Here is a 57671-nt window from a genome sequence, read left to right as displayed (position 1 = left end):
ACTTTGACGGTTCCTCATTATGCTATATCGGGTATCTGGTGATCAATACGGTCCAGCTGGGCGCTACTGTAGACTACGCCATCCTTCTCACAGATACCTATCGTGGGAACAGGATGGAGTGGAAGGCGAAGGAAGCCATGGAAAAGACCATAGGGAGTGTTTTCTTTTCCATCCTCGTCTCGGCGGCCATTATGACGGCGGCGGGGATGTGTCTCTGGCTGACCTCATCCAACCCCATCGTGTCTGCGCTGGGACTTTTGCTGGGGAGAGGGACCATCCTTTCCATGCTGATGGTGCTCGGGTTCCTGCCGGCAGCACTGCTGGTATTTGACAAGATCATATGGAAGACTACATGGAGAAAAAGGAGGAGACAACAATGACAAAGAAAAGACGGCTGTTCAAAAGAGTTTTATTTTCCTGTCTCGCCGTATGTCTTGCAGTGATACTGGCTGGACTCGGTACACTTGGCGGCGGGACGGACAGAGATAGATCCATGGCGGCGGAGGCCGGCAGTGGGAAAGAAACCGAAAAGCAGGGAGGCGGCGCGGCGAAGGTCCAGGGAAAGGACGAAGTCATCTATGCGTCTCTTGAGGCCGGCGGAGCGCTTAAGGGGATTTATGTGGTGAACTGCCTGGAGGTGGCGGAAGGCGGCACCATACAGGATTACGGAGCATACAGTCAGATTCTGAATCTTACGGACACTTCTGAAATGAAGTACAAGTACGGCATCGTATCGGCGGAAGCAGAGGCCGGACGATTTTACTATCAAGGGAACGTAGAAGAGGGATCTCTTCCCTGGGATATTTCCATTACGTACCGTCTGGACGGCAGGGAGGTGACGGCAGAAGAGGCGGCCGGACAGAACGGCCGTCTGGAGATTTCCATTTTGACAAAGCCGAATGGAAGTGGTTCTCTGTTCTATGAAAATTATCTTCTGCAGATATCTCTCACACTGGATACTTCTGTCTGCCGGAATATAGAGGCAGAGGACGCATCCATTGCGGACGCAGGTGAAAATAAGCAGATCACGTTCACTGCTCTTCCGGGAAAGGAAGGAAGCTTTTCTGTCGGAGCGGATGTGTCAGGATTCCGGATGAACGGGATGAGCATAGCGGCGGTCCCGTTCAGCATGGCATTTGATCTGCCGGATATGAGTTCCATGACAGAACAGCTGGGGGAACTCAGCGACGGGATCGCGTCTTTGAATGAAGGGACGGAAGAACTTAAGGAGGGCGCGGCCAGCCTGGCAGAAGGCGCCGGAGCTTTAAAGGAAGGCTCCGCTTCCTATAAAGATGGGTTGGAGAATCTTGGAAGCGGAATAACCGGGCTTAAGAACGGCGGTTCTCAACTTGGCGGCGGTCTTTCAATGCTGAACGCAGGAGCACTTGGGCTGAATTCCGGCATGGAGGATTATTGGACGGGGCTGTCAGAGTTTGTTTCCGGCCTGTCACAGATGAAAGAAGGCTCCGGCGAATATCGGAGTGGGATTGAGAGCGTGGCCGGGCAGTCAGGCAATCTAACGGAGGGTTCCCAGGCGGTCAAAGACGGGCTCGCCTCCATGGCGGAGCAGCTGGCAGGGAAGCTTGGCAGTCTGGCGGAAGAAAGCGGACAGACCGGCGAAGGCCTGGGTGCAGGCGCAGCTGCCGGGAATGGAAATGCTCTGGAGCAGCTGGCCGCGCTGCCGGACGCACTTCGGGGATTTGCAGACGGGCTCGCCGGCATCAAAAGTGGAATCACCGGACTTTCCGGAAATTATGGGACGATGTTCACAAATCTGGATAAAGTGATCACGGCGATTCCCGAAATCGACGAGACGGCTCTTGCCGGTCTGGGAACGGATAATGAGACAGTAAACCAGCTGGTGGCCAGTTATCGGGCGGCCCAGACTGTAAAGCAGACCTATATACAGATGAAAGAGGGTCTTGTGTCTGTCCAGAGCTCTATGGATGATATGGCGGATGCGCTCAGCTCCATAGAAACTGCACTTAGGGATACCGCGGATCAGATAGAAGAGGCGCTTAAAGGAATGGATCTGAGCAGCATTATGGATGCGCTTAAGGAATTAAATGGCGGAATAGCGGAGCTGTCTGCACGGTACGGAGAATTTCATCAGGGGCTTTTGGACTATACAGAGGGGGTAGAGCTCCTTTCCCAGTCCTATGGAAGCCTGGATGATGGGATTTTGGATGCCGTCTCAGGCGGAAACAGTCTGAAAGATGGATTCGGAGAGCTGCAGAGCGGGGCCGGAGGACTGTCAGAAGGGCTCAGCAGCACAGCAAAGGGTTTTGACAGCCTGATGGACGGCATCGGAAGCCTGGCCGAGGGGACGGGAGCTTTGCTTGATGGTTATGGGCAGGTAGACAGCGGCATCGGGGAGATCGCTTCAGGAACAGACGGAGTTTCTGAAGGAATGGCCGGTCTTCAGGACGGAACAAGAAAGATGCATCTGGAGACAAAGGATATCCCGGAGAAGATCCAGGAGGAGATTGATAAACTTCTGGAGGATTATGATAAATCGGATTTCCGTCCGGAATCCTTTGTATCTGAGAAAAATCAGAATGTGGAGCTGGTCCAGTTTGTGATATCCACAGACCCGATAGAGAAAGAGGAAATAGAAGAACCGAAAACGGAGGAGGAAGAGACAAAAACCCCCTGGGACAGATTTCTGAATCTGTTCCGGAAATAAGCAGGATATTCCAGGCAGGCGGGCGAGCCCGCCCTACAATGAAATATCGCTTGAAAAGGCCCCATGAAGCAGGTATGATAGAGCCATAGATGTCAAATTCGGTTTGGAGGTACGACATGAAGATTCAAAATGCGGCGCTGATCGGTCTGGGAGCTATGGGTTCTTTTTTTGCGCCCAGGATAGAGCAGTATTTGGGCAGACAAAATTTTCAGGTGATCGCGTCCGGAAAGCGGAAAGAGCGCCTGGAAAAGCAGGGTGTTACCATAAATGGAGTGAATTACCGGTTTACTGTGCGGCAGCCAGAAGAACAGGGTCCGAAGGCTGATCTGATCATCATGGCCATGAAGGATATGGGACTTGACCAGGCGATTGAGGATATTCGGAACTTGGTAGGGGAGAATACTCAAATCCTCTGTGTCATGAATGGAATAGACAGTGAGGAGCGGGTGGCGGCGGCATATGGATGGGAGCATGTACTGTATTCTTATATGCGTATGTCCATCGTCATGAAGGACGGAGCGGCGGACTTTGATCCGTATTGGGGAAAGGTGCATTTTGGGGAGGCGGAGAATGAGGAGCTGACCCCCAGGACAGAGAGAATCCGGGACTTTTTTGAGAACTGTGATATTCCTTATGAGATTGACACAGATATGAAACGGGGGATTTGGTTTAAATATATGTGCAACGTGGGAGAAAATCTGACCTGTGCTCTGCTGGGTATTCCTTTCGGCGCTTTCCGGAGCAGTGATTCAGCCAACGCGATCCGCAGAGGGGCCATGAGGGAAGTAATGGAGGTCGCCAATAAAAAGGGGATTCCGCTGACGGAACAGGATATTGAGGATCAGGAGGCGACGGTCCGGAACATTCCGTATACGAATAAGCCCTCGACTCTTCAGGACCTCGAAGGAAAGAAAAAGACGGAAGTAGAAATGTTCGCGGGGACGGTGGTGCGTCTTGGAAAGGAGCTGGGGGTTCCGACTCCCATTAGCTGGATGTTTTATCACGGGATTAAGGTCTGCGAGGAGAAGAATGAAGGGAAGTTCGATATGAAATAGGAAAAACCTATCAATATGATAAAATAAATTGAATTTTCTTATACAAAAATATGTGTTATACTTGTGCCAGTTTGAAAATATAATGCCCATGCGAAGCAGAATAAAAGGAGAAGGAAAATGAAGGTATTGATTATCGGCGGAGTGGCGGCGGGCACAAAAACGGCCGCAAAGCTTATGCGGGAAGACGGGAACGCAGAGGTAACGATTCTTACAAAGGGTAAGGATATTTCATATGCGGGCTGCGGTCTTCCTTATTATGTAGGTGAAGTAATCCAGGAAAAAGGGCAGCTGATCGTAAATACCCCGGAAAAATTCTCACGTCTGACGGGGGCCAGGGTGATGACCGGAATAGAGGTCACTAAAGTGAACCGGGAAGCGAAAAATGTGGAGGCGGTCAATACCGAAACGGGAGAGACCGCGGTCTATGAATATGACAAGCTTGTGATAGCGTCGGGCGCCTCACCGATTAAGCCTCCCCTTCCGGGAATGGACTTAAAAGGAATTTATTTTATGAGGACTCCAGATGACGCCTCAGCTCTGAGAGAGGCTGTAGAATCTGGAAGTATCAGGAGGGCAGTCGTCGTCGGAGGGGGATTTATCGGACTTGAAGTGGCGGAAAACCTGGCTGCGAAGGATATTCGGGTATCCGTCATCGATATGGCTCCCCAGATACTGCCTGGATTCGCGCCAGAGCTGACAGAGTATGTGGAAAACCACTTGGCGGATCATGGTATCATGGTATTCACCGGTACGAGGCTGGAAGGATTTCTCGGTGAAGAAAAGGTTGAGAAAGTGCAGACCAGCAGAAAGGCTATGAAAGCGGACGCAGTGGTACTGTCCATCGGAATCCGTGCCAATACGGCATTTCTTTCGGATTCCGGCATCGAACTCATGCCCAACAGGACGGTGAAGGTGGACCGGTATATGCGGACCAATGATCCGGATATCTATGCTCTGGGAGACTGTGCTACCGTTACAAACAAGGTCACAGGAGAGCCTCAGTGGTCTCCGATGGGCTCTTCCGCCAATATTGAAGGCCGCCTGCTGGCTCAGAATCTGGCAGGAAAAGAAATTCCGTACGGCGGAGTATTGGGGACAGCTGTATGCCGGCTTCCTGAGCTTAATGTGGGAAGGACAGGATTTACGGAAGAGACGGCGAAAGCCGCAGGATTTGATCCGGTGAGCGTTGTGACTGTTGTGGATGACAAAGCTCACTATTATCCTGGAGCCGGCAGCTTCATCGTAAAGATGATCGCGGATAAGAGCACGAAGAAATTCCTGGGTATCCAGGTCCTTGGAAAAGGGGCTGTGGATAAAATGGTGGATATCGCCGTCACAGCGCTGACGCTGGGAGCTTCCCTGGAGGATTTGGCGAATATGGATCTGGCATATGCCCCGCCGTTCTCCACGGCTATCCATCCGTTTGCCAATACGGTAAACGTACTGCTCAACAAGATGAGCGGGGCCTATGAGACGCTGACGCCCGCGCAGTACGCAAAAGACGGCGTGCCCGAAGGATATCAGCTGGTAGATGCATCTGCCGCGCCCACTATAAAAGGGATTCCGTATCTGGATCTGACAAAAATAAACGGGCCTGTGGAAGGATATGCTCAGGATGCTAAGCTTCTGCTGGTATGCGCCAAAGGAAAGAGAGCATATCTGACACAGAATCGTCTGAAACAGCATGGTTATACCAACACTCTGGTGCTGGAGGGGGGGACCATTTTCAACACCGGCATACTGGAAAATGAAGAATAAAAGATGACAAGAAAAAGGAGAAAGTAAAAATGGCATGTTTAACAGTTAGCCCTGAAGATGAGAAGAGAGTAAAGGGATTGGGATTTTTAAGCAACAAGGGAACGGATAATTTTTCCGCCAGGATCATTACCGTCAATGGAAAGATCACGGCGGCGCAGCAGAGACACATCGCGGAAGCTGCGGAAAAGTTCGGAAACGGTATTGTGACCTTTACGACCCGCCTTACGGTGGAGGTGCAGGGTGTTCCTTATGATAAGATTGACGAGTTCCGCGCTTTTTTGGCGGAAGGGGGACTGCAGACCGGCGGCACTGGATCCAAGGTCCGCCCCGTGGTGTCCTGCAAAGGGACTACCTGCCAGTATGGGCTGATCGACGCGTATGCTTTGTCTGAGGAGATCCATAACCGCTTTTACGAAGGTTACTCCGATGTGAAGCTGCCCCATAAATTCAAAATAGCCGTCGGCGGATGTCCCAATAACTGTGTGAAGCCCAACCTGAACGACGTGGGCATCATCGGCCAGTGTATCCCGGTATTTGACGAGGACAGCTGCAACGGCTGTAAAAAATGTTCGGTCGTCACCGCATGTCCGGTAAACGCCTGCTCTGTAGTGGACGGTATCCTCGAGATTGACAAGGAGGCATGTATCAATTGCGGCCGCTGTGTGGGCAAATGCCGCTTTGACGCGATTGAAGAAGGAATCCATGGCTATAAGATATATATTGGAGGCAGATGGGGAAAAAAGATCGCTCAAGGAAAAGCATTACATAAGGTTTTCACAGATAAAGAAGAGGCTTTGAAGGTAATCGAAAAAGCGATTCTTTTGTTCCGTGAGCAGGGCGAGACGGGAGAACGTTTTGCGAGGACCATTGAACGGCTCGGTTTTGAAAATGTGGAAGAACAGCTTTTGTCCGATGGACTATTAGAGAGGAAAGAAGAGATTCTTAAGGCTCAGCTTCATCTGAGCGGCGGGGCTACCTGTTAAATAAGACCGGGACCGGTGTTAAAAACACCGGTCCCGTATTTATTTTATTCTATTAGAATTTCCTTTTTTTCAGCAGCCATATCCGGAGTGCAGAAACGGCGGTGCCATACAGGCAGAGGATTCCAAGAGCTTCCAGTACCTTCAGAAGAGAATAGGTTTCTTCACCCGCGAAGATGGAATTGAGCTCTTCCATGGGAGGGAATATCCACAGGACAGAGCGGGAAGCCGGTATCTCCTGCAGAATTCCAAATTTTGAAACAGCCATGACGGCGATAAAAGCTGTGAGAGAAATGGCAATCTTTCTGTCTTTCATAATACGGGGATGCAGCAAGGCGCCCACAGAGCTTCCCACAAACGCGCTGGCGCTTTGCAGCAGCCAGCCGCATAGGATGTCTGAGGCTTTAATGGGCCGCAGGAACAACTGCCTGTGGTTCAGCAGGTTCTGGATCACGGGAAACAGAGTACTGATAAGACAGGCCAGCATTCCCAGCAGAATTAAAAACAGGCTGCAGCTCAGGTAATAAGTGATGTCACTGCGGACTCTCAGAATCATCAGCTGCTCGGATACCGGATCCTCCAGCATATTATAGGACAGCCCTGCCCAGACCATGATCAGAAACAGGCAGACACTGGAGATGGAAAAGCTGTCAACGATTCCCACGGGCATGATCGTATACATACAATAGAGAACCACAGCCAGGATGACCACCGGCATGACAAACCTGCTGGATTTAAAATAGGAGTGGAAGTGATACCGGATCAATTCATATGTGGTCTTCATACATTTCCCTCAGCTTCCATCCTTTTTCCAGCATCAGAGGCAGCAAACGGTCACTTTCTTGTTCCGATGCCGAAATTTTCAGCCGGCCTTTCTGATCTGTTCTGTCCATTACTGTATAAGGGGATATTCCCGGCGGGACTTGCGCCTGGGGAGCCCCATCAAAGAGCAGTATATAGTTTTTTTGGAGAATGGAGGGTTCTTTGTCTGCAGTGCGGACGATTCCTCCCTCGATCTCAAAGACAAGGTCCGATATGCGTGTGGTCAGATGGGGCTCGTGGCAGGACATGAGAAGAGTGACTCCCTCTGAATGCAGTTCCTTCACTTTACGGATGAATACGGCCTGAGACTCTATATCCTGGCCGGATAAAGGTTCGTCCAAAAGCAGCACGTCTGGTTTCTTTAACAGAGCCTGAATCACACCGACCTTTTGGAGGGTGCCTTTTGAAAGATGCTTCATCGGGACATCGAGCATGCCATGTATGAAAAAGTCTTCAGATAGCTTGTCCTCCTGCTCTTTCAGGATATCTTTGTTCAAACCGTCTATGCTTCCCATATGCCTGAGATATTGGCGGGCTGTGAGGCTGGATTTGGGGAAATGCTCCGGAATATAGTGGAACAGCAGCCCGCTTTTAGAGATTAAAGTTCCGCCTGAGGGCGTTACCAGCCGGGCGATCAATTTGAGCAGGGTCGATTTCCCGCTTCCATTGTGTCCGGTGAACGCGATGGACTGCCCCCTTTGGACAGAGAAAGTCACATCCTTTAATACTGTTTTTTTGTCATATATTTTTGAGACTGTGTTTAAAGCAATTATTGTGTCCGGCAAAGAAATTTCCTCCATTTTTTCTGTTAAGGCAGGCTGCTCTTTGATTCTGAGTATACCACAGGCTCTTTAGGGAATCAATGCCGTGGCCTAAGCCGTATGATTGACCAGGAAGACAGAAAAAGATGTAACAAATTAGATTTTAAGCGCTCTAATATATGAAACAGAGAAGGGGGGGATCAATGTGGCGGGTTTTTCACAGCTTTATGAGAAGTATGCCGGACAGGTCTACCGGTTCCTGCTTGCGCTGTCCTGTGACAGCAGCCTTTCGGAGGAACTGACTCAGGAGACTTTTTATCAGGCATTTCTGCACGCTGACAAGTTTGAGAACCGCTGCAGTGTTTCCACCTGGCTGTGCCAGATAGGAAAAAATGCTTATTTCCGGGAAATGAAACGGCGAAAGCGAACGGTTCCCATGCAGGAAGCGGGGGAACAGCAGGATGGGGCTCTTAAAGATCCGGAAGAAGTGTTTTTGGAGAAGGAACGGGTGCAGTCTCTTCGCAGACATTTGTTAAATCTGCCTGAACCTTATCGGACCGTGATCTCGATGCGGGTATACAGCGGCACGGACTATAAGGAACTGGCCCGGCTGTTCGGAAAATCTGAGAGCTGGGCAAGAGTTACATATTTCCGGGCAAAGGAACAGCTGACATCTTTGATAGAAAGGGAGGACAGGGGATGAGAACAGAATGTGGCATCATACAGGATCTGCTTCCGCTTTATGCGGACGGCGTTTGTTCACCGGAAAGCAAAGCAGCCATTGAACAGCATTTAGAAGAATGCAGTGAGTGCCGGGAAACGTATCAGAGGGCATTCAGAACTGTCCCAGACAGCCCGGAGCTGGAGCCGGATGCTGTGGAGGAAGGAAAAGAATTTCGGCATGGACTGAGAAAGGTGCGGAGGAGATGGATTTATTCGCTGATCGCGGCGCTGCTGGCGGTCCCCCTGGTATTTATGAGCATAGCGCAGATTACCGGCGACGGCATCTGTTTCAGCAACCTGGGTCAGATCATGGGCGGCCGGCATTTTTTATCCCTATTAAAAAAAGGAGCTTATGGAGAAGCATTCGATATGCTTGACTCGGAAAGCACATGGGAAGATTTGACGGATTATGAAAAGTATCGGGGGGAAGGTGTAAAGACGGAGGAATACCAGGCAATCGAGGTCGACGGAAAGATATGGATGTTTTCTCCGACAGAGATGGCCAAGTATTTTAACGGGATTCCGGATGCTCTGGAGGGAGAAGCGGCTTTGGACTTCTGGGAAACTATATGTCAGCATACGCAGTCTAACAATACTCACTTTATCATACCGGCGGAAGCATATGACAAACTGAAATCAGAAGGATGGCTGGGGGATGGATCCTTTGACAGAGAGGAAGACCGGAAAATACAGCGCCCCATACGCGTGCGGAATCTGGAAGGAGACAGCTATTGCATCGGTACAATGTCTGACGTGGGCCAGGATCCATACACGGATGAACGCGATCTTGATTCATATTACTATGAATTTGCCTGTGTTCCCGAATGGATTTGGAAAAAAATGGAGGAACGGGAGCAGCAGGATAAAGAGGCGTTTGAGAAACGTGCGGAACAATACTTGTCCATTGGCTACGAGGGCTGGCGTGAAAAATCCCGGGAGCAGTTTATAGACGGCATGGAGGAGTGGGAAGAGGAATACGGGCGGGTCGCTGGAATCCTTTTTCACTCCGCCTATTATAACGAAGGAGGAGACAGCGCCTTGGGGCCGCGGTCCGGAGTGTGGCAGCTGGATTTCAGCCTGCGGTTTTCAGAAGAGGAAAGCGGAGGGGAAGGCATCACTCTTGCCGTAACAAAAGGGAAGATCAGGCTGAAAGGAGGCTATTACCGTTCAGACGACAGCATTGTCAGCCGGTTTCTGAATGCGCTTTCAGAGGCAGATTTCTACACGCTGCCGTATGCAGAGGAATGACAAAAGAGGTTTTCGTTTTAAAAGCGGGGCAAAGTTTAAAAGCTTTGCCCCGCTTTTTCCGTCATCCCTTTAAACCCCTGGCCTGCCTGTCCATATCTTCGATCACGATATCGTAGATTTCACCGATGGAGGAACAATATTTAAGGACCTCCCACGGCTCATTTGTATGGAAGTGGATTTTGATCAGGTCTTCGTCTCCGACCGCCAGTAGGCAGTCTCCTTTAAAATGTTCCGTAAAATAATCACTGATGGCGTCCTCATCAAGGTTTTCTCCTTCGAGGAGCAGCTGTGTGTCATATCGGAATTCCAGCATTTTCGTTCTCCTTATTCGATTAAATTAAAAAAATTACAATACCAGTTTACCACTGGCCGGCATTTCCGTCACTTCTTTTTTGTCAGAAGACATGATAAGTTTTATCAGATTCCTTGCTCAGCAGGCGTTACGAGAGCCAGAATTTGTGGTATAATGGACGATATCAGATGATTAAAGGGAATAAGAGTATGACCGTACATCAGCCGCGGCCGCGGTTTCTATGAAATGAAAAAGGAATGTGCAGAGAGAAAACAATGAATTGTTTTTGGAGAAAATATCCTTTGATTCCTTTAGATTTCTTATGCTGGACAGCAGGCAGGATGCCGAATCAGGGTTTTTCAGATATCCGTTTGCAGTATTTAGCGAAGATTTCAATGATCTCTTTTGGATAAGGCATATTTTCATGTCGGAAGCGGCATCCTGTCATCTCTTCCAGCATATCGGCCCCGCCGTTTCGCATGATAACATTGCGTATGGTACGGATGTCCTTTTCCACATTCTGAACACTGGTGTTGTTCTGCTGGGCAATTGGGCGGTAGACTTCTCTCTGGATATTGTGCAGTTTACGGGAATCTTCCATGATCATCGATATGGCTGTGATGAAATAATCATATCCTCGATAACACTGAGATACTCCGACAGAATAGAGCATTGCATGAATATCATTGCTCACCATAGGGGATTTCCTCCTTCGTACAAGTGTTTGTAAAGTCAAACATAGAAGATTTTGGAAAAAAATACCATATAATAGAAAAACTTAGACCTTACCAGACCATAGAAAAATTTACCGGATAATAAAAAGCCGGAATTTTTTGAAAAGAAATGATTCTTTCCGCTTGCACTCCGGCCCGTTTTCGGTTATACTAAGCTTCGGACGGAGACATAGCTCAGCTGGGAGAGCATCTGCTTGACGTGTAGAGGGTCGCAGGTTCGAGTCCTGTTGTCTCCATAAAAAAGGACGCTTCTTAGAAGCGTCCTTTTGTTATCCAGTCCGGACAAAAAAACACCATCTTATCCTCTGTCCGGATTAAGATGGTGTTTTTCGTGGAGCATAGGGGATTCGAACCCCTGACCTCCACACTGCCAGTGTGGCGCGCTCCCAGCTGCGCTAATGCCCCGTGGGATATGTATTTCCAGCTTATTTTGTGTCTGAAGCAGGGGCGGAAGGACTCGAACCCTCGACATTTGGTTTTGGAGACCAACGTTCTACCGACTGAACTACACCCCTGTATCGTAGAAAAAACCTACCCTCCATTTATATCATAGGATCGCAGTCATGTCAACCGAAAAAATGATTCCGTAGTGTTTTTGTAGGGAAATTGGTGGTAGACTATAACAGAGCAGAATGGAGAAAAGAGGATGCAAAAATGGCCTATAAAATATTGATCGCGGATGATGAACATGATATACGGGCACTGCTGAAGGATTTTTTTGAAATGCAGGGGTACCAGACAGAAATGGCAAAGAACGGAAGAGAAGTTCTCGAAAAGGTTTCCCGCCAGCCAGATCTGATCCTTCTGGATATCAATATGCCGGGGATGGACGGCCTGGAGGTGTGCCGCCGCGTCCGGGAACATGTCAGCTGTCCCATTTTATTTTTGACTGCCAGGGTGGAGGAGCAGGACCGGGTCAACGGTCTGATGATCGGTGGAGACGATTATATTGTAAAGCCGTTTTCCCTGGATGAACTGGGAGCCAGGGTGGCGGCCCATCTGCGCCGGGAGGCACGGGCGGGGAAAAAAGACCAGCTTAGGTTCTCAGATGACCTGGTGATCCACTATTCCAGCCGGTGCGTCTATTTTGGAGAAAGGAACCTGGGCCTGACCAGGACGGAATTTGATATCGTAGAGCTGCTCTCCATGAACCGGGGACAGGTGTTTTCCAAGGAGCGGATCTATGAGAAGCTGTGGGGGTATGACAGCGAGGGCGATGAAAATATCGTGACTGAACATATCCGCCGCATCCGGATGAAATTCAAGAAATATTCTGACAAGACCTATATCGCGACAGTATGGGGGGTGGGCTATCAGTGGGCTGGCTGAAACGAAAGAAAAATAAATGGAAAAAGAAGCTGATGGACGCCTCTTTGAAAAAAGCCCTGGCTGCTTATATCGTACTAGGAGCCACCGGGACCTTTCTGACGATTATGATCCTTCAGTTTATTTGTCAGAGTGTGGACAATGTCATCTGGGGAAAATATGCCTCGGAATATGCAGTCTCTAATCTGAGTCCCTATTATTATGTCATGTGGGGGAGCATGGCCCAGGGGGACCGGGTCGTAATACAGATTATGGATTTTGTGGAGTCATGGAGTCCGGTTTTATGTATCATAGCGGGGGTGGTGCTGGTATCAGTGCTGTATTACCGGGATAAGCTGAAGACACCGCTTCAGATTCTGACCGACAGCGCGGCGAGGATTGGCTGCAGCGACCTGAATTTTCAATGCGAATACCATTCTGAGGATGAAATGGGAAAGCTGTGCGGAAGCTTCGAAAAAATGCGGAAGAACCTCCTGGAGAATCATCAGAAGATGTGGAACATGATGGAAGAGCAGAAACGGCTGAATCATGCCTTTGCCCATGATCTGCGGACGCCTCTTACGGTGCTGCACGGGTATATCGATCTGCTTTCGAAATATTATCCTCAGGGAAACATAAGCGAAGAAAAGCTTTTAGAAACGCTTTCCATGATGGACAAACAGGTGATCAGGCTTAAGCGGTTCGGCGATACCATGAAAAGTGTAAGCACCCTGGAAGAGCGGATGGTGGAAAAGAAGCCGGTGACGAGTGCGGATATTACCATGGAAATGAAGGAGATGACAGCCGCTTTGGACGGTTCCGGCGGTGTGCGTATCTGGATGGACAGCAGAATGCCTCAGACAAAGGAGCTGTATCTTGACGAAGCAATCGTCTGCGAAGTGACAGAAAATATCCTGTCCAACAGCCTGCGCTATGCAAAAGAGTGGGTGCAGGTGGTCATGGAAGAGGTCGGAGGATTTCTGGAGATCTATGTTAAGGACGACGGCCCCGGATTCAGCGAGGAGGGACTTAAAATGGCGGTCAAGCCATATTATAAGGATAAAGAGGAGGAGTCGCAGGAGCATTTCGGCATCGGGCTGTATATCTGCTATGTCCTGTGCGAGAAACATGGAGGCTCTTTGGCCATCCATAACAGTGTGAATGGCGGAGCGATCATCTCTGCGTCCTTCCAAGTGTGTCCGGAAGAAGAGGAAATCAGGTGACGGAAAAATAAAAAGGAAATAGATGCCGGATATAGGGAAAGAGTAGAGAATTTATGTTTACAATGATCCTGACGGAGGAAAATACACCTGTTCGTCGGGATCATTTTATTTTACGGGGATGGGGAATTTGATCAGGAGTCTATTATAGTAAAGGAGATAGAAAAAGATGGAAATTTCGATTGAGCATTTAAATCAGTATTACGGAAAGAAGCAGGCGCTCCGGGATATTAACCTTACGATATCCTCCGGGATGTTCGGACTGCTGGGGAAGAATGGGGCGGGAAAGACGACCCTTATGAAGGTACTGTCCACATTGTTAAAGAAAAGCGAAGGATCAGTGGAGGTCTGCGGCGTTCCGGTGGAGCATGCGAAAGAAGTGCGTTCCATGGTCGGATATCTGCCGCAGGATTTTTCCATGTATGGGAGCATGAGTGCCTACGAGGCGATGGATTATCTGGGAGCTCTGTCGGGCCTGTCAAAACAGGAGAGGAAGGAACGGATTCTGCCCCTTTTGGAGAAAGTGAATCTGGATGCCCAGGTCAAGACGAAGGTAAAAGCCATGTCCGGCGGCATGCGGAGGCGGCTTGGAATCGCCCAGGCGATCCTCCACGATCCGAAGGTGCTCATCGTGGATGAACCTACGGCGGGGCTTGACCCGGAGGAACGGGTACGGTTCCGAAATCTTCTTTGTGAAACTGCCCAGGACAGAATCGTCATTTTATCCACTCACATTGTGGGGGATGTGGAAGCTACCTGTGAACATATAGGAATCCTGGATGAAGGAGAGCTGATCTTCAACGGCACAGTGGGGCAGCTGCTGAGTATGACAGAAGGACGGGTCTACAGCGCGGAAATCTCAAAGCTCGAGCTTCCAAAGGTACAATCTATGTATCCGGTGACTTCGATGCTGGCAGTGGGGGGCTCGGTGTCAGTCCGGTTTATTTCCGATGTTCCCCCTGTTTTTCCGGCGAAGCTCTGCAGGGCAGGCGTCGAGGATGCATATCTGTATTTGATGCACGTGGAGAGGGGGGAACTTTGATGTTTATTTCACTGTTTTGGAAAGAGTGCAGACAGATAGGCAAAAGTATCGTATATTATGCGTTCCTGGCCTGCCTGATCTTATTTTTCATGAGTCAGCTGGGGGAGGAAAGCTGGAATCTTGCCAAGCCGCAGCCGGGACAGGAAGAGTATGGAAGGACTTATTCCAAAGATGAACAGACAATCATGAACAGGACGCTGCAAAACCTTTCCCTGGACTACGTCCAAAACCGGTATACCACGTATCCCCTCGGTTTTTATAAAAAGGTGGTACTGGGTGAAAAAAAGATGGCGCGGATGGAGGAAATCATGGGGGAGCTCATAGGAGTTTCCAGAGAAGAGCTGGGAGTCATCATCGACGACTATATCAACGAGGCAGAATCGAACACAATGGAGGGAGTAATTGTGAGACCGTCCGTCAGTCCGGCAGAGGGACTGACCTATGAACGTTTCCTGGAGCTTATGGAGGAGATTGACGGAATACTGGGAGGACATTCTACTTATGCTCCGGAAGTATTAAAAAACGGGACTATAGTGAGCCAGACCTACGAGGGGGCTTTAGAGGAGTACAGGGCAATTGTAGAAAAGGACCGGTATACCGGCGCATACGCCCGTCTGTTCTGCGATTATATGGGGTTGATGCTGTCGATTCTGCCGGTGTTCCTTGCAGTCGCCAGGACACTAAAAGATAAACGCTCCAAAGCTTCACAGGTGATTTACTCCAAACAGGCATCGTCCGGATGTGTGATACTGTCCAGGTACCTCGCTGCCCTATTCATGACGATGCTGCCGGTGATCGCAATGGCCGCGGCCGTTCATATCCAGTGTGGTGCGGCTGCCGTCGGGGCGGGGATCGCTGTGGACCACCTCGCTTTTGTGAAGTATGTGGGCGGCTGGCTGTTTCCTACCGTAGCGTTTACACTGGCGGCGGGCTTCTTGATCAGCGAGCTTACAGAGAGCGTATGGGCTGTGCTGATCCAAGGGATTTTCTGGTTCTTCAGTGTATTTCAGTCCTTCGGAGGACTAAACGGAAATTTTGGCCTCAAATTTATACCGCGGTTCAATGATTTTGGAAATACGGAACTGTTTTTCAGTCAGCTGCCGGACCTGATCGTCAATCGGATTTTCTATGGAGTTCTGACGGCTGTGCTGGTGCTGCTCTGCATCGGAGTATATACATGGAAGCGGAAAGGAGGAAGCATACGCCGTGGAAAATTACGTAGAAGCCGGTAAGATTCATTTGAAATATCATCTGAAATACCATCTTCTGGCGGGGATTCTCCTGCTCTGCCTGATGCCGTTTCTGATGGGAGTGCAGTATCTGGAGCCAAATGAGACGGCGCAGACCCTGGAGATGTATGCGGCGCTCATGGGGATCATATTCCTGGTTCCGGCTTTCCTGCCGGACCAGGACAGGAATATCCGGGATCTTCTGCGCTCCAAAAAGGTATCCATTACATGTCTCCATGTGATCCGCCTTTTGGAGGCGCTGGTGTTTCTGGCGCTGTTCACAGGAGCATGCGTACTATTTCTAAAATACAACGGCTGCGAATTTCCGGTATGGTACTATTATCTGGGCACTCTGGCGGGAGCCTTGTTCCTGGGAGGGCTGGGCATGTTCTTTTACAGTCTCACCGATAATATTGCAGTCGGATATATGATTCCTATTGTTTATTACGTCATAAATTTCAGCGGAGATAAATATCTGAAGGACTTTTATCTGTTCTCCATGATGGGAGGCAGCTATGTCCCTAAATTCTATCTGGCGGCCGCGGGAACCCTGCTTTTACTCGTGGGGGTAGTGTGGCGTCGCTTTAAACCGTAACGCTTTAACGTATTGACCTTCCTCATCTTTTGTAGTATGATGATAAAGCTATATCATATAGAAAAGAGAGGATTTTGAGATGAAAAGGAAAGCATTGGCACTTATGATGGCGGCGCTGCTCGCCGTAGGTCTGTTGGCTTCCTGCGGAAATAAGGACGCAAAGGAAACCACAAAGGCAAAAGAAACGACAGCGGAAGAAACTACAAAAGCCGGTGAGACGACGAAGGCTGCGGCCGGAGAGGACGCGGAGACAGAGAGTGGAACCGTGAAGATCGGCGTTATCCAGCTGGCTGAGCATCCTGCCCTTGACGCGAGTTATGAGGGTTTTAAGGAGGCGCTGAAGGAAGCAGGATATGAAGAAGGGAAAAATCTGGAGCTGGATTTCAACAATGCACAGGGAGATCCCTCCAACTGTGAGACGATTGCCAATAAGCTGGTGAATAACAATTGTGACCTGGTTCTTGCCATTGCGACGCCCGCGGCGCAGGCGATAGCCGGAAAGACGACGGATATTCCGATTCTGGCAACGGCAATTACAGATTTCAAGGTTGCCGGCCTGGTGGAGAGCAATGAGAATCCTGGGACCAATGTCTCCGGGTCTTCTGACATGAACCCCGTAGAAGAGCAGATCTCCCTGCTTCAGGAGCTGCTTCCCGATGCGAAGAAGATTGGTATCATGTATTGTTCCTCTGAAGACAATTCCATCGTACAGGCAGATCTGGCAAAATCTGTATGCGAGGCGAAGGGCCTGGGATTTGAGGAGTTCACCGTATCCGATTCCAGTATGATTCAGTCTGTTGCAGAGTCCATGATCGGAAAAATAGACGCAGTTTACATTCCCACCGATAACCTGCTGGCGGAAGGCATGGCTACGGTTGCGATGGTAACCAATGCGAACGGCCTGCCCTGCATCGTAGGAGAGGAAGGGATGGTGGCCAATGGCGGTCTTGCCACATATGGCCTTGATTATACCACACTTGGAAAAATGGCCGGTGAGATGGCCGTGGACATTCTGAAAAACGGAAAAGACGTAAGCGCTATGCCGATTCAGTATATCAGTGCAAAAGACTGCACGCTGGCTGTGAATTCAGATGTGGCGGCAGAGCTTGACGTAAGTTTGGATGCCGTAAAGGATAAAGCGAAGGACCTTGCGGAATAAACGGCGATAGATGAAGGAGAAGGGCGATCATGGGGGTTTTATTTGCGATTCAGGGCGCCATAAGCCAGGGGATCCTCTGGGGCATCATGGCGCTGGGCGTTTACCTGACATACCGGATACTGGATGTGGCCGATCTGACTGTGGATGGCAGCTTTGCTCTGGGTGGATGTACCTGCGCCGCGCTTATCACGGCCGGCGTTAATCCGTATCTGGCGGTGCTGGTGTCTATTATAACGGGTATGGCGGCCGGCTTTATTACCGGAGTGTTACATACGAAATGCGAGATTCCCGCTATCCTGGCAGGAATTTTGACACAGATAGGACTGTATTCCATCAACCTCAGGATTATGGGGCGTTCCAATACGCCTCTTTTGAAGGTCCCGACCATATTCAAGGGACTGACCGGGCTGACCGGACTTTCCCAGAACTGGGTATCGCTGATAGTAGGATTGATCTTTACGGCAGTTCTTATTTCCTTTCTGTACTGGTTTTTCGGGACGGAGATCGGTTCTGCCATCCGGGCGACCGGAAATAATGAAAATATGGTCCGCTCTCTTGGCATGAATACCAACACCCATAAGGTATTGGGACTGGCCATCAGTAACGGTCTGGTCGCTTTATCCGGAGCCTTGGTGACACAAAGTCAGGGATATGCGGATGTAAAGCAGGGGACCGGTGCCATCGTCATTGGACTGGCATCTATCATCATCGGCGAAGTCATCTTTGGAAAGAAGAGCAGTTTTGGCGTCAAGCTGGTATCTGTGGTGGTGGGCTCTGTGATATACCGGATTATTGTGGCGGTAGTCCTGCAGATGGGCCTTAACACTGATGATCTGAAACTCCTTACGGCCATACTGGTCGCGGCGGCTCTGACGGTTCCTGTTTTGCTGGGAAAACGGAGACAGGCGTCGAGCTATGACCCGATGACGGGCGGCCAGACCGGGAAAGGAGGGGAATGAGCATGTTAAGAATCAGCCATGTGAGCAAGACCTTCAATCCTGGTACGGTAAATGAAAAGCAGGCGCTCCGTGATATCAACCTGCATCTGGAGCCGGAGGATTTTGTGACGATAATTGGAGGAAACGGAGCAGGAAAGTCCACGACGCTTAATATGATCGCGGGTGTTTATCCCATAGACTGCGGAACTATTTTCCTGGACGGCCTCAATATCTCCAGACAGCCGGAATATAAGCGGGCGGCTCTTTTGGGCCGCGTATTCCAGGATCCGATGATGGGGACCGCGGCAAATATGCAGATTGTGGAGAACCTGGCTCTGGCCCACAGAAGGGGCAGGAGACGAGGACTTAAGTGGGGAGTCACAAAAGAGGAAAAAGAGGTGTTTTATGGAGAGCTTAAGCGTCTCGGTCTCGGTCTAGAGGACCGCATGACATCGAAGGTGGGTCTTCTGTCCGGAGGGCAGAGACAGGCTCTGACTCTTTTGATGGCGACGCTGCAGAAGCCAAGGCTGCTGCTTTTGGATGAGCATACGGCGGCTCTAGATCCGAGAACGGCCAAAAAGGTGCTCAATCTGACGGAAGAGATTATTGCGGAAGAAAAACTGACGGCTCTGATGGTGACTCATAACATGAAGGATGCCATCCGTCTGGGAAACCGTCTTGTCATGATGCATGAGGGACATATCATTTATGACGTGCGGGGAGAAGAAAAGAAGAAGCTCACCGTAGAAGATCTGATGAAGAAGTTTGAAGACGCCAGCGGCGGAGAATTTGCCAATGACCGTATGATACTGACGGACTGAAAGATAAAAAGCGTGGGCCGGATTCCAGGCCGCGGAGAAAGTATTCAGCGGGACACTGCTTAAAAAAGCAGTGTCCCGTTTGTTTTTTCAGAGGGAAGACTTTGCTTTACTTTTGCGGAAGAACAGATATAATAGGAGAGAGGAAACGTGATCAGAAAGGGGTTGGTTGCCGTACAAAGGAAAAGGAATACCAAGAAGGGCTTCACTTTAGTGGAGCTGATCGTAGTAATTGTGATCATACTTGTCCTGGCCGCGGCCGTTGTGCCGTGGATAATGAGGCATATCACCAATGCAAAAAAAGTGCCGTGTCAGTCGAACAGGAGAGCATTGATATATGACCTGGTGGACGCGCTTGCCATGGATGAGGCGCATACCGTCCGGGATCTGCAGCAGATGGCGGATGATTCAGAGATCAAGTGTCCGGAGGGAGGGACTTATACCGTGATGTGCACGGGAGACCCTCTGGAGAATACAGATACTCTGCAGATTGTCTGTGACAAGCATAAAGACAGCATTTCCGGGGACGGAGGAAGCACTCCAGCCAATCCCAATGCCGCGAGTCTGGGGCTTTGGGGAGATTTTCAGAAGTTTGCAGAGCAATCTTCTCAAAAAAAGAATTCAGCTCTGAGAGAAGCTTTTCTGAAGGAATATGGGGGCCAGTGGCCGACGCTGACCGTGGATGGAGAAACTTATTATATTCAGCCGTTTTACAGCGAGTCGGCGGATTCTTCCCTGCCGATGGAACAGAGGACATGGCTGTATGCGACGAAGGACTCCGGTACAGCCAGCAACTGGTCGGTTCCGTATGTGTTTGATCCGGTCACTCAGGAGTGGTACGGGGCGACTAAATGGAACGGAAGCGCAGGAGGGTCGGCCAATATTCTGTCAAAGGATGCAGATACGCTCCATGATACGATCGCGAATTCCACCCATAACGGGACAGACAGGCCGACGTGGAAAAAAGTGGAGAAATTCCAGGAGGATGTGCCTGGAAAGTAAAGGTCTATTCTGGGGGCAGGATATGACGTTTCTGCAGCTCCCGCTTCACGGTGGGACAGCGGTCCAGATCCGTGTGAGGAAAGAATCTGGCGGCCCGCATTTTCGTCACAAAGTCTTCTGCCATGCCGAACTGGATATAATGAATGTTCGGCAGTATTTGAGAGATTTGATTCATAAGGCGTCTGTCTGTGAGAAGACTGCAGGCGCCTTTTAAGGATCCATTTCCGATACAGGAGAAACGCTCCCTTGGCAGATCCGGGTAAAGTCCGATGGTGATCGCGGACTCCAGGTTCAGGTATCTGCCGAAGGAACCGGCCGTATAGACACGCTCTATATCCTCTGCGGATATGCCGGTCTCTTCCAGCAGGCAGGAAATCATTGTGCTGGCCGCGGCCTTTGTGTCCAGAAAACTGTCAATGTCCTTTTGAGAAAAGTACAGGTCCTCACCCGCTTCGGATTCTTTTCCCCAGGCGTATACCACGGCCGTTTCCCCGCCTTTTAAGACGATTCTCTCGGAGCTTCCCATGAGAAGCTTTCCCTGGAGGTCCATCCATCCGTTTAAGAGGAGCTGGGCCAGCAGGTCTACGATACCGGATCCGCATATACCTTTGGCGGGTCCGTTTCCGATCACAGTCACTGTGAGAGCACCGTCCGCAATAGTAACGGAATCTATGGCACCGGTATCGGCGCGCATCCCGAAACGGCTTATTCCGCCTTCCAGGGCCGGACCGGCGGCGCCTGCGCCCGCCACAAGAAATTCGGAGCTGCCGATGACCATCTCTCCGTTGGTGCCGATGTCGATATACAGGGAAATATGAAAATCTTCTGTCATCCTTGAAGCAAGAAGTCCGCTGACGATATCGCCGCCCAGATAATTGGCAGAGGATGGAAGACAGTATACCAGCCCGGAAAAAGGAAGAGTGATCTCCCGGCCCGGAAGAAAGCCGGTTTGATTGAAGACCGGAGCGAAAGGTGACAAAAAGACAGGAAAAGCATCGATATCCAGAAGAAAATGAATCATAGTGGTATTTCCGCCGATGACCATGACAGGGCATTCGGATACGGAAATACCGCTTTTCTTTTCCAGCTCTTCCATCAGAAAGGAAAGACTGTCCGCAGCTGCCCGCTGAAGCTCTTTTCGATGTTCAGGACTTGATTTGGTATAAAAAATGCGGCTTAAGATATCTTCTCCAAATGAAATCTGACGGTTAAAACAGCTTTCCTCTGCCAGAATCTCTCCCGTATTCAGATTCATAAGTGTCATTGCAACCGTAGTGCTGCCGAGATCTGCGGCGAGACCATAATGGCAATCCGTAGTATCACCTGCTTCAATGGAAGTGATCTCCCAATTCCTGCCCGTATACACCATGGTCACAGTGATCTTCCAGTCCTTCAGCCGAAAGGAAGGATAATCCCGAACAAGGACTGTATAGGGAAGGTAAAAGAAGGAATGGGTCTGTTCTGAGAAAAGGGAGCGATCTTTAAACGAAAGAGCGTCAAGGGCGTTTAGCAGGCGATCGGCATCTCCCATCGTGTCCGAATCGGAGGGAGGTGTCAGTTCCAGATATATTTTCTGGCTGAGGGAATGGCCGGATTTACATGCGGGATAAACTTCGGATATCCCGCAGATCGGCGCAGTGGTATGTTTCATGATGTCTGTGCCTCCTGAAAATACAAAATTTTACTATATTGACAGTATATCATATTTACAACTTGTTTACAAAGGCGGTGCCGTATGGAAGAAGGTCTATGGTAAAATATAGAGGAAGGGGTGAGAATATGGAAAACAAAATTTTAATTATAGAAGATAATGAAGCGATTGCGGACTTGATTGAGATGAATCTGGTCGTGACCGGATACAGGGTGAAAAAAATCGCTGATGGAAATCAGGTGAGCAGACTGCTGACAGAGGACAGGATGTTTGATCTGGCAATCGTGGACATCATGCTGCCGGGAAAGAATGGATTTGAACTTCTGCCGTATCTGCGGCAGCGGGGAATCCCCGTGATATTCCTGACGGCAAAGGATGATGTGGCATCAAAAATAAAGGGGCTTAAGGAGGGGGCGGAAGATTATATCGTAAAACCTTTTGAAGTCCTGGAGCTTTTGGTGCGGATAGAAAAGGTCCTGGAGCGGACTGGACGGCTGCAGAAATACTTGTCTGCTGCGGATATAAAGATATATCTGGACATCCGGACAGTGATGCGGGGAAAAGAGGAGATTCATCTTAAACCTCTGGAATATGATCTTTTGGTACTTCTGGTCCGAAATAAAAATGTTACGTTTACCAGGGAGCGTCTTTTAAAAGAAGTCTGGGGAGATGTATATATAGGAGAGACCAGAACGGTGGACGTCCATATTGGCCAACTTCGGAAAAAACTTGGAATACCGGAACTAATACAGACGATTCCTAAAATCGGATACAGGCTGGAGGACGGAACATGAAATTATATCAAAGGATCATGGCGGCGACCTTTGTTATTTTGACTTTGAGTGGCGTGATTTGTGGCGGAATTCTGGGAGTGAAGTTTCGGGATCGGCAGATATCGAGAGCCGTAGAGACAGAAATGTCCAATTATGACGCGGCAAGGTATACTTTTCAAAGATTATATATGGCAGAAAGCCGTCCGGGAGACTCGAAACAGATATCATATGTGATTCTGAAATATATATTCCGCCAGAATCTGTTTGAAGATTATATTTTTATAGACGAAGAAGGAACCATCTGCGACTCTTCAGAATACATGATCACTTATGATCCTGCTTGGAAGAAAGAGAATAAATATGAGGATACAGAGTATTCCATGGAAGAGCTGGAGGGGGAACACTTGATGGTGCTTGGCTCCAGAGAAGCGTGGGCAGGAGAAAACTGCTATCTTTTTTCAGTTCGCAGTTTAACGGTCATCTATAATGATACGGAAACATTTCTTTGGCAGTTTTCCGGTATTTGGTTTCTGATGGTTGGGCTGGCTTCTGTGTTCACGGCGGCGGCAGCAAAAATGGTGCTGAAGCCGCTGGAGGAATTGGAAAGAGCGGCGGTTGCCGTAAGTGAAGGCAGTTACGACTGGATACTGGATGTGAAACGTAAGGATGAAACGGGTCATGTAGCCGCAGCATTTAACAATATGGCAAAACAAGTGGAAATGCACGTGTCAGAGCTGGAACATGCCAGTGAACAACAGAAACAGCTGCTGGGAAGCCTTACCCATGAAATCCGTACGCCGATGACTTCCATAATTGGATACTCGGAAACGCTTCTTCAGATGAGACTGAAAGAAGAAGAGAAACAGAAGGCACTGCATAATATCCATGAACAGGCATGTTATCTGCAGCGCCTGTCATCTAAAATGATGGAGTTATCAGGACTTTACCAAAACAGTGCCATAAGCATGCGGAGCTGCGTTTTGAAAGAGATTCTTCAGAATGCCGTTTTGATGGAAGAAAAACGATGGCCGGACAAAAAGTTTATTTTAGAAATAGAAGAGCCGGCAGAAAGTGCCGCAGTTCAAGGGGACGAGGATTTACTGTTGAGTTTATTTGTCAATTTGACTGATAATGCCGCAAAGGCGTCTCTAAAGGGTCAGGAGATTCGAATTCGGCTCACAGACGGGAACAATGTATCTGTTCAGGATTTTGGAAAAGGAATTCCGTCTGGGGAGATGAAAAAGATAAAAGTCCCGTTTTATATGACAGATAAAGCGAGAGGAAATAAACAGGGTCTTGGGCTTGGTCTGGCGATCTGCGAACAGATAGCTAAACTGCACGGTATAAAAATGGATATTGAGAGCGAGGAAGGAGAAGGAACTACGATTACGCTGCTTTTTCCAAAAGAACCGGAAATATGAATCCATATAAAGTATGTTTTACATATCGTTTACGAAGCGATGAAGAATTTGCAGCGGAAATGCGGTAAGGTAGAGGCAGGAAAGGAGTGGTAAGATGAAAAGGAAAGGATTGTTGCTTTTACTGGCCTGCCTGCTTCTGAGTATTTCGGCCGGCATAGGATGCGGGGTGCGCGCAGCGAAGGGAATGGTACAGAAAAAAGATCAGAAATGGGATGAGACGGAAGAAACGCCAGAACTGAGTCCAGAAGAAGAGCGAAAGAAGACGGGACAGTATGAGGGGATAGAAAAAGCAGCGGCCCTGAGGGTTCCGGAACGGTATTCGGAAGTGGTTTATGGGACAGAAGCAAATTTGGAAATCATCACGGATGCGGAAATCCATATCCCATCAGATAATGGCTTCTACATGGTTCCAGTGGAAAAAGGATGCTTTGACGGAGAGGATCTGAAGAAGGTCGCCGGAGCACTTTTGGAAGGGAATCCGCTTTATAGGATGGAAAATCCAGAAGGGACGGATTTGGCTGAAATTGACTCCAAGCTGTGGAAAAGAGAGACCATGCTGGAATCGCCGGAGGGCTGTCCTGATGAAGAACGGATACAGCTGGAAGATGAGATAGAAGAACTGAAGCGGCAGCGCGAAGAAGCAGCATCGAAATCAATAAAAAAGGAAATCCCTCTGGTTTTCACGGAAGATTCAGAAGGGAATCTAAGCGTCTATGGATTGGCTGATCTAAAGCGAGGCGTCATGGTCTTTGAAATGACAGAGAGCTTTGTGCGTTTGTCCCAGCAGTCTGATGCAGGAAGGGATACCTGCACCATAACAAAGGAGACGGCGGAAAAAAAGGCGGATGAATATTTGGATGGTCTGGGTCTTTCGGAGGCTTTTTCCTGTACTTATGGCCATGAAGCTGAAGATAAGAGTGGATATGTATTTTATTATACGAGAAAGATAGGAGGATGGTCGGTCAATTATAGCTGGCAGAGGGGAAGCCAGAGCATTTCAGATGACAGGGGAATGGATCCATGGCCTTATGAGCTGCTCGTAATGAAGATTGATGATGAGGGAATTTACTTTCTGGAATACAGCGACCCTTATGAGGAGGAAGAACGCGGAGCAGAGCATGATGCGGCGGCGGAGCTTCTCCCATTTGATGAGATTATTTCCATTTATACCAGAATGATTCCGCAGGTCAAAAGCTATATGGCCCCTGGAGAAGGGGAAACTGCCGTTATCACAGTTGATGAAATCATGCTGGGATATGGGCGGGTCAGGAGTGAGGATGAAGAGGCAGAGGGATATCTGGTGCCTGTATGGGACTTTTATGGTAATTTGGAGGTCTTCGACGGAGACAGAGACGGGCGTTCCATAAATAGGGAGCAGTATGTAATGATTTCCATCAATGCATTGGATGGGACTGTGATAGATAAAGGCACAGGGTCATAATTATATTCAGAAACTTAAGAAAAAATTCATTTTTATAAAAATTTCTCATTGAGTTTATAAAAAATTTATGGTACTATAGTTTCAGTTTGAAATACAGTGCAGCCGGGACAGGGAAAAAGCGTTCTTTGTTCCGGCGTGTTATGTCTAAGAAACGGAGGATGAAAAATGGAAAAGCTTTTCAAACTGAAGAAGCATAATACCAATGTGAGAACAGAGGTTATTGCCGGTATCACCACTTTTTTTGCCATGGCGTATATTATTTTTGTGAATCCCAATTACTTGTCTGCGACAGGTATGGATTTTACAGCCGTTATGGTGGCAACGTGTCTTTCGGCCGCGGTAGGGACTTTATTGACGGCGTTCGTAGCAAATGTGCCTTTCGCCCAGGCTCCCGGCATGGGGCTTAACGCATTCTTTACTTATACCATCTGCATGGGTATGGGCTATACCTGGCAGCAGGGCCTGACGATCGTACTGATTTCTGGTATTCTGTTCCTGATCATTGCGATATCTCCCCTGAGAGGAAAGATCATCGCTTCTATCCCGCCTTGCCTGAAAAATGCAATCTCTGTCGGCATCGGCCTGTTTATCACTTTCGTCGGCCTTCTGAATGCCGGTATCGTAAAATGCTTTGGCCCGGAGGGCGGCAGCTATACGGATATGGGCGTGATCACAAAGGGTTCTGCCCTGCTGGCTATCATCGGCCTTCTGATCACAGCGGTCCTGATCGCTCATAAAGTAAAAGCTGCAATCTTCATTGGCATCATTATCACGACTATCATTGGTATCCCCATGGGTGTCACCACAATGCCGGAGACGGTCACCATGAGCCATATCGGAAATCTCAGCCTGACTATGTTCCAGTTCGATTTCGGAGGCTTGATGGCAATGGGTATCCTTCCGCTCATTACAGCGGTAATCAGTTTCGCGATTGTAGACTGCTTTGATACAGTAGGAACCCTTTTGGGTACTGCGGGAAATGCGGGCATGCTGGATAAAGACGGCAACCTGCCCGGAGGCGACAAAGCCCTGATTGCAGATGCTGTTGCGACGATTTTCGGCGCATGTGTCGGTACTTCTACCGTTACGACTTATGTGGAGTCTTCCACAGGTATCCAGGAAGGCGGCAGGACCGGTCTTGCTTCTGTGGTGACCGGCGTACTTTTCTTGGTCTGTATTCTTCTGGCGCCCATCGCTGGTATTGTGCCGGGCGCGGCGACGGCTCCTGCTCTGATAATCGTAGGAGTATATATGATGATGGGAGCGGTGAAGATTGACTGGTCTGATTTTGAGACGGCTCTTCCCTGTTTCTTGACAATCGCCATGATGCCTTTTGCATACAGCATTTCTGACGGTATTGGATTTGGATTCATTTCCTACACAGTTATCAAGCTGTTCCGAGGAAAAGCGAAAGAGGTTCCGGTACTGATCTACATTCTGTCTGCAATCTTTATTGTTATGTATGTGCTGACCTTAAAATAAGAGACAGTCCACAAAAGAGTGATTTGAAATTGAAAAAACGGCCTGACCGGATATTCTTCCGGACAGGCCGTTTTTATGTTTCAGTACGAGATTTAAAAGTTATATTAAATGTGACAAAACTGTCACGGAAATTGTCACCGGATTGTCATGTAAAAGGGGTATGATAATAAACAGAAAGCAAAAGAAAGAAAAACAGAGTGTGGATAAATGGAGGAGACATTATGGAAGTATTACGGGTTGAGAATTTATGCAAGACATACGGTTTGGGAGATACCAGGGTGGACGCTCTGAGAGACGTGTCATTTTCGGTGGACAAAGGTGAATTTGTGGCCATCATCGGGCCGTCCGGCTCCGGAAAGTCCACGCTTCTTCATATCCTGGGAGGAGTAGACCGGCCGTCCTCCGGCCAGGTCATCATTGACGGCACTCCCATATATGATCTGAATGAGACGAAAATGGCTATTTTCAGGAGAAGGCAGATAGGACTGATCTATCAGTTCTACAATCTGCTGCCGGTCCTGAATGTCAGAGAGAATCTGACTCTTCCGCTCCTTTTGGACGGACAGAAGCCGGATGAGAAGTATCTGAACGAACTGACCCGGGTGCTGGGACTTAAGGACAGGATGAACCATCTGCCAAACCAGCTGTCCGGCGGACAGCAGCAGAGAGTATCCATAGGAAGGGCCCTCATCAACCATCCGGCTCTGGTGCTGGCGGATGAACCCACCGGGAACCTGGATTCCAAGAACAGCGCTGAGATCGTGGAGCTTTTGAAGGAGTCTAACCGTCAGTATCACCAGACACTTATCATCATCACTCATGACGAGCGGATAGCGCTTCAGGCGGACCGGGTGATATCCATTGAGGACGGACGAATCTCCGGAGATCAGTGGCAGACCGGCAGGCAGAGCCAGGCCAGAGAGGCCAGCTGGCGTCAGGGGGTAAGGGCATGAACATCGTAAGCAGAGTGACTGTAAAGCATCTGCGGCAGAACCGGAAAAGGACGGCGGTGACGATTCTGGGCATTATGCTGTCGGTGGCGCTGATTACCGCCATTTCAGCGTTTGCGGAATCCTTTCTGGATATGATGCGGCAGAGCGAGATCGTACAGGACGGAGAATGGCATGTACAGTTCTATGACGTGGATAAGGAGAAGCTTTCCGCCATAGAAGAGGATGGGCATGTAGATAAGGCTTCCATTGTCACTACAGTGGGAACGGCTGTTCTGCCGGACGGTGAGAACGAATACAAACCGTATCTTTTGGTACAGGGATTTGATCCTGGGGCGATGGAAGAGTTTCCGACTACGCTTATGGAAGGAAGGTACCCTGAATCGGCGGATGAGATCGTGCTGCCGGAACACCTTAAGAGCAATGGCGGTGTTGAATGGAAGGTAGGGGACACTATACAGCTGGAGATGGGGACCAGGGTCATCCATGACCAGGACGGAGACCGGGAAGCGCCGGCCTACTATGGACTGGAGCCGGATGAATCACTGGAGGATACGCACCACGCATCTTATAAGGTGGTTGGGATCATCGAGCGTCCCCACTTTGAAAGCTATAATCAGGCGTCTTATACAGCCATCACTTATCTGGATACTTCAGCACTTGATGGGACAGAAAAGCTGGAAGTGTCCGTAAAAGTGAAAAGTCTGAATAAAAGCCTTTACAGCTGGGCTGACGGGCTAGCGGCGTCTTTGGACGTGGAATGTGGGTACAATACGTCCCTCCTTTCCTATTACTTACTTTCCGGCAATAATACGATCGTGAGCATGCTGACCAGAGTGAAATGGGTCATGATGCTGATTGTGGCCGCCGGTTCTGTCGCAGTCATTTACAGTTCCTTTTCGATATCCATCTCGGAAAGAAGCAGGTATCTTGGCATGCTGGCCAGTGTGGGGGCGACCAAAAAACAGAAACGGAATTCAGTTTTTACCGAGGCGGCTATTTTGGGAGCCATAGGGATTCCCCTTGGACTTCTTCTGGGCTTTGCCGGCGTCTTTGTGACGACACAGTGCATTCAGGGGCTAGTGAACGGGATGTACGGCATGGAAGGAGTGACCATGCAGGTGATCATCTCCTGGCCGGGGATTCTGGGCGCGGTGATCCTGGCGGCGGCGACGATTCTTTTATCTGCCTGGATTCCGGCCCGGCGTGCGTCCAGGATCACTCCTGTGGAAGCCATCCGCCAGAATAAAGATGTAAAGCTGAGTGCGAAACAGGTGAAGACCTCGAAACTTACCAGAGCACTATTTGGGTTTGAGGGAGAGCTTGCCCTCAAGAATCTGAAGAGAAATAAAAAGCGTTACCGTGCTACGGTCCTTTCTCTGGTATTCAGCATTGCCCTGTATCTGAGCGTGGCATCCTTTACGGCATATCTGAAGGGAGCCTACCGGATGCAGCTGGGGGTGGACTCATCGAAAACGCCGGATATTTCCGTGACTCTTTACCCAGATGAGGAGAAAGATCAGGAGAACGGCAATGACGAGATGATAGACCAGATACGCAGTATGGGAAATATCACGGAGTTCGCATCGGCAGTCAGCATTTCCTTCAGCTATTATCTGGACGACGGCAATGTTATCAAAGAAGATATAAGAGAGAAGCTGGAGGAGGGCGGAAGCCTGGAAATTGCCGGAGAAGATGTGGGGCCTTACGTGGCAGGCATCCGCCTTATAGGAATGGATGATGCCAGCCTGAGGGAATTCGCCGCCCGGACAGGAGCGGATGAAGAGCGGCTCTTTGACACCGCGCAGAACGGCGTGATTCTGATAAACAAAAGAAACGATGTGACAAATGGGAGATCGTCCTGGAAAGAAAGCTGGAGCTTAAAGACAGGGGATTCCGTCACCGGTTCCTTTTTCAAAACAGAAGGAGGCGACGGAGCGGGAAATTATAAGGAATCTCTGGGACGTTTGGGATTCACTGTGGCCGGGATCACAGACCAACTGCCGTTAGGGGGATATTATGATACTGATTTCAATAGTATGTGTATGTATACAACTGTGGAAAATGCCGTAAGAGTTGGAAAAGAACTGTATGGAGCAGACTGGACAAATTCATCTCAGGTATACCTGAGAACGGATAATCACGATGCGCTGAGGGCAGAGCTTAAGAATATGGCGGACGAAGGCAAGAATATATTTGTCTACAGCCTTGTGGAGGAACGGAAGACAATCAATGACATGCTTCTTTTGGTCAATGTATTTGTATATGGATTTATCATCCTGACCGCTCTTATCTGTGTCACCAGTATATTCAATACCATATCTACCAGCATGGCTCTCAGGAGAAGAGAATACGCGATGCTCAAATCAGTCGGCATGGATCCGGCGCGGTTTGGCCGGATGGTCGCCTATGAAAGTGTATTTTATGGCCTTAAGGCGCTGCTTTACGGACTGCCGATAGGACTGATCCTGATGTATGGCATCTATATGAGCATAGCCAGTGCCATAGCCACGGGATTCTACATCATTTGGGGCCAGGTGGCGGTCGCGGTGGTGTGCGTAATGGCAGTAGTGGGACTTACCATGTGGTATTCTTCCCGGAAGATTAAAAAAGCCAATATCGTCGATGTCCTCAAAGACGAAAATATCTGATTTCATCAAAAAACCACATTCACATTCAGCCTGCTGCAGATTCCGGAAATATCCGGAGGCGGCGGGCTGTTTGTAATAATGGAAGAAATCTCGGAAAATTCAAAGGTTCGATGGAAAAAATGCCTGCCGAATTTGCTGTCGTCAGCCAGGAGTACAGTCTTGTCCGCATGGTTTCTGCAGGCTTGCTTGATCAGGGCGTTTTCTTCATCATAGTCGGTAATACCGGAGGAAGATGACAGGCCGCGGCAGGAAACAAAAGCCAGATCCACATGGTGCCTGGAGATGAAAGCCGCCGCGTCGGGACCGGACAGAGACAATAACTGCGGCTGTACTTTCCCGCAGGTGGCGTAAACGGTGATTCCAGGGGATGGAGCCAGCAGACAGGCTGTTATCAGTCCGTTAGTCAGGACCGTGAGACCGCGGATTTCTGTAAGACGCCTGGCTAAGGCGATACTGGTGCTGCTGGAGTCCAGAAAAAGGGTCTGGCCGGGGGAAACCAGCTTTAAGGCTAAATCAGCGATCCTTTCTTTTTTATCCGAATTGTCACGGATTTTATAATGAACCGGCCATTCCAGCTGGCTGTCCTGAAGCGGATAGGCGCCTCCTCTTGTACGATGGATGAGTCCGGCTGTCTGGAGTTTTTTTAAGTCGCGGCGTATGGTGGCTTCACTGGCGTAGAGGGTATGGGAAAGCTCTTCCACAGAGCAATACGTTTTTTCCTTTAATAATTTTAAGATTTCCTGGCTTCTGGTATGGGATTCCATGAGACCGCCTCCTTAGTTTACAAAAATGATGATTGAATGCGATCATATTATAACATAAAATATGATTAATAATGATTGATTTGAAAGTTTTGTCCAAAGTATTTCATGTGGAGAGAATTTGGATTATAATATTCAAAGAGAGGATTTTTCTGCCGGACCACGGAGGAAAAATCAAGCGATAGGATAGGAGGAGAAGAACCGATATGGCTGGAATCGCAATTGCAGGTACTTTGGTGGTAGACAATATCAAGATGATCGATTATTATCCCAAGAAGGGGATGCTGGCGGACATAAGCTCGGTTTCCAGGGGAATCGGAGGATGTGCGGCGAACACGGCATGTGGGATCAAAGCGCTGGATCCATCCATACCCATTAAGAGCATCAGTCTGGTGGGCGGGGATGACAACGGGGCTTTTATAAAACAGAGACTGACAGAGTACGGAATTGATGCGGAAGGGATTTTGACTACGGATGAGGCGGTCACTTCTTTTTCCGATGTGATGACTATAGAAAATACGGGGGAAAGAACTTTTTTTCATGACAGAGGAGCCTGCCGTCTGTTTTCTCCGAAGCATGTGGATCTGGATAAGCTGGACTGTAATCTTTTGCTGACAGGATACGGCGCGCTTCTGGACAGCATGGACCTCCCCGACGAGGAGTATGGGACGGTCATGGCGCGGTTCTTCCATGACATAAAGGCGCGCGGCATTGAAACGGCCATGGATGTGGCGAGTACCAAAGATGAAGGGCTGATGCAGCGCCTGGTGATTCCGTCCCTTCCATATACGGATTATCTGATCGTAAATGAGACAGAAGGCGGGATGATAGCCGGAATCGAGGCAAGAGACGAGGAAGGGGGCCTGAAACATGAGGCGCTGCCGGAGATCTGCAGAAAGCTGATGGCGCTCGGAGTCAGAAAATGTGCCGTCGTACATGCGCCGGAGATAGGTTGTGCTCTGGATGCCGCCGGGAATTATTGTGAGGAACCTTCTCTCCGCCTGCCGAAAGGGTATATAGTGGGAGCGGTGGGAGCGGGAGACGCTTTCTGCGCCGGGATTCTGTATTCCATTTATAAAGAGCTGCCCATGCAGGAGGCCCTGCGCATCGGTGCGGCGTCTGCCGCAGCCAACCTTTCGGCCGGCGATTCCATCAGCGGCCTCCGTTCCATTGAAGAGGTATGGGAACTGTACAGGAAGTATGGCGTAAAAACAGAATGAAGGTTTAACGGTCCCGGAAATATTTCAGGATAATGTCTGTGAAGGCTGTGGCAAGTTTGCCATGGCCTTCTTTTGTGAGATGAACCCCGTCTCCTCCCAGGTCTTTTTCGGTCAGTATCGCTTGTGCGCTGAAGAAAAGGCAGTCCAGCTTCTTTGACAGCGCTTCATAGGTTTTCGGAAGCAAAAGGATTTTATCTGTGGAGGAGGCGTCAAAGGAGGTTTCGGTCTCTGCGGGGAAGAGAGGGCCGGGAGCGGCTAATAATATCTGCGGCAGAAGCGGATATTTGTCTGCCGGATAGTAAAATCGCATCTTTTTGATCAGATTCTCCATACCGTCGGTGATTTCCTGGGCCGATACATGATATCGGATCTTAGTATCGTTGGAGCCGAGCATGATGATGACAAAGTCCAGGGGAGCATGGCTGATCATGCAGGGAGCCGCATAGTCCAGAGCATTGCGGTAGGGCTCCAGATAATCGGTAAAAGCGGTCGTGCGGCCGTTCAGTCCCTCTTCAATGACATGATAGCCGTTTCCCAGAGCCTCCGCCATACGCATGGGCCAGCGCTCTTTTTCCGTATACCGCCGTCTTAAAAGGGGCACATACCCCCAGGTATTGGAATCTCCGAAGCATAGAATGTTTTTCATGGATATCCTCCTTATTCTTGCAGAATTGCTGTCCCCGGTCCGGTCACAGGTATCTGCCTGTAACGGACATGGGATTTTTTTTGATCATGGAGGGCGTTCCGCAGGCGACTATTTTACCTCCGGCATTGCCTCCTCCGGGCCCCATATCGATGATCCAGTCAGCCTGCCGGATGACCTGGAGATTGTGCTCGATCACGATGACGGTATTTCCCTGGTCCACCATTTTGTCAAACAGAGCCGTCAGATTTTCCACATCCAGGGGATGGAGGCCTACGGTAGGCTCGTCGATCAAATACAGGTTTTTCTTTCCACGGTTTCGGAACAGCTCCACAGCCAGCTTTAAACGTTGTTTTTCGCCGCCGGACAAAGTGGTGAGAGGTTGTCCAAGCTCCAGATATCCAAGGCCGATATCCATCAGCGTGGAGAGGATCCGGGCCAGCTTTGGGGCTCCGGAAAACACTTCTGCAGCTTCCTTTACAGACATGCGGAGGATATCATTGACAGAATATCCGAGGTACTTGACGGCTAAAAGTTCGGGAATGAATCGGCGGCCGCCGCAGGCGGGGCAGATGACCTCCACATCCTGAAAGAACAGCATATTGCTCACCACATATCCAAGCCCGCCGCAGGCTTCACAGCGTCCGCTTCCGGTGTTAAAGGAAAAGTCTTTTGGCCCGAAGCCCTTTTCCACGGCTTCGGGTAGTCTGCCAAAGAGGCTGCGGATCTCGTCGTATGCGCCGGTATAGGTAGCGATGTTTGAGCGCTTCATCGTGGTGGGAGAGGACTGTCTGGCTGTGATGAGCCGGTCAAAGGAATCGCTTCCGATCACTTGGTTTGAAACGGTGTCACCGCCGGTGAAATGTTCCGCGAGGGCTCCGAATACAAGACTGCTTTTTCCGGCGCCGGATACGCCGGTCACTACGGTGAGACAGCCTGTCGGAAAACAGACGTCAATGCCCAAGACATTGTGAGATTCGGCATGCTGAATCTCCAGCCGGCCGTTTCCGGAACGGGGAGTTCTTCGGACCTCATGGGAGGTACGGAAATAATTTCCGGTTACGGAGGCTGGAGAACGAAGAAGAGACTGATAGCTGCCGGCAGCCAGGATTCTGCCGCCGTGACGGCCGGAACCGGGACCCATATCAATGATATGATCGGCGGCCCGTATCACGTCCTCGTCATGTTCGATGACAAGAATGGTGTTTTCCTTATCCCGAAGCTCTTTTAAGGTTCGAACAACGCCTTCAGTATCTTTAGGATGAAGTCCTACAGTAGGTTCATCCAGAATGTAGAGGATACCGGTCAGATCGGAATCCAGGGCGGCGGACAGTTTTACTCTGCGTTTTTCACCGCCGGAGAGAGTCATAGTCTGGCGGTCCAGGTGAAGATAACCCAAGCCTACGCGGATCAGACGGTCAGCCTTGGATTTTAAATCCGTTAAGTATTGGACGGCGGCGCCTTTCTGATGGATGTCCAGTTTGTTTTCCAGGTCGTGGAGCCAAACGGAAAGTTCGTCCAGAGGCATTTCGGACAGCTGCGGGAGCCGGGTGCCGTTCACCATCACATTCCTGCTGTCTTCCTTCAGCCGTTCCCCATGGCAGGCAGGACATGTTTCATAGGAGAAGAATTCTTCGGGGGAATTGCTCTGTCCGGATTTTTCCTCCAGCTTCCGCCACAGGCCGGGAAGAATTCCTTCGAATTTATCAGTTTTAATATCCCCGAAGGCGGCCTTGAATTCGGGACTTTCCGTTCCGTATAAGAGAACGGCCATTTCTTTTTCCAGGAACAGCCGAAGTGGTTTTTGAAGATCGAGAGGGATTCCCAGCTGAGTGAATACATTATTTAAAAGCTTCAGCCGATAGTCCTTGTATCGGTATTTCCAGAGTGTGACCGCGCCGTTTTCCAGGGAGAGCTCAGGATTCAGAATCTTATGGAGATCCGGCTTCCAAACCTTTCCCAGGCCGGAACAGACAGCGCAGGCGCCCTTTCTGGTGTTAAAAGAAAAGTGAGAGCGGGTGAGCTTTTCCATTTTATGGCCGCAGTGAATGCAGTACATATATACGATGAAATCGTCCTCCGATTTTTTGACTTCCTCTCTGCAGACAGAAGCGTCCACAAGTTTTCCGCAGCCGGGGCAGGTGCGGACTCCAAGCTTTTCAAAGAGCATTCTTAAATCCGTATAAATGTCGGTGGATGTACCAAGGGAGGAGCGGGGATTGATATTCTTCTCCTCCTGTCCTATCACGATGGCCGGGGAGGCGTTTTTCACGGCCTCCACATCCGGCTTGTTAATGCCCTGATAAGAAATAGCCTCTAGATATTGTCTCTGGCATTCCTGATAGAGGACATCCACCGCCAGCGTCGTTTTGCCGGATCCGGACAGACCGGTGAGGACGACCAGCTTATTTCGGGGGATGCTCACTGAGATTTGTTTGAGATTACCGTGGCTTGCGCCGCAGATCTCAATGTCTTTCATATCAGTTCTCCGTTCAGAAAACGGGGCGCCTCCGCGGAACGTCCGAAAAACTCGCAGATTTTGTCCATTCTGGCTGACATGCCGGCAAAAAGCATGTCCACCAGTGTGACGGCGACCATGGATTCCACTACTACTACGGCCCGAGGTACGATCATAGGATCATGCCGTCCTTTAATGGAAACGGATACAGGGTTTCCGTCCCGCGTGACGGTCTGCTGTTCTCTGGCGATGGAAGGAGTGGGCTTGACCGCGGCCCGGATGATGATGTCGGAACCGTCACTCATGCCGCCCAGGATGCCGCCGGCGTGGTTGGTGGATTTGCGGAGGTTCTCCAACCGGTCCTTTCCTGTACCGCCATTGGCAGAAGTTTCGTCCGGGGGAAGGAAGGAATCATTGTTTTCCGAACCGGCGGCTCTGGCGGCGGCAAAGCCGTCTCCGATCTCCACTCCCTTTACCGCGCCGATGGAAAAGAGGGCTTTGGACAGATTTGCATCAAGCTTTTCAAAAACCGGTTCTCCGATGCCTGCCGGCATATGGGTGACAATACATTCTATGATGCCGCCCATGGAATCTTTTTCCGCCATTTTCTGTTCGGCAAAGGCTCGTACCTTTTCCGCCGCCGCCGCATCCGGCATATAAAACGGATTCTGAGCGCAAAGGGACAGATCCATCTGAGAAGCATCGCAGGAAATGCCTCCGATTTCCTTTGAATAGGCATGGACTTCTATGCCAAGAGATTTCAGGATCTTTATGGCAACGGCTCCCGCCGCCACACGGCCTATGGTCTCCCTCCCTGAGGATCGCCCGCCGCCGCGGTAATCCCGGAACCCATATTTTTTATCGAAGGTATAGTCCGCGTGTCCGGGACGGTAATAGGAGGCAATCTCAGAATAATCCAGAGAACGCTGGTCTTTGTTGAACACGGCCATGGATATGGGAGTTCCGGTAGTATATCCTTCAAAGACGCCGGACAGGATTTGTACGGCATCGTCTTCAGCGCGCTTGGTGGTATAACGGCTCTGGCCGGGCTTTCGCCTGTCCAGGTAAGACTGGATATCTTCCTCACAGATCGGAATGCCGGCCGGGCAGCCGTCTATAACAGTCCCCAAAGCCTTTCCGTGGGATTCCCCCCAGGTGGTAAATGTAAATATCTTTCCGTAAGTCGAACCTGACATGGCAGTACTGCCTCCTTAAACTTCTTTTTCGATAATTATAGCTTAAGTGGAAAAAGAGGGCAACGGCTTCTTGATATTTACGGAAATATTTTCTATAATGACAGAGACTTATGGATGAAACGGAACGGCTGAATGTAAATGCCGGATGGAAAGAAGAGGAGACGAGAATGCTTAAAAGTATCATATTCGATATGGACGGCGTCCTGGTGAACAGCGAGCCTGTTCATTACCGGGCGTATCTGATGGCCCTTGAAAAGTGGGGGAAATCATTGACTTATGACGAATACAAGAAATACGTCGGGACGACGAACATTGTGATCATAGAAGGTCTGATAGAGAGATTCAAACTGCCCATAGGGGCGGAGGCTCTTAATGAGATCATGAAGGGATATAAAACATTTTTATATGAAAGGGACGGCTATCCTCCTGTGGACGGTGTCACAGAAATGCTCAGATCTCTCAAAGACGCAGGGTATTCCATGGCGGTCGCGTCCTCTTCTCCCCAGGAGAACATTCTGCTTGCCACAGAGGCATTGGGAATCCAGGAGTATTTTGATCAGCTGATAAGCGGAGAAGGAGTGCCGAATCCGAAGCCCGCGCCGGATGTGTTCTTAAAGGCGGCCGCGGCGCTGGGGACAAGGCCGGAGGAATGTCTGGTGGTGGAGGATTCCTGTCATGGAGTATGCGCGGCTAAGAATGCGGGAATGCCCAGCATCGGGTTTGTGAATCCGGATTCCGGAGACCAGGACCTGTCCTGTGCCACGAGACTCACAAAAAGCCTGCGGGAGGTGGATGCGGATTACGTAAAAGCCGTATACGACAGCTTCCGGCCGCTTAGGGGCGGAAGCCTTCAAATATGAACAGATCGAACTGTGCTTTGAACTGTTCCATATCCTCCTTGGAACGTATGGTCCAAGCCACAGCCAGATTTTTATACAGATTCCTGCAGATACGCCGGGAAACCGCATCGGCGCAGGTACAGTCGTAAGCGATGAAATCCGGCTTGGTCAAAAAGTTAAACAGAAGATGGTGCAGGGGAGACAGGAAAAAATAATGCATAAACGGGTTGTCGTTCTTGAACTTTGCAGAGAGCTGACCGCGGACTATCTGGGGCCGGTTCTTTTTGTACCAGCGGAGTACCAGCGGATTGAAGGACTCGATAAAATACAGTCCGGGATAAGCGCCCAGCAGCTCGTCGCAGATGGTGCAGACAGAGGTATCGAACCGCTCCACCTTGTATTCGATCAGCAGCGGGATTCTGCCGTTTACCATATTAAGGACATCTTCAAAACGGGGAATCCTTTCCGCAGTGCCGTTCAGCGTAAATTCCTGAAGCTCTTCATAGGTAAAATCTTTTATTTCACCGGGGACATGGCATACTCTTTCCAGAGAATAGTCGTGGAACACGACAGGGACGTTGTCTTTTGTAAGCTGCACATCCAGTTCAATGCCGTATCCGGCTTCCGCTGCCGCACGAAACGCGGCCATGGAATTTTCCGGCCTGGCCTCGGATAAAGATACCTGCCTGTCAGAGGAAGCCGCCGCCCCTTTCCGTTTTTTTCGGTTCTTGAACGTCTTCTCTCTTTGGATGCCGGGCTTTCTGCCCGGCATGGTACTCATATCATGAAGGCCTCTGTGGGCATAATAATAGCTCATCAGGGAAGCGATGTCGCCCTTATGGCCGAGGGCGGGCATGATCAGGTATAGATACAGCAAGGACAGGACGACACATACGAGGACCAGGATCAGGAGTAGAAGAAGGATCCTCATAGATCCAGGATCTCCCGGTCATCCGGCACAAAAAGCCTGCCGGAATAATATTCATTTCCCTCTGCCGTGTAGTTTCTTTTCCGGTTTTTAATGTCCTTGTCCTCGGTATGCCACAAAACCAGATTGGGAATATGCAGGCTTTCTGCCAGTTCACAGGCTTCCTTGACGGTGCTGTGATGTTTTTCATAGGGTTTGAACCGTTCCCGGTCTCCGTACAGACAGAAGGCTTCATGGAGGAGCCAGTCGCTTCCGGCCACATAGGCTTCGCAGCCCGGGTTATAGGGCTCGTCCCCTGCACATGTGAGTCTCCTCCCGTTCTTTAGAGTCGTGGTGAATCCAAACTGTCTGGCCTTTGTGGAAAGGATGTCGAAAAAGGTCACGTCGTAATCCAGAATGTGTTTCTTGTCGCCGTCCTGTACCGGTACCAGAAGGATTCGGCTGCCGATGCAGTTGCAGAATTTTTTCTGAATGGTCAGAGAGCATAAGGTCCTGATCGTATCCACAAGGCCGTCATGGCAGTAAATATACAGGTTTCCTTCGTACTTACCCTTCAGGATGGAGGTGGCGATCATGCGGATCATCCATACCATGCCCAGTATATGGTCGTTGTGTTCGTGGGTGACAAAGATATGGTGGATATGATTCAGAGGGACCTCCATGTCTTCGAGGACCGTGAGGATTCCGTTTCCTCCTCCGGCATCCACAAGGAAATATTCCTCATCATCCCGGACGGCGAAGCAGGTATTATAGCATCTGGTAGCCTGGGCGTTGCCTGTGCCCAGGACGTATAATTGTTCCATAACCGGTAATTCCTTTCCAATGTAAATGTTTATCGCAGCTTTCTATGGCGATTATACTATGGGCAGACTGAAAATTCAACCCGCCCGCTTCTGGCGTTCCTCAGTTCATAAAAAATTCAGAAATGTTTTCAGAGGTTTCATTGACTGGAATAGGGAAAGAGAATATGATGAATAACAGAGGCGTCCGGAGAATAGAATAAGACGGCGCAGAGATTACAGATTGGAGAGAAAAGAGATGGGCGGATTTCGTGACAAGGTATCCAGATGGATGTACGGCAGGTACGGCAGTGACCAGCTGAATAAGTGTGTGATGGTGTTCACCATTGTTTTTATGGTGATATCCTTATTTACCAGACTTACGGTGTTTTACTGGCTCGCATTGGGCGGACTGATCCTCATGTATTTCCGTATGCTGTCCAAGAATATATATAAGAGAAGCGCGGAGAACACCAAGTATCTGAAGGCGACGGCCGGTATCCGCAGGAGCTTCGCCAGGATGAAGAGCAGGAGCCAGGACAAGAGCCACTGCTATTTTAAATGCCCTTCCTGCAAGCAGACCGTGAGGGTGCCGAGGGGGAAAGGGAAGATCAGTATCAGATGTCCCAAATGCAGCACAGAATTTGTAAAGAAGACATGATAAAATAGAGCATGATATCATAAGGCAGCCGCCGGGATGGAAGATTCCGGCGGCTGTGCTTTCTTAAATAGCTGCAATTCGTTTTTATTAATCCAGAGAAACCCAAATAGCAGGGCAGACCAGCTGGATTGAGTCATAGGATACTGCATCAGTATAATCCGCTTCAGGCTTAATTATTTTGCCCTCACGCATCCAGCAACCAAGGAAATCATCATTAGAAGAGACTTTTTCTGGCTTTTGAACATAGTATGCTGCAGATATATTATTAAAATAATCATTAGCGTATAAATTTCGTTCTTCATCACTTAATAAAAAGACTTTGTCCAGAAAAAAGTCGTCGATTTCCGAAGAGATATTTGCTGAGCCATCAAAAGTCGAAAGGATTTTTTCCTGTTCTTTTGGACTGAACGCTTCATTCAGAAAATCTTTGTTTAACCAGGCACGCAGAGATGATTCCTCCCATGAAGAAGATTCTGTACCGGAATGATTATATGGCATATAGGCTAAACCATCATTGGAAATCAACAGCATGCGGCCTTTTTTGACCTCCAGGATTTCCCAGTATATAGCTTTTTTATCTTCAGCGTTGCCATAGTTTCCGAATGACACTATTGTGCCTACTTTATGTTTCCTTAACTCATATCGCCATATGTAATCATAACTGTCTTTGAAAGATTCCAATGCCGTAAACAATTCCAAGGCAGAATCATATTTGCGATTGTTTAAGTATTCAATGGCTATATTATATTCAGCGGTCAGATAATCCTGGCTGTCCTTATAGTTCTCCAGTTTTAAGAATAAAGGAACTGCCCGAAGATACTCACCTTGTTCGTGATAAGCGACGGCCTTTTCATATTTTATTTTCGGAATATTAATAGCAATCGCTATTCCTGTAATTAAAAAAGCTAAGACAACCAGAGTTTTTATGACCTTTTTTTTCTTTTGCTTCCGCTCTTTTGCAGCTTGTTTTTTTTCTTCTTCCATCTCCAATTGTTCGAGAGTTCTTTTACACTCTTCCTTAAGACTGGCACTGTCTTTGTAGTCCGGGATTTTACTAAAGTGATCGATAGCTGTTCGCAAAGAAGTAACGGAACCATAAGATTTGTTCTCCACGGCCGAAGCATAAAGCTTCTCCAGCCGAGTCTCTTCCGCCAGTTTATCGCAGGCAGCGGCCTTTACAGTGGAATCTTTGAATTCGGAAATTTTACGAAACAATTCTGCAGCCTGTTTATAATCGTAATTTGTTTTTGCTGACTCCATTATGGAAAGAGCTTCTACATAGACTTTATCATTCTTTTGGAACTCCAGACGGTCCAGAATGGTCTGATTGTAATTTGTCAGCCGTTCCTTCAGCTGTTCGTCTCCAAAACGCAGGGCTTTTTGATAATTGTTATTCTCTGTAAAAGGAGCCGGACATGAGCTGAGTTCTTCCTGAACGGCTGTCTGTGTCTCAGCCATCAGCTTTCCCACATAGGCCATGGCGTTTTCCGGCTCTAGATCCAGAACCCGTTCGCAGTATTCATCGGCGCTGCTCCAGTCGCGGTCTTCAAGGAATAAAAATGCACGCCTTATAAGGGGAGCCGTGTCAGGCTCATCATCATCTTTCTGGACAGGCGTGTTCGAAGCAGAAGAAAATGGTGCAGATACCGTATCTCCAACAATCTTTTTGATGCCGCGGATTAGGTCCTGCAGAAACCCCAGCTTCGCCATATCCTGGGCCTGGAGATAAGAAAATTCTTCGGGCAGGTCGTAGGGATCCATATCCTTATAGGCAGGAATCAAAGTTTTCTTTTCACCGTTTTTAATGAGGGCCAGATAACGGCTCCACTCGTTTTTGACCCACGCGGCCTGAAAATATTCCGGCCTGGTACCTATAACGACCATGACGCGAGCGGAATTCAGGGCGGCGAAGATATAGGGTTCATACGCGCTCCCCAGCTTATCTTCCAGGGTGATGCGGGAAAAAAAGACCTTGAAACCCTCCTCAGCCAGCTGATAGTATAGATCATTAGCCAGAACAGAATCGGGAGTCCGTCTTCCTTCGGTATCCGACTCCTTGTAACAGATGAAGACGTCAAATGCCTCTTCATTCTGAGAGATGGCGAGTATATTTTTCTGAATGTCATCTATGATTGCCGCCTCTTTTTCGTAGACAGATTTCTGTTCACTGTCCGCACAGGCAACGGCGGCTTTGTAATCCTCATCCATGAAAATAGAAGTATATTGTGTTCGGTTGACGGTAGGAAGGCGGCGGTGAGTCTGCGGGTCATCCACATATTCGATGCCGTACCGGCACAATACGATGGACCAATAGGCCTCCGCGTCGGTTTTATCTTCATTCAGAATCGTCTCATACAGGGACATGGCTTTGTCAAATTCATTATTCCGCCGAAAATGGTTGGCCCTGTCGTAGAGATTGGCCCTGCGTTCACTGTCCAGCTTGGGAAGCGACTGCTGAGAACCGCAGTATTCACAGGTGGCCACGGTAGCCCCTTCCTGGAATTCCAGAGTGCCGCCGCACATTTTACATTTGAAAACGATCATGGTCAATTCCCCCAATTTGAGTATTTTATATCGTTTATTTGAAACGTTTACAATCGGCTGCTCTCTTTTTAATGAGGAGGAGCAGCTCTCCGGAAATTCTTCGGGCTGATTCAAAATCTTCTGTGTTAATCGATGCAGAGAGAGCATTTAATTCCGAAGTCATCCGGGATTCGATGTCAGAAAGAGAAACAGCGGATACAGGATCGCTGTAGCGGGCAGCTTCATACAGTTTTTGAATAGGCTCATATACTGGTGTTGATTTTGCGGCGTCAAGGAGTGAAGACAACTGGGAGACAAATAATTTCATGAAAGAGGTCCTGGACTCGATTTTTTTATCGCCGGTATTTACTATGTGTGCGGCAGCTTTCGATTTGATGACAGCGACGGCGGAGAAGACCAGGATCAGGATAGCTGCAACGGCTCCCAGCCAATCAGGAATAAAAGGTACGGTCATGCAAAGAGAACCGGCGATCAGAACAGCCAGGAGGCCTGAATAGCTTAAGGTGACAAGCGGGATGTTCAGAAACCTGCCTTTCGGCGTCGTTTCACGAAAGAACAGATAGCTGCATACTGCCTGACCGGTAAAGGCAGCCATGATGCCGGCATATCCGCTCCAGAAAGCTCCTGCTGATCTGGCAGCTCCTGTGACGCTGTCCGGAAGCAGAAAGACGATAGCATGGAAAGCGGCTACGGCTGTCAGCCAGATAAGGCCATAATATTTCATTCCTTTTTTCATATGTTCTTCCTCCGATTATATTTTTTCTCCGCATTCCGGGCAGAATTTTACTTCAACAGCCAGTTCATGGCCGCATTTGGGACAAGATGTGGAGAATTTATAACCACATTCTATGCAGAATTTCCCTTTCGGTATGGTTTTGCCGCACTGAGGGCACACGATTGTATCTGATTCACAGACAGGTTCTCCGCATTGCAGACAGAATTTTGCCCCTTCGGGCAGAGGAGAACCGCAGCCTTTACATGTCAAAGAAGCCGGAGAATTATTTAATATTCCTTCTCCCACCGCGCCATTTATAGCGTTTCCGACGACGCCGCCGACGGCGCCGCCCACTCCGGCCATGGTCCCGAGACCGACGCCGAGATTGGTGAACTGTCCCACCGCCTCGTTATCCGCCACATGCTCGGCCACGTCGAAGCCTCTTTCCTGTTGGTATGTATAACCTTCCTGAGACCGTTTTGCCGCCATGGCCTGGGATTCGATTACCGTTTTCTGAGCCTCCGTCTGAGCTTCAATGACACTTACCTGCTGTCTGAGTTTTGCTTCTGCTATATCTGCGTATTGACGAAAGTGCAGAGATTTGAACTTTTCATAGGAAGCTTCTCCGTCCGGTTTAACAACAGTAGTCACAAAGAAACGTTCCAGAGAAATACCATAGTCGAGAAAATCAGGGTGTAGTTTTTCTTTCAAAACTTCGGAAAGCTCCAGAAGGTGTTCGTCGATTTCGAAGATATTGATGCGTTTTTCTTTTATAATTTGGACTAGATAAGATTTTACCTTTGTCATTAAGAAAGCACGGAAATACTGTGTCAGCTTTGCCTGCCCAAAGACGTTTTCTGTTCCGACCAGCTTTATTAAAAGCTTCCTGGAGTCCTCGGCCCGAAGGCTCATTTCTCCGGAAGCTCCAATCTGTATGGGGAATTGATAGGTGGGCTCCATGAATTCCACTCTGCTGTCGGTTCCCCATTTAATGGCCATCTGCTCCGTCTTATTGATGAAATAGACTTCGCAATGAAAAGGGGATTTCCCTCCGGTGACGCGGTTCAGGAGCTTACTGAGTATGGGGACATTCTGGGTTTCCAGAGTATAACGTCCCGGACCGAACAAATCCAGAGCCAGTCCGTTCATCATAAAAACGGCTTCCTGTGATTCATGGACGATGAGCTGGGTGAGAGAGTTGAAATCTTCACAGGGATGTTTCCAGATAAAAACGGTATTGTCACCTTCATATTTGATGATATCTGTTATCTGCATCATTGAATGTCCTCCCAATATGTGATTTTGTGCATTGTATAACAAAGAATCATAAAAACTCCTGATATATTAGTGTTATTATACCATGAATACAGATAAAAGATAGCGTATTTTGTCGTAAATAAGAAATTAAAAACAGAATCCTGCGTTAACTTATATTATACCTTTGAATGTCTTTCAAACAAATTCATTTTTATAGCCAGACGAGACAGGAGAAAGTCCGCTTCCATCCAGGCGGGTCGCTGGCAGCCGTAACCAGCATCTTTGCGGCCTTCGGTCGGTCTTTTCCAACTGACATGGATAAATCGATATTTTTCCATGTCAGATTCCAACAAAAATCCGCATGATATGCGATTTTTGCCTCCCTTCGGCCGGGAAGATCCTGCCAACGCCTTTGCAGCGCTCCCCTTACGATGGAATCGGATCATTCCTCCTGCTCCTCTTTCCGCACCTAACCTCCAGTTTGCTTTGAAAGCCATTGGGGCGGCCACGGAGGCCCGCCGCCGTAAGGCGTGCGGGCCCTGAGGATATCCGATTCTTTTCTGGAATCAGGATTATGGCTCATGTCTGAAACGGTGCGGCAGACAGAAAACCGGCAGAATGATTTCGGGCCGGCCTAAAGGTGAGCGCCGCAGGGCAGCGGCCGGAGTTCTCCAGGCGGAGGAAGGCAGAAACGGAAATACCGATTCCGTTTCTGAGAGAACAGGAGACAGGAAATCATAAAGATTTCCTGTCGACATGCGAGCGGTACTGCCAAAGCGGAGACAAAGCGGCCCCTGCATCGCCAGCGAACCGAAGTCGTGACGGTCCGGAACTTCTGTCGGTGCTGAACGATTCCAAAAAGTATTTTGTATCATACTCCTCCGAAGTGGAATACGATTCCGATCACCGCCGAAGCGGCCAGGAATACGATTGGATGCCACTTCAGTTTTCTTGTGGCAAGAAGAAGGACGGCGGCCAGCAGAAGGCCTTTCCAATTGAAGAGATCTGTGAGCGCACCGGAGGCTTTCCAGGCGGCCGGCGAAAGAAGCGTAAGGTTCACGACGCCGATGCCGGCGGCGGCTATGAGGCCCACTGACGCGGCGCGCAGCCCGTAAAAAGCGGCGTCCACCGTTTGGTTTCCTTTGAAACGTTCCAGGAAGCCGTAAACGAGAAAGATGATGAGCACGGACGGCAGCGCCAGAGAAAAGGTGGCTAAGAGAGCTCCGGGTATGCCGGCTGCATGGTATCCCACATAAGTGGACATGTTGACGCCGATGGGACCGGGAGTGGATTCTGAAATGGCGATCATATCGGCCAGCTGGGGTTTTGTATACCAGCCGGTGGCTTCGGAAATCTCGTTCAGAAAAGGAAGCGTGGCCAGACCGCCGCCGACGGCGAAGAGCCCGGTCTGGAAAAAACGCCAGAAAAGCTCAAATAATACACTCATTTTGACGTACCTCCCAGTTTTTTAATGAGGATTCCGCAGATCAGGGCAAACAGCACGAAGATTACAGGAGAAAGGCTGGTGAAAAGACTGGCCAGACAGACGGTCAGGAAAATAAGCAGAGTAGGCAAGTCCACCACAGATTTTCGGAACAGGCGGCAGACAGCATTGAAAATGAGCACGCACACACAGACCCGGATGCCGGCGAACGCGTTTTTTACCACTGAAAGCTCAGCAAAGTTGGTAATAAATGCGGCAATGACGGTAATGATGATAATAGAAGGTGTGAGAATGCCGAGAGTCGCGGCGATGCCGCCCGGATAGCCTTTCAGCTTCCGGCCGACGAAGGTGGAAACATTGACGGCAATGGCGCCGGGAGTACATTGGCCGATGGCATAATAGTCCATCAGCTCTTCCTCGGTAGCCCATTTTTTTTGTTCAGCTACTTCCTTCTGCAGCATGGGAAGCATGGCGTAACCGCCTCCGAAGGTGAGCACGCCGATCTTGGCAAAGGTGAGAAATAAATCAAAGTATGAGCCCATAGCGGTAGAATCCTTTCTTTCTATTAATTACTCGTGATAATTATTATAACATATTGTGTACCGAAAAACCGTGAAAAGGGGTCAAGTCTCTGTCAAAGAATGGAAAAAGATTACGAATAAAATCCCTGCGGCCGCCCTTGTGCGATGGAAAGGCAGATGATAGAATAGAAGGGACAGAGGATGATTCGGATTATTTCTTTCGATTTAAGCGTATGCCAGGAGGGATGACAATGGATGAGTTATTATACAGGTTAATGGACTGGCCGGAGATAGAAGCAGTCGTGTATTCAGAATGTCAGGAACCGGAAGGCATTCTGGGGCCGCATCTGACTGACGATGGAATTTTGATTCAGGCTTTTATACCGACGGCGGTTTCCATGGAAGTGATCGTGAAAAAGGGTGAAAAGCATTATAAGATGGAAAAGGCGGATGACGCCGGATTTTTTGCGGCTCTGGTGCCGGGCAGGAAGATTCCTTCTTATGTGCTTGAAGTGACTTATGATAACGGTACGTCACAGGTGCTGGAAGATCCATACCGCTTCCCTTCCGTTTATACGGAAGCCGATCTGAAACGGTTTGCGTCCGGGATCCATTATGAGATTTATGAGAAAATGGGAGCGCATCCCATGGAACGGGACGGAGTGGAAGGCGTGCTGTTCTCCGTATGGGCGCCGTCCGCCATGCGGGTCAGCGTGGTCGGGGATTTCAATCTGTGGGACGGCAGACGCCATCAGATGCAGAGACTGGGAGACTCCGGCGTCTATGAGCTGTTCATTCCCGGCATCGGTTCCGGGGAGATATATAAATATGAAGTGAAGTTCAAAGGAGGAAATCCCTGCCTGAAAGCGGACCCTTATGCCAATTACGCCGAGCTCAGGCCCGCCACCGCTTCCATTGTATATGATCTGGGGAAATACGAATGGGGCGACGGAGACTGGATGTCTGTTCGGAATAAAGCGGCGCAGCAGGGAACATTGACGGCTGGTCCGATGAATATCTATGAGGTACATCTGGGGTCATGGAAGAAACGGGAGGATGCAGAGGAGGATCAGTCAAATCCTTTCTACAACTACAGGGAGATCGCACCGGAGCTGGCTGCTTATGCAAGAGAGATGGGATATACCCATGTGGAGCTGATGCCGGTGATGGAACATCCGCTGGATGAATCCTGGGGATATCAGGTGACAGGCTATTATGCTCCAACCAGCCGTTATGGGACGCCGGATGATTTCCGGTCCTTTGTCGATACGATGCACCAGGCGGGGATTGGCGTGATCCTGGACTGGGTGCCGGCGCATTTTCCCAGAGATGCCTTCGGCCTTGCGGATTTTGACGGGACTGGCCTTTACGAGCACAAGGATCCGAGAAAAGGAGCACATCCCCATTGGGGGACTCTGATCTTTAATTACGGGCGGCCTCAGGTGTCCAATTTTCTGATTGCCAACGCTCTTTATTGGGCGAGAGAATACCACGCCGACGGTATCCGGATGGACGCGGTGGCTTCCATGCTGTATTTGGACTACGGAAAAAATGACGGAGAGTGGATTCCCAATATTTACGGCGGGAATGAAAATCTTGAGGCTCTGGAGATGCTCAAGCACCTGAATTCCATCTTCAAGAAAAAACAGGTTCCCACAGTGCTGATCGCTGAGGAGTCCACCGCGTGGCCCAGGATCACCGGTGATGTGGAGGACGGAGCCGTGGGCTTCGACTATAAATGGAATATGGGGTGGATGAATGACTTCCTTGGCTATATGCAGTGCGATCCCATCTACAGGACTTATCATTACGGAGAGATGACATTCAGCCTGATCTATGCTTACAGCGAGCGGTTCATCCTGGTATTGTCCCATGACGAGGTGGTGCACGGAAAGGGATCCATGGTAGGGAAGATGCCGGGAGACGCCATCGAGTTTAAGTTTGCCAATGTACGGGCGGCTTATGGATTTATGATGATGCATCCGGGGAAAAAGCTTTTGTTCATGGGACAGGAATTCGGGCAGATGGATGAGTGGAATGAGGGCGAAGGGCTCCAGTGGTATCTGCTGAACTATGATATCCACAAAAAGCTTCAGGCGTATGTGAAAGATTTGAATAAGCTTTATCTGGAGCACCCGGCGGTATATGCGCTGGACGACGATCCGGACGGTTTTGAATGGATCGACTGTACCAATTCCAAAGAGAATATTGCGGTGTTCCTGAGGAAGGGCAGAAAAGCGGAAGATACGCTTCTGGTTGTCTGCAATTTTGCTCCGGTGATTCACGAGGCCTATCAGGTGGGAGTTCCATTTCCGGGGAAATACAAAGAGATTCTGAACAGCGACGCTTTAAAATACGGCGGTACCGGAGCTGTAAATCCGAGGGTAAAACAGTCTAAAAATGTGGAGCACGATGAAAGGGAGAATTCGATCACCATCAAGGCGGCTCCCCTCGGTATTCAGGTTTTTCAGTATATTCCGGTCCTGGAGCAGGTAAAGGGAAATACTGCGGCCAAAAAGAAAGCGAAAAGGTCCGCCGGAAAGACCGCCGGGATCGAGAAAATCAAGAAGGCGATGATGGAGGAAGCATAGTCCATGATGATATTACGGACAGAGGAGACAGCGGCGGCCGATGTGGCGGCCGCTGTGGAACAGATAGGAAACACCTATGGAAAGCAGTTTAAAGAGATGCTTGACAGCCTGCCGATCAAGGCGGCGATCTTTGGCATCAAAGCAATACTCGCACTTCTTTTGTTCCTTATCGGGAGAAAGATCATCAGGACGGCCGTAAAAATAACGGAGCGTTCCATGGAACGGGCCGGCGCGGAGATTACGGTCCGGAAATTTGTAAAGTATCTGGTAAGGGCCATCGGTTATATTCTCCTGATTCTGATAATCTTGGGCGTTGCAGGCGTACAGCCCACATCCTTCGCTGCTATCGCCAGCTCTGTCACAGTGGCTCTAGGCCTGGCTCTGCAGGGAAGCCTTGGGAATTTTGCGGGCGGCCTTCTGATTTTGATTCTTAAGCCCTTTAAGGTCGGGGATTATATCATAGAGGACAGCAATAAAAATGAAGGGACAGTCCGAAGCATCGGCCTGGTGTATACGGAGCTGGTCACATTGGACAACCGTATCATCATGGTGCCCAACGGGAATTTGGCCAACAGCAGTATGACGAATGTGACGGCTCAGGAAAAACGGCAGCTGGATATGAAGGTCGGAATCTCTTACGATTCAGACCTCGGGAAAGCCAAGGATATACTGATTGATCTGGTAGAGGCGGAGCCGCTCGTCCTTGAGGAAGAAGAGCACTTTTCCTATGTGTCGTCTCTGGATGCGAACGCGGTGACTCTGGGGTGCCGGTGCTGGGTAAAGACGGAAGATTACTGGAAATGCAAGTGGAATCTGACGGAAGCGGTCAAGCTGGCATTTGACGAAAAGGGGATCACGATTCCCTTCGGACAGCTGGATGTCCATATAAAGTCGGGGAAAACTGAGGAAAACGGCTAATTTTCTCTTGCAAACACAGGATATAGTGTGCTAATATAGGGAAATGTGCAAAGACGGGTATTACAGGAATCCGGAAATGAGAAGAAGAAAGCAGGAAAGTCATGAAGACTACAAGAGAAGATGTAAGAAATATTGCGATCATCGCCCATGTTGACCACGGGAAGACCACATTGGTGGACGAGCTTCTGAAGCAGAGCGGCGTTTTCCGTGTCAATCAGGAGGTCGTGGAAAGGGTGATGGACTCCAACGACATTGAACGGGAAAGAGGGATCACCATCCTGTCCAAAAATACGGCGGTGTTTTATAAAGGTACGAAGATCAATATCATTGACACCCCAGGACATGCGGATTTTGGCGGAGAAGTAGAGCGTGTGCTGAAAATGGTAAACGGTGTTATCCTGGTGGTGGATGCTTTTGAAGGCGCGATGCCGCAGACGAAGTTTGTGCTGCAGAAAGCGCTGGAGCTTGATCTTTCTGTGATCGTCTGTATCAACAAGATCGACAGGCCGGAGGCGCGGCCTGCCGAAGTCATCGATGAAGTATTGGAGCTTCTCATAGAGCTGGATGCAACCGATGAGCAGCTTGACTGCCCGTTCGTGTACGCGTCGGCCAAAAGCGGATATGCGATGCTGAATCTGAACGGGGAAAAGAAGGATATGAAGCCTTTGTTTGATACGATCCTGAACCATATCCCCGCCCCCGAAGGAGACCCTGACGCGGATACTCAGGTGCTGATCAGCACCATTGATTATAATGAATATGTGGGCCGGATCGGTGTCGGCAAGGTGGATAACGGATTTTTGAAGGTAAACCAGGAGGTGGCTCTTGTAAATGCCCACGACCCGGAAAAATTTAAAAAAGTGAAGATCAGCCGTCTGTATGAGTTCGACGGCCTGGACAAGGTGGAAGTGGCGGAGGCAGGAATCGGTTCTATCGTGGCCATTTCCGGCATCGCGGATCTGCATATCGGGGATACCTTATGCTCTCCAGAGCATCCGGAGCCTATCCTGTTCCAGAAGATATCAGAACCTACCATCGCCATGCACTTTATGGTAAATGACAGCCCTTTGGCTGGGACAGAAGGAAAATTCGTAACATCCCGCCACATCAGAGACCGTCTGTTCCGGGAGCTGAACACAGATGTCAGCCTGAGGGTGGAAGAGACAGAGGACGCAGACCGGTTCAAAGTATCCGGAAGAGGAGAGCTTCATCTTTCCGTACTGATAGAAAACATGCGTCGGGAAGGGTATGAGTTCGCCGTCAGCAAGGCAGAGGTCATCTATAAACAGGATGAAAAGGGAAGAAAGCTGGAGCCTATGGAATTGGTATATATTGATGTGCCCGATGAGTTTTCCGGCACGGTAATCCAGAAGCTGTCCCTCCGCAAAGGGGAGCTGCAGGGAATGTCGCCTTCCGGGACAGGCTACACCAAGATGGAATTTTCTATACCGTCCAGGGGTCTCATCGGATACCGCGGAGATTTTCTGACAGATACGAAAGGTAACGGTGTCATGAATCAGCTGTTTGACGGATATGCGCCGTATAAAGGGGATATTCAATACCGCAGACAGGGTTCTCTGATTGCTTTTGAAAGTGGGGAAAGTGTCACCTATGGGCTTTTCAACGCCCAGGAAAGAGGAAATCTCTTCATAGGGGCCGGTGAAAAGGTTTACAGCGGTATGGTGGTAGGCTCCAATGCAAAAGCGGAGGATATTGAGGTCAATGTATGCAAGACCAAGCATCTGACCAACACCCGTTCTTCTGGTTCCGACGAAGCGCTGAAGCTGACTCCGCCCATCGTCATGAGCCTGGAGCAGGCGCTGGATTTTGTGGATACCGACGAGCTTTTAGAGGTTACGCCGAAGAATCTCCGCCTTCGCAAGAAGATTCTGGACCCCAGGATGAGAAAACGCGCGTCCATAAACAAATAAAATGATAAAGGCTCTGTCCGGTCAGCGGCAGAGCCTTTATCATTTGCTTGACTTATGAAACCACAGGTTTTATGATTTGTATAACAGGACAGATAGGAGGTATATGTAAAATATGAAGGTTTTGCTGATCAACGGAAGCCCCCATGAGAGGGGAACGACCTACATTGCACTGAAGAAAGCCGCCGATACACTGGAGCAGCTGGGGATCGAGACAGAGATTTTTCACGTGGGAAGTCTTCAAAGTGTCTGCATCGACTGTCGTGTCTGTAAGAAAAAAGGAAACAACCGATGTATTTACGATGATTCGGTGAATGAGGCGCTGGAAAAAGCGGAGACAGCGGACGGATTTATTTTTGGAACGCCGGTCCACTATGCTTCGGCGTCGGGCCTGATGACTGCTTTTATGGACAGAGCGTTCTATGCGGGTAGCGATTTATTCCGTTACAAGCCGGCCGCCGCGGTGGCCTGTGCCAGACGGGCCGGGACCACGGCTGCCCTGGACCAGCTGAATAAGTACATGACTATTTCCTGCATGCCTATCGTATCCTCCCAGTATTGGAATATGGTTCATGGAAGTGTCCCGGAGGATGCTCCGAAGGATGGAGAGGGGATGCAGATCATGGAGACTTTGGCGAAGAATATGGCATGGCTCTTGAAGTGCATCGAGTTTGGAAGGAAAAATGGGATAGAGCCGCCTGACCCGGAGCCACAGGTGCGGACTGATTTTATCCGCTAGCCGGAGGACAGGAGAAGTAGACTTGCATGATATGTTATGAGATCAAGGAGAAGCTGCAGGCAGTTTCAGAAGAGGAAGCCGCGGGCTGGGAGGGAAATCTGGCTGCGGTAGTTCCCTTTGGGGATATCGGAAAGTGCAGTATTCTGGAGGGGGCGGAGTCACAGGTCCTCATGCGTCTCAAGGACGCAAGGTTCTGTAAAGCAGAGGTGTATCCGGAGATGATCATCGGCGCTCTTGCCGTGCCTCGGAAGGATTACAGTCAGACATATGACAGGGCGGCTTTCTGCATTCGGGATAAGCGCATCGTCTTTTTAGATGATACCGGTTTTATTAGCGGAATCCTGGAACAGATGAGCGAGGGCAGGAGTTGGCGCCATGTGTCCATGGGACATTTTTTCTACAGTTTTCTGGAGCGGCTTATCGAAGAGGATGTGGCGTTTCTGGATGAGCTGGAAAATCAGATTGACGATATGGAAGAAAAAGCTCTTGACGCGCGGCTTTCCAGATCCTCCCACCAGCCGATGGAAATTATGAAGAAAGCCTTTGCCCTCCATCGGTATTATGCACAGCTGGCGGAGATAGGGAGCAAGATGCAGGAAAACCAGAATGGTTTTTTCCATGAAGACGCCGGAAGGATGTTCCAGATTTTCAACGACCGGTGCGGGAGGCTGGCCGAAGAGGCGCAGATGCTCCGGGAATACGCGCTGGAAGTGAGGGAGATATACCAAACGCAGATCGAGGTCCGTCAGAATAGGAGTATGGCGGTGCTGACCGTAGTCACGACTATATTCATGCCCCTCAGCTTGATCGCCGGATGGTATGGCATGAATTTTGTATATATGCCGGAAACGCAGTGGCGGTATAGTTACCCGATTATATGCGTGGTCTGCCTGATCATCGTGAGCATCAGCTTCTGGATATTGAAAAAGAAAAAATTTTTTTAATGGATAAGGCCCCCGTCAGAGGGAAACTGACGGGGGCCTTATTGTATTCTGTGAGCATTGTGATACCGGCTTGTTATGATCGGTCAATCCTTATTTTGCGAAATCTCGTGCATCTTCATGGCGCGCACCATGGTAGAAAGACCGTACAGGTTGATGAAGCCTTCCGCGTCGTGGTGATTGTAGAGATCGCCGGTGGTAAAGGAAGCAATACTCTCGTTGTACATGGAGTAGGGAGAGGTGGTTCCCTGTTTGATGATATTACCCTTGTAGAGCTTCATCTTGCATTCTCCGGTTACGTATTTCTGAGTGGATTCTACAAACGCCTGGCATGCCTCGCGCAGAGGGGAGAACCATTTGGCGGAATAAACGATATCGGCGAATTTATTTCCCACATCTTTTTTCATGGACAGAGTCTCCTTGTCCAAAATCAGTTCTTCCAGTTGGTCGTGAGCCTCCATGAGGATGGTTCCGCCGGGAGTCTCATAAACGCCTCGGGATTTCATGCCCACCATACGATTTTCTACAATATCGGCGATACCGATGCCGTGTTTTCCGCCCAGTTTGTTGAGCTCAGTGATAATATCGGACAGTTTCATCTCTTTGCCGTTCAGGGCAACGGGTTTGCCTGCCTCAAACGTGATGGAGACAGCTTCTGCTTCATCGGGAGCTTTCTCCGGAGTCTGCCCAAGCACCAGCATGTGGTCAAAGTTGGGAGCGGCGGCAGGATCTTCCAGTTCGAGGCCTTCATGGCTGATGTGCCAGATATTCCGGTCGCGGCTGTAGCTGTTGTCCGCTTTGAAGGGAAGCTTGATATCATGGCGCTGGCAGTATTCCAGCTCATCTTCTCGGGATTTCATATCCCAGATTCTCCAGGGAGCGATGATCTTCAATGTGGGAGCCAAGGCTTTGATCCCCAGTTCAAAACGTACCTGGTCGTTGCCTTTGCCGGTGGCGCCGTGGCAGATCGCGACAGCGCCTTCCTTTTTGGCGATGTCCACAAGGATCTTGGCGATCAGAGGCCTTGCCATGGCGGTGCCGAGCAGATATTTGTGTTCATATACGGCGCCGGCCTTGATACAGGGAAGGATATAGTCGTCGCAGAATTCGTCTACGACATGTTCGATATATAATTTAGAAGCGCCGGTGGAGATCGCTCTTTCTTCCAGCCCATCCAGCTCATTGCCCTGTCCGACATCAATGCAGACGCAGACCACTTCGTAATCGTAGTTTTCTTTCAGCCAGGGAATCAGGACGGAAGTGTCCAGACCGCCGGAATACGCGAGAATTACTTTTTCTTTTTCCTTCATAATCATTTATTCCTCCTCATAAAAAACGCACACACCTTTTGTTTTTGTTTCTATGTTTCTGTATGTCGCAGGTATAAATATACAACATATTTCAAGAAAATGCAATACCTAAATTAATTTTTAAAAAAGTTATTGCATATTATTCATCGATAATGTATAATTATAAATTGTTTGGACGGGAAGGCAGGCAAATATGCGGGAAAACCGAAAAAATATACGGGGGACTGCATAAAAATATACGGGTTCAGAAAGGAAGAGGACTATGATCAAGGCGGGAATCATCGGCTCCACCGGATATGCCGGCGCGGAGCTCGCAAGGCTTTTATTGGGGCATCCGGACGCAGAGATTGTCTGGTATGGCTCCAGAAGCTATGTGGGACAGGAGTACGCGTCTGTCTACAGAAACATGTTCCGGATAGTAGATGAAAAATGCCTGGACGATAATATGGAAGAGCTGGCCGGGCAGGCGGATGTGATATTCACCGCTGCTCCTCAGGGATTGTGTGCTTCTTTAGTGAACGACGGCATACTTACCGGGACGAAGATTGTGGATCTGAGTGCGGATTTCCGTATTAAAAATGTGGATACCTATGAGAAGTGGTACGGGATAAAGCATAAAAGTCCGGAATACATATCAGAGGCGGTGTACGGCCTCTGCGAGATCAACAGAGAGGATGTGAAGCAGGCCAGGCTGGTGGCCAATCCCGGCTGTTATACCACCTGTTCCATACTGACACTGTATCCTTTGGTAAAGGAGGGGCTTCTGGATGTTTCTTCCATTATAATAGATGCCAAATCAGGCACATCGGGAGCGGGAAGGAGCGCCAAGACAGCGAATCTGTTCTGCGAGGTAAATGAGAGCATCAAGGCATACAGCGTGGCTGTACATCGGCATACTCCAGAGATCGAGGAGCAGCTCAGCTATGCGGCCGGCCGGCCGGTGCTTTTGAATTTCACACCTCATCTGGTGCCGATGAACCGGGGAATTTTGATCACGGCTTATGCAAGACTTCTGAAGAAAGTATCTTATGAGGAAATAAAAGCGGTCTACGATCAATATTATTCAAAGGAATTTTTTATCCGGGTCCTGCCAAAGGAAGTATTTCCTGAGACCAGGTGGGTCGAAGGAAGCAATTTCGTGGATATGAATTTTAAGATTGACGAACGGACCGGACGGATCATTGCCATAGGAGCTTTGGATAATCTGGTCAAAGGGGCGGCCGGGCAGGCGGTACAGAATATGAACCTGATGTTTGGACTTTCGGAAAATACCGGTCTCATGCAGATTCCGATGTTTCCGTGATACCAGGGCAGATAGAAAGGATAAAAGGATGATAAAGACAGTGGATGGAGGCGTTACAGCGCCCAAGGGATTTAAAGCCGCGGGAGTGCACGCCGGGATCAAAAAGAGCGGGAAGAAGGACATGGCTCTAATATACAGCGAAGTGCCTTGTCTGGCGGCGGGGGTATTTACGACCAATGTGGTAAAGGCCGCGCCGGTCAAGTGGGACCAGAAGGTGGTCTGCGAAAGTCCCTTTGCCCAGGCGGTGGTCGTGAACAGCGGAGTGGCCAATGCCTGTACCGGAAAAGAGGGGTATGAATGCTGTACAGAGATGGCGGCGGAGACGGGAAAGGCTCTTGGCATACCGAAGGAATCGGTACTGGTGGCATCTACCGGCGTCATTGGAGCACAGCTTCCTATGGATGCCATACGGTCCGGAATCGGTAAAATGGCGCCGATATTAGGCTGTGAAAGGTCGGATGCCCGCCTGGCCGCAGAAGCCATCATGACTACAGATACAAAGCCGAAAGAGATTGCGGTGGAGGTAGAATTGGGAGGAAAGACCGCAGTAGTGTCCGGCATGGGAAAAGGATCCGGGATGATCCATCCCAATATGGCTACCATGCTCTGCTTTCTGACGACGGACGCGTGTATTACCCGGAAGATGCTCCAGAAAGCGCTGAGCGCCGATGTAAAGGATACCTTTAATATGATTTCTGTAGACGGTGACACATCCACCAACGACAGCGTGGTACTTCTGGCCAACGGGATGGCCGGAAATCCGGAGATAACAGAGGAAGGAGAGGATTACGGATCATTCTGCGAAGCTCTTCATGAGGTGATGACCGCGCTGTCAAAGATGATCGCGGGCGACGGAGAGGGTTCTACCTGCTTATTTGAAGTGAAGGTCTCAGGAGCGCCCGACAAGGAGGCGGCCCGGACACTGGCGAAAGCCGTGGTCACTTCCAGCCTTACAAAGGCGGCTGTATTCGGCCGGGATGCCAATTGGGGAAGGATCCTGTGTGCCCTTGGCTATTCCGGGGTCTCCTTCGACCCAGAAAAGGTGGATATCTGGCTTGAGAGCCGGGCCGGAAAGCTTAAGATAGTGGAAAATGGAACGGCTGCCGGTTATGAGGAAGAGGAGGCCACCAGAATCTTGTCGGAGAACGAGGTGACTGCCATCGCCGATGTGGGAGCGGGGGATTACTCGGCTACGGCATGGGGGTGCGACCTGACTTTGGACTATGTGAAAATAAATGC

Annotated in this window: 48 protein-coding genes, 3 tRNA genes and 1 pseudogene (2 of these 52 running past the window's edge); 33 read left to right on the top strand and 19 right to left on the bottom strand. The window is 49.5% G+C overall.

Annotated elements, in window-relative coordinates; genetic code table 11:
• The 5 genes from LQE92_RS09690 to LQE92_RS09670 all read left to right on the top strand — a co-directional run.
• Positions 1-380 carry the end of an efflux RND transporter permease subunit gene (locus LQE92_RS09690; RefSeq protein ID WP_231062779.1) on the top strand. The gene continues 1711 nt to the left of window position 1, outside the view, so only the last 380 of its 2091 coding nucleotides appear in the window; the start codon falls outside the window, past its left edge; its stop codon occupies positions 378-380.
• On the top strand, positions 377-2686 hold the full coding sequence (locus LQE92_RS09685) for a hypothetical protein (protein ID WP_231062778.1): 2310 nt from the start codon (positions 377-379) through the stop codon (positions 2684-2686). Before LQE92_RS09690 ends, LQE92_RS09685 begins: the two co-directional genes overlap by 4 nt.
• 116 nt (positions 2687-2802) lie before the next feature.
• Positions 2803-3741: a ketopantoate reductase family protein gene (locus tag LQE92_RS09680; protein ID WP_231062777.1), complete on the top strand. Its 939-nt coding sequence runs from the start codon at positions 2803-2805 to the stop codon at positions 3739-3741.
• Positions 3742-3858: 117 nt separating this feature from the next.
• A complete protein-coding gene (locus LQE92_RS09675; RefSeq protein ID WP_231062776.1) occupies positions 3859-5499 on the top strand; it encodes an FAD-dependent oxidoreductase in 1641 nt (546 codons plus the stop codon).
• Between the two features lie 29 nt (positions 5500-5528).
• Positions 5529-6482, top strand: coding sequence for a 4Fe-4S binding protein (locus tag LQE92_RS09670; protein WP_231062775.1), 954 nt, complete (start codon positions 5529-5531; stop codon positions 6480-6482).
• Positions 6483-6534: 52 nt separating this feature from the next.
• On the opposite strand, the gene LQE92_RS09665 is transcribed toward LQE92_RS09670, so the two are convergent.
• Both LQE92_RS09665 and LQE92_RS09660 read right to left on the bottom strand, forming a co-directional pair.
• Positions 6535-7263, bottom strand: a complete 729-nt coding sequence (locus tag LQE92_RS09665; protein ID WP_231062774.1) for a hypothetical protein — start codon at positions 7261-7263, stop codon at positions 6535-6537.
• The gene (locus LQE92_RS09660; protein WP_231062773.1) at positions 7247-8086 is read right to left on the bottom strand and encodes an ATP-binding cassette domain-containing protein; all 840 of its coding nucleotides are present in this window, start codon (positions 8084-8086) and stop codon (positions 7247-7249) included. Before LQE92_RS09660 ends, LQE92_RS09665 begins: the two co-directional genes overlap by 17 nt.
• Positions 8087-8267: 181 nt before the next feature.
• On the opposite strand from LQE92_RS09660, the gene LQE92_RS09655 reads away from it, so the two are divergent.
• Together LQE92_RS09655 and LQE92_RS09650 are read left to right on the top strand one after the other, a co-directional pair.
• Positions 8268-8765 (top strand): RNA polymerase sigma factor, encoded by a 498-nt coding sequence (locus tag LQE92_RS09655; protein WP_231062772.1) that lies wholly within the window; start codon positions 8268-8270, stop codon positions 8763-8765.
• A complete protein-coding gene (locus tag LQE92_RS09650; protein ID WP_231062771.1) occupies positions 8762-10033 on the top strand; it encodes a zf-HC2 domain-containing protein in 1272 nt (423 codons plus the stop codon). Before LQE92_RS09655 ends, LQE92_RS09650 begins: the two co-directional genes overlap by 4 nt.
• A gap of 61 nt (positions 10034-10094) precedes the next feature.
• Here the strand turns inward: LQE92_RS09650 and LQE92_RS09645 are convergent, their stop codons facing one another.
• The gene (locus tag LQE92_RS09645; RefSeq protein WP_231062770.1) at positions 10095-10346 is read right to left on the bottom strand and encodes a kinase to dihydroxyacetone kinase; all 252 of its coding nucleotides are present in this window, start codon (positions 10344-10346) and stop codon (positions 10095-10097) included.
• A 328-nt stretch (positions 10347-10674) separates the two neighbouring features.
• Positions 10675-11022 (bottom strand): sporulation initiation factor Spo0A C-terminal domain-containing protein, encoded by a 348-nt coding sequence (locus tag LQE92_RS09640; protein WP_231062769.1) that lies wholly within the window; start codon positions 11020-11022, stop codon positions 10675-10677.
• Between the two features lie 200 nt (positions 11023-11222).
• Here LQE92_RS09640 and LQE92_RS09635 point away from each other — a divergent pair.
• A tRNA-Val gene (locus LQE92_RS09635) sits at positions 11223-11295 on the top strand.
• A gap of 96 nt (positions 11296-11391) precedes the next feature.
• On the opposite strand, the gene LQE92_RS09630 is transcribed toward LQE92_RS09635, so the two are convergent.
• Positions 11392-11464: transfer RNA gene (locus LQE92_RS09630), tRNA-Ala, on the bottom strand.
• Positions 11465-11501: 37 nt separating this feature from the next.
• Positions 11502-11574: transfer RNA gene (locus tag LQE92_RS09625), tRNA-Trp, on the bottom strand.
• 139 nt (positions 11575-11713) lie between these two features.
• On the opposite strand from LQE92_RS09625, the gene LQE92_RS09620 reads away from it, so the two are divergent.
• The 9 genes from LQE92_RS09620 (at position 11714) to LQE92_RS09580 (ending at position 20367) form a co-directional block, all read left to right on the top strand.
• Positions 11714-12388 carry a response regulator transcription factor gene (locus tag LQE92_RS09620; protein WP_231062768.1) on the top strand — a complete coding sequence of 225 codons (675 nt, stop codon included), beginning with the start codon at positions 11714-11716 and terminating at the stop codon, positions 12386-12388.
• Positions 12376-13587 (top strand): HAMP domain-containing sensor histidine kinase, encoded by a 1212-nt coding sequence (locus LQE92_RS09615; RefSeq protein WP_231062767.1) that lies wholly within the window; start codon positions 12376-12378, stop codon positions 13585-13587. The genes LQE92_RS09620 and LQE92_RS09615 overlap by 13 nt, the downstream gene beginning before the upstream one ends.
• 166 nt (positions 13588-13753) lie before the next feature.
• Positions 13754-14626, top strand: coding sequence for an ABC transporter ATP-binding protein (locus LQE92_RS09610; RefSeq protein WP_231062766.1), 873 nt, complete (start codon positions 13754-13756; stop codon positions 14624-14626).
• Positions 14626-15858 carry an ABC transporter permease gene (locus LQE92_RS09605; RefSeq protein ID WP_231062765.1) on the top strand — a complete coding sequence of 411 codons (1233 nt, stop codon included), beginning with the start codon at positions 14626-14628 and terminating at the stop codon, positions 15856-15858. The genes LQE92_RS09610 and LQE92_RS09605 overlap by 1 nt, the downstream gene beginning before the upstream one ends.
• Complete coding sequence (locus LQE92_RS09600; RefSeq protein WP_231062764.1) at positions 15833-16450, top strand: hypothetical protein; 618 nt, start codon at positions 15833-15835, stop codon at positions 16448-16450. Before LQE92_RS09605 ends, LQE92_RS09600 begins: the two co-directional genes overlap by 26 nt.
• A 79-nt stretch (positions 16451-16529) precedes the next feature.
• On the top strand, positions 16530-17609 hold the full coding sequence (locus LQE92_RS09595) for an ABC transporter substrate-binding protein (RefSeq protein WP_231062763.1): 1080 nt from the start codon (positions 16530-16532) through the stop codon (positions 17607-17609).
• A gap of 29 nt (positions 17610-17638) precedes the next feature.
• The gene (locus LQE92_RS09590; RefSeq protein ID WP_231062762.1) at positions 17639-18568 is read left to right on the top strand and encodes an ABC transporter permease; all 930 of its coding nucleotides are present in this window, start codon (positions 17639-17641) and stop codon (positions 18566-18568) included.
• Between the two features lie 2 nt (positions 18569-18570).
• A complete protein-coding gene (locus LQE92_RS09585) occupies positions 18571-19368 on the top strand; it encodes an ABC transporter ATP-binding protein (protein WP_231062761.1) in 798 nt (265 codons plus the stop codon).
• Positions 19369-19515: 147 nt separating this feature from the next.
• Positions 19516-20367: a prepilin-type N-terminal cleavage/methylation domain-containing protein gene (locus tag LQE92_RS09580; protein ID WP_231062760.1), complete on the top strand. Its 852-nt coding sequence runs from the start codon at positions 19516-19518 to the stop codon at positions 20365-20367.
• Positions 20368-20371: 4 nt separating this feature from the next.
• On the opposite strand, the gene LQE92_RS09575 is transcribed toward LQE92_RS09580, so the two are convergent.
• Entirely contained in the window at positions 20372-22018 is a 1647-nt protein-coding gene (locus LQE92_RS09575; protein ID WP_231062759.1) for an ASKHA domain-containing protein, read from the bottom strand.
• A gap of 128 nt (positions 22019-22146) precedes the next feature.
• On the opposite strand from LQE92_RS09575, the gene LQE92_RS09570 reads away from it, so the two are divergent.
• From LQE92_RS09570 to LQE92_RS09545, 6 genes are all read left to right on the top strand, one after another.
• Positions 22147-22812 carry a response regulator transcription factor gene (locus tag LQE92_RS09570; protein ID WP_231062758.1) on the top strand — a complete coding sequence of 222 codons (666 nt, stop codon included), beginning with the start codon at positions 22147-22149 and terminating at the stop codon, positions 22810-22812.
• The gene (locus LQE92_RS09565) at positions 22809-24212 is read left to right on the top strand and encodes a sensor histidine kinase (protein ID WP_231062757.1); all 1404 of its coding nucleotides are present in this window, start codon (positions 22809-22811) and stop codon (positions 24210-24212) included. The genes LQE92_RS09570 and LQE92_RS09565 overlap by 4 nt, the downstream gene beginning before the upstream one ends.
• A gap of 94 nt (positions 24213-24306) precedes the next feature.
• Complete coding sequence (locus LQE92_RS09560) at positions 24307-25653, top strand: DUF6034 family protein (protein WP_231062756.1); 1347 nt, start codon at positions 24307-24309, stop codon at positions 25651-25653.
• Between the two features lie 165 nt (positions 25654-25818).
• Entirely contained in the window at positions 25819-27135 is a 1317-nt protein-coding gene (locus LQE92_RS09555) for an NCS2 family permease (protein ID WP_231062755.1), read from the top strand.
• A gap of 221 nt (positions 27136-27356) precedes the next feature.
• Complete coding sequence (locus LQE92_RS09550) at positions 27357-28088, top strand: ABC transporter ATP-binding protein (RefSeq protein ID WP_231062754.1); 732 nt, start codon at positions 27357-27359, stop codon at positions 28086-28088.
• Positions 28085-30736 (top strand): ABC transporter permease, encoded by a 2652-nt coding sequence (locus LQE92_RS09545; RefSeq protein ID WP_231062753.1) that lies wholly within the window; start codon positions 28085-28087, stop codon positions 30734-30736. The genes LQE92_RS09550 and LQE92_RS09545 overlap by 4 nt, the downstream gene beginning before the upstream one ends.
• Before the next feature lie 5 nt (positions 30737-30741).
• Here LQE92_RS09545 and LQE92_RS09540 read toward each other — a convergent pair whose 3' ends face one another.
• The gene (locus LQE92_RS09540; protein WP_231062752.1) at positions 30742-31500 is read right to left on the bottom strand and encodes a DeoR/GlpR family DNA-binding transcription regulator; all 759 of its coding nucleotides are present in this window, start codon (positions 31498-31500) and stop codon (positions 30742-30744) included.
• A 203-nt stretch (positions 31501-31703) separates the two neighbouring features.
• On the opposite strand from LQE92_RS09540, the gene LQE92_RS09535 reads away from it, so the two are divergent.
• On the top strand, positions 31704-32717 hold the full coding sequence (locus LQE92_RS09535) for a carbohydrate kinase family protein (protein ID WP_231062751.1): 1014 nt from the start codon (positions 31704-31706) through the stop codon (positions 32715-32717).
• A gap of 4 nt (positions 32718-32721) precedes the next feature.
• Here the strand turns inward: LQE92_RS09535 and LQE92_RS09530 are convergent, their stop codons facing one another.
• From LQE92_RS09530 to aroC, 3 genes are read right to left on the bottom strand one after another with little or no spacing between them, the layout of a single operon-like run.
• A complete protein-coding gene (locus LQE92_RS09530; protein WP_231062750.1) occupies positions 32722-33363 on the bottom strand; it encodes a GDSL-type esterase/lipase family protein in 642 nt (213 codons plus the stop codon).
• A 43-nt stretch (positions 33364-33406) separates the two neighbouring features.
• The gene (gene uvrA, locus LQE92_RS09525; RefSeq protein ID WP_231062749.1) at positions 33407-35839 is read right to left on the bottom strand and encodes an excinuclease ABC subunit UvrA; all 2433 of its coding nucleotides are present in this window, start codon (positions 35837-35839) and stop codon (positions 33407-33409) included.
• Positions 35836-37014, bottom strand: coding sequence for a chorismate synthase (gene aroC, locus LQE92_RS09520; RefSeq protein ID WP_231062748.1), 1179 nt, complete (start codon positions 37012-37014; stop codon positions 35836-35838). The genes uvrA and aroC overlap by 4 nt, the downstream gene beginning before the upstream one ends.
• A 110-nt stretch (positions 37015-37124) precedes the next feature.
• On the opposite strand from aroC, the gene LQE92_RS09515 reads away from it, so the two are divergent.
• A complete protein-coding gene (locus tag LQE92_RS09515) occupies positions 37125-37874 on the top strand; it encodes an HAD family hydrolase (RefSeq protein ID WP_231062747.1) in 750 nt (249 codons plus the stop codon).
• Here LQE92_RS09515 and LQE92_RS09510 read toward each other — a convergent pair.
• Entirely contained in the window at positions 37849-38784 is a 936-nt protein-coding gene (locus LQE92_RS09510; protein WP_231062746.1) for a glycerophosphodiester phosphodiesterase family protein, read from the bottom strand. The genes LQE92_RS09515 and LQE92_RS09510 overlap by 26 nt on opposite strands.
• Complete coding sequence (locus tag LQE92_RS09505) at positions 38781-39584, bottom strand: MBL fold metallo-hydrolase (protein ID WP_231062745.1); 804 nt, start codon at positions 39582-39584, stop codon at positions 38781-38783. The genes LQE92_RS09510 and LQE92_RS09505 overlap by 4 nt, the downstream gene beginning before the upstream one ends.
• Positions 39585-39819: 235 nt before the next feature.
• Between LQE92_RS09505 and LQE92_RS09500 the strand changes: the two genes are divergently transcribed.
• A complete protein-coding gene (locus tag LQE92_RS09500) occupies positions 39820-40221 on the top strand; it encodes a hypothetical protein (RefSeq protein ID WP_231062744.1) in 402 nt (133 codons plus the stop codon).
• A gap of 87 nt (positions 40222-40308) precedes the next feature.
• Here the strand turns inward: LQE92_RS09500 and LQE92_RS09495 are convergent, their stop codons facing one another.
• The 5 genes from LQE92_RS09495 to LQE92_RS09475 form a co-directional block, all read right to left on the bottom strand.
• A complete protein-coding gene (locus LQE92_RS09495; RefSeq protein WP_231062743.1) occupies positions 40309-42765 on the bottom strand; it encodes a DUF6273 domain-containing protein in 2457 nt (818 codons plus the stop codon).
• Positions 42766-42799: 34 nt separating this feature from the next.
• The gene (locus LQE92_RS09490) at positions 42800-43501 is read right to left on the bottom strand and encodes a hypothetical protein (protein ID WP_231062742.1); all 702 of its coding nucleotides are present in this window, start codon (positions 43499-43501) and stop codon (positions 42800-42802) included.
• A 15-nt stretch (positions 43502-43516) separates the two neighbouring features.
• Positions 43517-44758 (bottom strand): SPFH domain-containing protein, encoded by a 1242-nt coding sequence (locus LQE92_RS09485; protein ID WP_231062741.1) that lies wholly within the window; start codon positions 44756-44758, stop codon positions 43517-43519.
• A gap of 850 nt (positions 44759-45608) precedes the next feature.
• Complete coding sequence (locus LQE92_RS09480; RefSeq protein ID WP_231062740.1) at positions 45609-46184, bottom strand: chromate transporter; 576 nt, start codon at positions 46182-46184, stop codon at positions 45609-45611.
• Entirely contained in the window at positions 46181-46723 is a 543-nt protein-coding gene (locus LQE92_RS09475; protein WP_231062739.1) for a chromate transporter, read from the bottom strand. Before LQE92_RS09475 ends, LQE92_RS09480 begins: the two co-directional genes overlap by 4 nt.
• A gap of 230 nt (positions 46724-46953) precedes the next feature.
• Here LQE92_RS09475 and glgB point away from each other — a divergent pair.
• From glgB to LQE92_RS09450, 5 genes and pseudogenes are all read left to right on the top strand, one after another.
• Positions 46954-49263, top strand: a pseudogene (gene glgB, locus LQE92_RS09470) (1,4-alpha-glucan branching protein GlgB); the annotation flags it as partial.
• 33 nt (positions 49264-49296) lie between these two features.
• On the top strand, positions 49297-50211 hold the full coding sequence (locus tag LQE92_RS09465) for a mechanosensitive ion channel family protein (RefSeq protein WP_231062737.1): 915 nt from the start codon (positions 49297-49299) through the stop codon (positions 50209-50211).
• Positions 50212-50312: 101 nt separating this feature from the next.
• Complete coding sequence (typA, locus tag LQE92_RS09460) at positions 50313-52142, top strand: translational GTPase TypA (RefSeq protein ID WP_231062736.1); 1830 nt, start codon at positions 50313-50315, stop codon at positions 52140-52142.
• Positions 52143-52254: 112 nt separating this feature from the next.
• Entirely contained in the window at positions 52255-52878 is a 624-nt protein-coding gene (locus tag LQE92_RS09455) for a flavodoxin family protein (protein ID WP_231062735.1), read from the top strand.
• A gap of 26 nt (positions 52879-52904) precedes the next feature.
• Positions 52905-53822, top strand: coding sequence for a magnesium transporter CorA family protein (locus tag LQE92_RS09450; protein WP_231062734.1), 918 nt, complete (start codon positions 52905-52907; stop codon positions 53820-53822).
• Positions 53823-53905: 83 nt separating this feature from the next.
• Here LQE92_RS09450 and LQE92_RS09445 read toward each other — a convergent pair whose 3' ends face one another.
• The gene (locus LQE92_RS09445) at positions 53906-55129 is read right to left on the bottom strand and encodes an argininosuccinate synthase (RefSeq protein WP_231062733.1); all 1224 of its coding nucleotides are present in this window, start codon (positions 55127-55129) and stop codon (positions 53906-53908) included.
• Between the two features lie 262 nt (positions 55130-55391).
• Between LQE92_RS09445 and argC the strand changes: the two genes are divergently transcribed.
• Both argC and argJ read left to right on the top strand, forming a co-directional pair.
• Positions 55392-56432: an N-acetyl-gamma-glutamyl-phosphate reductase gene (gene argC / locus LQE92_RS09440; RefSeq protein WP_231062732.1), complete on the top strand. Its 1041-nt coding sequence runs from the start codon at positions 55392-55394 to the stop codon at positions 56430-56432.
• 31 nt (positions 56433-56463) lie between these two features.
• Positions 56464-57671: the 5' portion of a bifunctional glutamate N-acetyltransferase/amino-acid acetyltransferase ArgJ gene (gene argJ, locus LQE92_RS09435; RefSeq protein ID WP_231062902.1), read on the top strand. The gene runs 16 nt beyond the window's last position; the window shows 1208 of its 1224 coding nt (coding positions 1-1208); it begins with the start codon at positions 56464-56466; its stop codon lies off the right edge, out of view.

Source organism: Lientehia hominis (assembly GCF_021044755.1).
Classification (GTDB): domain Bacteria; phylum Bacillota; class Clostridia; order Lachnospirales; family Lachnospiraceae; genus Lientehia; species Lientehia hominis.
This window is presented reverse-complemented; position numbering and strand designations above follow the sequence as displayed.

What these genes read in the sequence shown, in the direction of transcription:
- LQE92_RS09685 (WP_231062778.1), top strand. Translation starts at nt 377, where the DNA reads ATGACAAAGAAAAGACGGCTGTTCAAAAGAGTTTTATTTTCCTGTCTC.
- LQE92_RS09680 (WP_231062777.1), top strand. Translation starts at nt 2,803, where the DNA reads ATGAAGATTCAAAATGCGGCGCTGATCGGTCTGGGAGCTATGGGTTCT.
- LQE92_RS09675 (WP_231062776.1), top strand. Translation starts at nt 3,859, where the DNA reads ATGAAGGTATTGATTATCGGCGGAGTGGCGGCGGGCACAAAAACGGCC.
- LQE92_RS09670 (WP_231062775.1), top strand. Translation starts at nt 5,529, where the DNA reads ATGGCATGTTTAACAGTTAGCCCTGAAGATGAGAAGAGAGTAAAGGGA.
- LQE92_RS09665 (WP_231062774.1), bottom strand. Translation starts at nt 7,263, where the DNA reads ATGAAGACCACATATGAATTGATCCGGTATCACTTCCACTCCTATTTT.
- LQE92_RS09650 (WP_231062771.1), top strand. Translation starts at nt 8,762, where the DNA reads ATGAGAACAGAATGTGGCATCATACAGGATCTGCTTCCGCTTTATGCG.
- LQE92_RS09645 (WP_231062770.1), bottom strand. Translation starts at nt 10,346, where the DNA reads ATGCTGGAATTCCGATATGACACACAGCTGCTCCTCGAAGGAGAAAAC.
- LQE92_RS09640 (WP_231062769.1), bottom strand. Translation starts at nt 11,022, where the DNA reads ATGGTGAGCAATGATATTCATGCAATGCTCTATTCTGTCGGAGTATCT.
- LQE92_RS09620 (WP_231062768.1), top strand. Translation starts at nt 11,714, where the DNA reads ATGGCCTATAAAATATTGATCGCGGATGATGAACATGATATACGGGCA.
- LQE92_RS09610 (WP_231062766.1), top strand. Translation starts at nt 13,754, where the DNA reads ATGGAAATTTCGATTGAGCATTTAAATCAGTATTACGGAAAGAAGCAG.
- LQE92_RS09605 (WP_231062765.1), top strand. Translation starts at nt 14,626, where the DNA reads ATGTTTATTTCACTGTTTTGGAAAGAGTGCAGACAGATAGGCAAAAGT.
- LQE92_RS09595 (WP_231062763.1), top strand. Translation starts at nt 16,530, where the DNA reads ATGAAAAGGAAAGCATTGGCACTTATGATGGCGGCGCTGCTCGCCGTA.
- LQE92_RS09590 (WP_231062762.1), top strand. Translation starts at nt 17,639, where the DNA reads ATGGGGGTTTTATTTGCGATTCAGGGCGCCATAAGCCAGGGGATCCTC.
- LQE92_RS09585 (WP_231062761.1), top strand. Translation starts at nt 18,571, where the DNA reads ATGTTAAGAATCAGCCATGTGAGCAAGACCTTCAATCCTGGTACGGTA.
- LQE92_RS09575 (WP_231062759.1), bottom strand. Translation starts at nt 22,018, where the DNA reads ATGAAACATACCACTGCGCCGATCTGCGGGATATCCGAAGTTTATCCC.
- LQE92_RS09570 (WP_231062758.1), top strand. Translation starts at nt 22,147, where the DNA reads ATGGAAAACAAAATTTTAATTATAGAAGATAATGAAGCGATTGCGGAC.
- LQE92_RS09565 (WP_231062757.1), top strand. Translation starts at nt 22,809, where the DNA reads ATGAAATTATATCAAAGGATCATGGCGGCGACCTTTGTTATTTTGACT.
- LQE92_RS09560 (WP_231062756.1), top strand. Translation starts at nt 24,307, where the DNA reads ATGAAAAGGAAAGGATTGTTGCTTTTACTGGCCTGCCTGCTTCTGAGT.
- LQE92_RS09555 (WP_231062755.1), top strand. Translation starts at nt 25,819, where the DNA reads ATGGAAAAGCTTTTCAAACTGAAGAAGCATAATACCAATGTGAGAACA.
- LQE92_RS09550 (WP_231062754.1), top strand. Translation starts at nt 27,357, where the DNA reads ATGGAAGTATTACGGGTTGAGAATTTATGCAAGACATACGGTTTGGGA.
- LQE92_RS09545 (WP_231062753.1), top strand. Translation starts at nt 28,085, where the DNA reads ATGAACATCGTAAGCAGAGTGACTGTAAAGCATCTGCGGCAGAACCGG.
- LQE92_RS09540 (WP_231062752.1), bottom strand. Translation starts at nt 31,500, where the DNA reads ATGGAATCCCATACCAGAAGCCAGGAAATCTTAAAATTATTAAAGGAA.
- LQE92_RS09535 (WP_231062751.1), top strand. Translation starts at nt 31,704, where the DNA reads ATGGCTGGAATCGCAATTGCAGGTACTTTGGTGGTAGACAATATCAAG.
- LQE92_RS09530 (WP_231062750.1), bottom strand. Translation starts at nt 33,363, where the DNA reads ATGAAAAACATTCTATGCTTCGGAGATTCCAATACCTGGGGGTATGTG.
- uvrA (WP_231062749.1), bottom strand. Translation starts at nt 35,839, where the DNA reads ATGAAAGACATTGAGATCTGCGGCGCAAGCCACGGTAATCTCAAACAA.
- aroC (WP_231062748.1), bottom strand. Translation starts at nt 37,014, where the DNA reads ATGTCAGGTTCGACTTACGGAAAGATATTTACATTTACCACCTGGGGG.
- LQE92_RS09515 (WP_231062747.1), top strand. Translation starts at nt 37,125, where the DNA reads ATGGATGAAACGGAACGGCTGAATGTAAATGCCGGATGGAAAGAAGAG.
- LQE92_RS09510 (WP_231062746.1), bottom strand. Translation starts at nt 38,784, where the DNA reads ATGAGGATCCTTCTTCTACTCCTGATCCTGGTCCTCGTATGTGTCGTC.
- LQE92_RS09505 (WP_231062745.1), bottom strand. Translation starts at nt 39,584, where the DNA reads ATGGAACAATTATACGTCCTGGGCACAGGCAACGCCCAGGCTACCAGA.
- LQE92_RS09500 (WP_231062744.1), top strand. Translation starts at nt 39,820, where the DNA reads ATGGGCGGATTTCGTGACAAGGTATCCAGATGGATGTACGGCAGGTAC.
- LQE92_RS09495 (WP_231062743.1), bottom strand. Translation starts at nt 42,765, where the DNA reads ATGATCGTTTTCAAATGTAAAATGTGCGGCGGCACTCTGGAATTCCAG.
- LQE92_RS09490 (WP_231062742.1), bottom strand. Translation starts at nt 43,501, where the DNA reads ATGAAAAAAGGAATGAAATATTATGGCCTTATCTGGCTGACAGCCGTA.
- LQE92_RS09485 (WP_231062741.1), bottom strand. Translation starts at nt 44,758, where the DNA reads ATGATGCAGATAACAGATATCATCAAATATGAAGGTGACAATACCGTT.
- LQE92_RS09480 (WP_231062740.1), bottom strand. Translation starts at nt 46,184, where the DNA reads ATGAGTGTATTATTTGAGCTTTTCTGGCGTTTTTTCCAGACCGGGCTC.
- LQE92_RS09475 (WP_231062739.1), bottom strand. Translation starts at nt 46,723, where the DNA reads ATGGGCTCATACTTTGATTTATTTCTCACCTTTGCCAAGATCGGCGTG.
- LQE92_RS09465 (WP_231062737.1), top strand. Translation starts at nt 49,297, where the DNA reads ATGATGATATTACGGACAGAGGAGACAGCGGCGGCCGATGTGGCGGCC.
- typA (WP_231062736.1), top strand. Translation starts at nt 50,313, where the DNA reads ATGAAGACTACAAGAGAAGATGTAAGAAATATTGCGATCATCGCCCAT.
- LQE92_RS09455 (WP_231062735.1), top strand. Translation starts at nt 52,255, where the DNA reads ATGAAGGTTTTGCTGATCAACGGAAGCCCCCATGAGAGGGGAACGACC.
- LQE92_RS09450 (WP_231062734.1), top strand. Translation starts at nt 52,905, where the DNA reads ATGATATGTTATGAGATCAAGGAGAAGCTGCAGGCAGTTTCAGAAGAG.
- LQE92_RS09445 (WP_231062733.1), bottom strand. Translation starts at nt 55,129, where the DNA reads ATGAAGGAAAAAGAAAAAGTAATTCTCGCGTATTCCGGCGGTCTGGAC.
- argC (WP_231062732.1), top strand. Translation starts at nt 55,392, where the DNA reads ATGATCAAGGCGGGAATCATCGGCTCCACCGGATATGCCGGCGCGGAG.